General features: G+C 62.2%; 54 protein-coding genes and 1 pseudogene (2 of these 55 cut by a window edge). 24 read left to right on the top strand and 31 right to left on the bottom strand.

From position 1 onward, the window contains the following. A protein-coding gene (locus GQ59_RS03365) for a hypothetical protein (protein WP_037077333.1) crosses the window boundary here: on the top strand, positions 1-150 show its 3' portion. Its footprint begins 57 nt before the window's first position; the window shows 150 of its 207 coding nt (coding positions 58-207); the start codon falls outside the window, past its left edge; the stop codon is at positions 148-150. 40 nt (positions 151-190) lie between these two features. On the opposite strand, the gene GQ59_RS03360 is transcribed toward GQ59_RS03365, so the two are convergent. The 4 genes from GQ59_RS03360 to GQ59_RS03345 all read right to left on the bottom strand — a co-directional run bounded on the left by GQ59_RS03360 (position 191) and on the right by GQ59_RS03345 (position 4,183). Then, the gene (locus GQ59_RS03360) at positions 191-1,246 is read right to left on the bottom strand and encodes a nickel/cobalt transporter (protein ID WP_037077331.1); all 1,056 of its coding nucleotides are present in this window, start codon (positions 1,244-1,246) and stop codon (positions 191-193) included. After that, the gene (locus tag GQ59_RS03355; RefSeq protein ID WP_037077329.1) at positions 1,240-1,884 is read right to left on the bottom strand and encodes a DUF1007 family protein; all 645 of its coding nucleotides are present in this window, start codon (positions 1,882-1,884) and stop codon (positions 1,240-1,242) included. The genes GQ59_RS03360 and GQ59_RS03355 overlap by 7 nt, the downstream gene beginning before the upstream one ends. A 91-nt stretch (positions 1,885-1,975) precedes the next feature. Then, entirely contained in the window at positions 1,976-3,151 is a 1,176-nt protein-coding gene (locus GQ59_RS03350; protein WP_051903752.1) for a glycosyltransferase, read from the bottom strand. A gap of 138 nt (positions 3,152-3,289) precedes the next feature. Beyond that, positions 3,290-4,183: a LysR family transcriptional regulator gene (locus GQ59_RS03345; RefSeq protein ID WP_037077328.1), complete on the bottom strand. Its 894-nt coding sequence runs from the start codon at positions 4,181-4,183 to the stop codon at positions 3,290-3,292. 527 nt (positions 4,184-4,710) lie between these two features. Between GQ59_RS03345 and odc2 the strand changes: the two genes are divergently transcribed. The 3 genes from odc2 (at position 4,711) to GQ59_RS03330 (ending at position 7,469) form a co-directional block, all read left to right on the top strand. Beyond that, positions 4,711-5,844 (top strand): ornithine/lysine decarboxylase, encoded by a 1,134-nt coding sequence (gene odc2, locus GQ59_RS03340; RefSeq protein ID WP_037078156.1) that lies wholly within the window; start codon positions 4,711-4,713, stop codon positions 5,842-5,844. Between the two features lie 106 nt (positions 5,845-5,950). Beyond that, positions 5,951-6,520: a GNAT family N-acetyltransferase gene (locus GQ59_RS03335; RefSeq protein WP_037077327.1), complete on the top strand. Its 570-nt coding sequence runs from the start codon at positions 5,951-5,953 to the stop codon at positions 6,518-6,520. Positions 6,521-6,779: 259 nt separating this feature from the next. Then, positions 6,780-7,469, top strand: a complete 690-nt coding sequence (locus tag GQ59_RS03330; protein WP_037077325.1) for an OmpW/AlkL family protein — start codon at positions 6,780-6,782, stop codon at positions 7,467-7,469. Positions 7,470-7,639: 170 nt separating this feature from the next. Here GQ59_RS03330 and GQ59_RS03325 read toward each other — a convergent pair whose 3' ends face one another. Both GQ59_RS03325 and GQ59_RS03320 read right to left on the bottom strand, forming a co-directional pair. After that, a complete protein-coding gene (locus GQ59_RS03325) occupies positions 7,640-7,858 on the bottom strand; it encodes a tautomerase family protein (protein WP_037077323.1) in 219 nt (72 codons plus the stop codon). 25 nt (positions 7,859-7,883) lie between these two features. After that, positions 7,884-8,624, bottom strand: coding sequence for an SDR family oxidoreductase (locus tag GQ59_RS03320; protein WP_037077320.1), 741 nt, complete (start codon positions 8,622-8,624; stop codon positions 7,884-7,886). A 100-nt stretch (positions 8,625-8,724) separates the two neighbouring features. Here GQ59_RS03320 and GQ59_RS03315 point away from each other — a divergent pair, with 100 nt between their 5' ends. Continuing rightward, positions 8,725-9,618: a LysR family transcriptional regulator gene (locus tag GQ59_RS03315; RefSeq protein ID WP_037078154.1), complete on the top strand. Its 894-nt coding sequence runs from the start codon at positions 8,725-8,727 to the stop codon at positions 9,616-9,618. 35 nt (positions 9,619-9,653) lie between these two features. Here the strand turns inward: GQ59_RS03315 and GQ59_RS03310 are convergent, their stop codons facing one another. Continuing rightward, positions 9,654-9,893 (bottom strand): hypothetical protein, encoded by a 240-nt coding sequence (locus GQ59_RS03310; protein WP_037077318.1) that lies wholly within the window; start codon positions 9,891-9,893, stop codon positions 9,654-9,656. Beyond that, positions 9,893-10,159 carry a hypothetical protein gene (locus tag GQ59_RS03305; protein WP_037077316.1) on the bottom strand — a complete coding sequence of 89 codons (267 nt, stop codon included), beginning with the start codon at positions 10,157-10,159 and terminating at the stop codon, positions 9,893-9,895. The genes GQ59_RS03310 and GQ59_RS03305 overlap by 1 nt, the downstream gene beginning before the upstream one ends. Positions 10,160-10,440: 281 nt before the next feature. Here GQ59_RS03305 and GQ59_RS03300 point away from each other — a divergent pair, with 281 nt between their 5' ends. After that, positions 10,441-11,472, top strand: coding sequence for a serine hydrolase domain-containing protein (locus GQ59_RS03300; RefSeq protein WP_037077314.1), 1,032 nt, complete (start codon positions 10,441-10,443; stop codon positions 11,470-11,472). Between the two features lie 89 nt (positions 11,473-11,561). After that, the gene (locus GQ59_RS03295) at positions 11,562-12,719 is read left to right on the top strand and encodes a GGDEF domain-containing protein (protein ID WP_037077312.1); all 1,158 of its coding nucleotides are present in this window, start codon (positions 11,562-11,564) and stop codon (positions 12,717-12,719) included. 391 nt (positions 12,720-13,110) lie between these two features. Here GQ59_RS03295 and GQ59_RS03290 read toward each other — a convergent pair whose 3' ends face one another. The 5 genes from GQ59_RS03290 to GQ59_RS03270 all read right to left on the bottom strand — a co-directional run bounded on the left by GQ59_RS03290 (position 13,111) and on the right by GQ59_RS03270 (position 17,013). Then, entirely contained in the window at positions 13,111-14,097 is a 987-nt protein-coding gene (locus GQ59_RS03290) for a WD40 repeat domain-containing protein (RefSeq protein WP_037077310.1), read from the bottom strand. Further along, positions 14,097-15,221, bottom strand: coding sequence for a CobW family GTP-binding protein (locus GQ59_RS03285; RefSeq protein ID WP_037077308.1), 1,125 nt, complete (start codon positions 15,219-15,221; stop codon positions 14,097-14,099). Before GQ59_RS03285 ends, GQ59_RS03290 begins: the two co-directional genes overlap by 1 nt. Positions 15,222-15,411: 190 nt before the next feature. Further along, the gene (locus GQ59_RS03280; RefSeq protein WP_037077306.1) at positions 15,412-15,807 is read right to left on the bottom strand and encodes a type II toxin-antitoxin system VapC family toxin; all 396 of its coding nucleotides are present in this window, start codon (positions 15,805-15,807) and stop codon (positions 15,412-15,414) included. Further along, entirely contained in the window at positions 15,804-16,142 is a 339-nt protein-coding gene (locus tag GQ59_RS03275) for a type II toxin-antitoxin system Phd/YefM family antitoxin (RefSeq protein ID WP_037077304.1), read from the bottom strand. The genes GQ59_RS03280 and GQ59_RS03275 overlap by 4 nt, the downstream gene beginning before the upstream one ends. Before the next feature lie 79 nt (positions 16,143-16,221). Next, positions 16,222-17,013, bottom strand: a complete 792-nt coding sequence (locus GQ59_RS03270) for a creatininase family protein (RefSeq protein WP_037077302.1) — start codon at positions 17,011-17,013, stop codon at positions 16,222-16,224. An 83-nt stretch (positions 17,014-17,096) separates the two neighbouring features. Here GQ59_RS03270 and GQ59_RS03265 point away from each other — a divergent pair, with 83 nt between their 5' ends. Together GQ59_RS03265 and GQ59_RS03260 are read left to right on the top strand one after the other, a co-directional pair. Then, complete coding sequence (locus GQ59_RS03265) at positions 17,097-17,597, top strand: MarR family winged helix-turn-helix transcriptional regulator (protein WP_037077301.1); 501 nt, start codon at positions 17,097-17,099, stop codon at positions 17,595-17,597. Between the two features lie 108 nt (positions 17,598-17,705). Then, positions 17,706-18,728 carry a LacI family DNA-binding transcriptional regulator gene (locus GQ59_RS03260; RefSeq protein ID WP_007756725.1) on the top strand — a complete coding sequence of 341 codons (1,023 nt, stop codon included), beginning with the start codon at positions 17,706-17,708 and terminating at the stop codon, positions 18,726-18,728. Between the two features lie 25 nt (positions 18,729-18,753). Here the strand turns inward: GQ59_RS03260 and GQ59_RS03255 are convergent, their stop codons facing one another. After that, complete coding sequence (locus tag GQ59_RS03255; RefSeq protein ID WP_037077298.1) at positions 18,754-19,527, bottom strand: gamma-glutamyl-gamma-aminobutyrate hydrolase family protein; 774 nt, start codon at positions 19,525-19,527, stop codon at positions 18,754-18,756. 311 nt (positions 19,528-19,838) lie between these two features. Here GQ59_RS03255 and GQ59_RS03250 point away from each other — a divergent pair, with 311 nt between their 5' ends. Then, entirely contained in the window at positions 19,839-20,945 is a 1,107-nt protein-coding gene (locus GQ59_RS03250) for a TRAP transporter substrate-binding protein (protein WP_037077296.1), read from the top strand. Positions 20,946-21,027: 82 nt separating this feature from the next. Here the strand turns inward: GQ59_RS03250 and GQ59_RS03245 are convergent, their stop codons facing one another. From GQ59_RS03245 to GQ59_RS03235, 3 genes are all read right to left on the bottom strand, one after another. Continuing rightward, positions 21,028-21,888 (bottom strand): FkbM family methyltransferase, encoded by an 861-nt coding sequence (locus GQ59_RS03245; RefSeq protein WP_037077294.1) that lies wholly within the window; start codon positions 21,886-21,888, stop codon positions 21,028-21,030. Positions 21,889-22,285: 397 nt separating this feature from the next. Then, complete coding sequence (locus tag GQ59_RS03240; protein WP_037077293.1) at positions 22,286-23,788, bottom strand: TRAP transporter large permease; 1,503 nt, start codon at positions 23,786-23,788, stop codon at positions 22,286-22,288. A gap of 25 nt (positions 23,789-23,813) precedes the next feature. Beyond that, entirely contained in the window at positions 23,814-24,353 is a 540-nt protein-coding gene (locus GQ59_RS03235; RefSeq protein WP_037077292.1) for a TRAP transporter small permease subunit, read from the bottom strand. Positions 24,354-24,667: 314 nt separating this feature from the next. On the opposite strand from GQ59_RS03235, the gene GQ59_RS03230 reads away from it, so the two are divergent. From GQ59_RS03230 to GQ59_RS03195, 9 genes are all read left to right on the top strand, one after another. Then, positions 24,668-26,989, top strand: a complete 2,322-nt coding sequence (locus tag GQ59_RS03230) for a putative bifunctional diguanylate cyclase/phosphodiesterase (RefSeq protein ID WP_037078152.1) — start codon at positions 24,668-24,670, stop codon at positions 26,987-26,989. 168 nt (positions 26,990-27,157) lie between these two features. After that, complete coding sequence (locus GQ59_RS03225; protein WP_037077291.1) at positions 27,158-27,916, top strand: N-acyl amino acid synthase FeeM domain-containing protein; 759 nt, start codon at positions 27,158-27,160, stop codon at positions 27,914-27,916. A 111-nt stretch (positions 27,917-28,027) separates the two neighbouring features. Continuing rightward, positions 28,028-28,330 (top strand): aa3-type cytochrome c oxidase subunit IV, encoded by a 303-nt coding sequence (locus tag GQ59_RS03220; RefSeq protein ID WP_341872373.1) that lies wholly within the window; start codon positions 28,028-28,030, stop codon positions 28,328-28,330. Positions 28,331-28,416: 86 nt separating this feature from the next. Further along, positions 28,417-29,703, top strand: a complete 1,287-nt coding sequence (locus GQ59_RS03215; RefSeq protein ID WP_084682954.1) for a Re/Si-specific NAD(P)(+) transhydrogenase subunit alpha — start codon at positions 28,417-28,419, stop codon at positions 29,701-29,703. Further along, positions 29,703-30,101: an NAD(P) transhydrogenase subunit alpha part 2 gene (locus tag GQ59_RS03210; protein WP_037077287.1), complete on the top strand. Its 399-nt coding sequence runs from the start codon at positions 29,703-29,705 to the stop codon at positions 30,099-30,101. Before GQ59_RS03215 ends, GQ59_RS03210 begins: the two co-directional genes overlap by 1 nt. A 13-nt stretch (positions 30,102-30,114) precedes the next feature. Next, positions 30,115-31,515 carry an NAD(P)(+) transhydrogenase (Re/Si-specific) subunit beta gene (locus GQ59_RS03205; RefSeq protein ID WP_037077286.1) on the top strand — a complete coding sequence of 467 codons (1,401 nt, stop codon included), beginning with the start codon at positions 30,115-30,117 and terminating at the stop codon, positions 31,513-31,515. 98 nt (positions 31,516-31,613) lie between these two features. Beyond that, positions 31,614-31,784 (top strand): hypothetical protein, encoded by a 171-nt coding sequence (locus tag GQ59_RS32295; RefSeq protein ID WP_156376342.1) that lies wholly within the window; start codon positions 31,614-31,616, stop codon positions 31,782-31,784. Positions 31,785-31,794: 10 nt separating this feature from the next. Next, positions 31,795-32,760: an acetylxylan esterase gene (locus GQ59_RS03200; protein WP_037077284.1), complete on the top strand. Its 966-nt coding sequence runs from the start codon at positions 31,795-31,797 to the stop codon at positions 32,758-32,760. Continuing rightward, positions 32,757-33,485 carry an esterase family protein gene (locus GQ59_RS03195; RefSeq protein ID WP_037077282.1) on the top strand — a complete coding sequence of 243 codons (729 nt, stop codon included), beginning with the start codon at positions 32,757-32,759 and terminating at the stop codon, positions 33,483-33,485. Before GQ59_RS03200 ends, GQ59_RS03195 begins: the two co-directional genes overlap by 4 nt. A 37-nt stretch (positions 33,486-33,522) precedes the next feature. On the opposite strand, the gene GQ59_RS03190 is transcribed toward GQ59_RS03195, so the two are convergent. Further along, positions 33,523-34,410 (bottom strand): tetratricopeptide repeat protein, encoded by an 888-nt coding sequence (locus GQ59_RS03190; protein WP_152564199.1) that lies wholly within the window; start codon positions 34,408-34,410, stop codon positions 33,523-33,525. Between the two features lie 120 nt (positions 34,411-34,530). Next, on the bottom strand, positions 34,531-34,776 hold the full coding sequence (gene rpsU, locus GQ59_RS03185) for a 30S ribosomal protein S21 (RefSeq protein ID WP_037077280.1): 246 nt from the start codon (positions 34,774-34,776) through the stop codon (positions 34,531-34,533). A 465-nt stretch (positions 34,777-35,241) separates the two neighbouring features. Between rpsU and GQ59_RS03180 the strand changes: the two genes are divergently transcribed. The 5 genes from GQ59_RS03180 to GQ59_RS03160 all read left to right on the top strand — a co-directional run bounded on the left by GQ59_RS03180 (position 35,242) and on the right by GQ59_RS03160 (position 40,740). After that, entirely contained in the window at positions 35,242-36,495 is a 1,254-nt protein-coding gene (locus tag GQ59_RS03180; RefSeq protein ID WP_037077278.1) for a sarcosine oxidase subunit beta family protein, read from the top strand. A 15-nt stretch (positions 36,496-36,510) separates the two neighbouring features. Continuing rightward, on the top strand, positions 36,511-36,852 hold the full coding sequence (locus GQ59_RS03175; protein WP_037077276.1) for a sarcosine oxidase subunit delta: 342 nt from the start codon (positions 36,511-36,513) through the stop codon (positions 36,850-36,852). Continuing rightward, positions 36,849-39,824, top strand: a complete 2,976-nt coding sequence (locus GQ59_RS03170) for a sarcosine oxidase subunit alpha (protein WP_037077275.1) — start codon at positions 36,849-36,851, stop codon at positions 39,822-39,824. The genes GQ59_RS03175 and GQ59_RS03170 overlap by 4 nt, the downstream gene beginning before the upstream one ends. Continuing rightward, complete coding sequence (locus tag GQ59_RS03165) at positions 39,817-40,365, top strand: sarcosine oxidase subunit gamma (protein WP_037077273.1); 549 nt, start codon at positions 39,817-39,819, stop codon at positions 40,363-40,365. The genes GQ59_RS03170 and GQ59_RS03165 overlap by 8 nt, the downstream gene beginning before the upstream one ends. A 66-nt stretch (positions 40,366-40,431) precedes the next feature. After that, positions 40,432-40,740 (top strand): hypothetical protein, encoded by a 309-nt coding sequence (locus GQ59_RS03160; RefSeq protein WP_037077271.1) that lies wholly within the window; start codon positions 40,432-40,434, stop codon positions 40,738-40,740. 10 nt (positions 40,741-40,750) lie between these two features. Here GQ59_RS03160 and GQ59_RS33275 read toward each other — a convergent pair whose 3' ends face one another. From GQ59_RS33275 to GQ59_RS03105, 12 genes and pseudogenes are all read right to left on the bottom strand, one after another. Beyond that, positions 40,751-40,876: a hypothetical protein gene (locus GQ59_RS33275; protein ID WP_280114028.1), complete on the bottom strand. Its 126-nt coding sequence runs from the start codon at positions 40,874-40,876 to the stop codon at positions 40,751-40,753. Next, positions 40,876-41,115, bottom strand: a complete 240-nt coding sequence (locus GQ59_RS03155) for a hypothetical protein (RefSeq protein ID WP_051903751.1) — start codon at positions 41,113-41,115, stop codon at positions 40,876-40,878. The genes GQ59_RS33275 and GQ59_RS03155 overlap by 1 nt, the downstream gene beginning before the upstream one ends. Next, positions 41,112-42,169, bottom strand: a pseudogene (locus GQ59_RS03150) (DUF2332 domain-containing protein). The gene GQ59_RS03155 and the pseudogene GQ59_RS03150 overlap by 4 nt, the downstream one beginning before the upstream one ends. A 5-nt stretch (positions 42,170-42,174) precedes the next feature. Then, a complete protein-coding gene (locus GQ59_RS03145; protein ID WP_037077269.1) occupies positions 42,175-42,660 on the bottom strand; it encodes a MaoC family dehydratase in 486 nt (161 codons plus the stop codon). A 135-nt stretch (positions 42,661-42,795) separates the two neighbouring features. Further along, positions 42,796-44,742, bottom strand: a complete 1,947-nt coding sequence (gene glgX / locus GQ59_RS03140; protein WP_037077266.1) for a glycogen debranching protein GlgX — start codon at positions 44,740-44,742, stop codon at positions 42,796-42,798. 4 nt (positions 44,743-44,746) lie between these two features. Next, on the bottom strand, positions 44,747-46,375 hold the full coding sequence (locus GQ59_RS03135; RefSeq protein ID WP_037077264.1) for an alpha-D-glucose phosphate-specific phosphoglucomutase: 1,629 nt from the start codon (positions 46,373-46,375) through the stop codon (positions 44,747-44,749). Positions 46,376-46,377: 2 nt separating this feature from the next. After that, positions 46,378-47,835, bottom strand: coding sequence for a glycogen synthase GlgA (gene glgA / locus GQ59_RS03130; RefSeq protein WP_037077262.1), 1,458 nt, complete (start codon positions 47,833-47,835; stop codon positions 46,378-46,380). 6 nt (positions 47,836-47,841) lie between these two features. Next, the gene (glgC, locus tag GQ59_RS03125; protein ID WP_037077261.1) at positions 47,842-49,104 is read right to left on the bottom strand and encodes a glucose-1-phosphate adenylyltransferase; all 1,263 of its coding nucleotides are present in this window, start codon (positions 49,102-49,104) and stop codon (positions 47,842-47,844) included. A 20-nt stretch (positions 49,105-49,124) separates the two neighbouring features. Continuing rightward, positions 49,125-51,335 (bottom strand): 1,4-alpha-glucan branching protein GlgB, encoded by a 2,211-nt coding sequence (gene glgB, locus GQ59_RS03120; RefSeq protein ID WP_037077260.1) that lies wholly within the window; start codon positions 51,333-51,335, stop codon positions 49,125-49,127. Further along, positions 51,335-53,797 carry a glycogen/starch/alpha-glucan phosphorylase gene (locus tag GQ59_RS03115; RefSeq protein ID WP_037077259.1) on the bottom strand — a complete coding sequence of 821 codons (2,463 nt, stop codon included), beginning with the start codon at positions 53,795-53,797 and terminating at the stop codon, positions 51,335-51,337. The genes glgB and GQ59_RS03115 overlap by 1 nt, the downstream gene beginning before the upstream one ends. Before the next feature lie 199 nt (positions 53,798-53,996). Next, positions 53,997-55,319, bottom strand: coding sequence for a TadE/TadG family type IV pilus assembly protein (locus GQ59_RS03110; protein ID WP_037078144.1), 1,323 nt, complete (start codon positions 55,317-55,319; stop codon positions 53,997-53,999). Between the two features lie 126 nt (positions 55,320-55,445). Beyond that, positions 55,446-56,152: the 3' portion of a transglutaminase family protein gene (locus GQ59_RS03105; protein ID WP_037077257.1), read on the bottom strand. The gene runs 175 nt beyond the window's last position; the window shows 707 of its 882 coding nt (coding positions 176-882); its start codon lies beyond the right edge, outside the window — the gene reads right to left on this strand; its stop codon occupies positions 55,446-55,448.

The following is a 56,152-nucleotide window of genomic DNA, read 5'->3' as shown; positions in this document are numbered from 1 at the left end:
GGATTGGTGATCTATTTCCTGCCGACGGTCGTCATGTGGATCGCCCAGTTTTCCCCGGTGCTGGCCGTCGTCGTCGGCTCGATACTGCTGCTCGGTTTCTTCGCGATCTTCTGGCTGCGGGCACGCTACCAGCGTAATCGCGGTCGCTAAAGGGTCCGCACCGCGGATTCGCGTCGGAGAGGTGGCGGCGTCAGGCCTGCAGGGCGGCGCCGAGCAGCGACAGGCCGACCAGCAGCACGAACAAGGCACCGCCGATCTCGATCGCATGGGTGACACGCCGCCCAGTGCGCGAGCCGGGGCCGGCAAAGCGGACGGCGAGGTCCTTGGCGGTGACGGCGAGCGTGGCGAGGATGGTGACGGTGATTGCCGTTCCGATCGACATGGCGAGAACCGAGAGCACGCCGCCGAGATAGAGGCTGTTCAAAAGCGCGAAGCTCATCACCAGGATGGCGCCGGAGCAGGGGCGCAGGCCGACCGCAACGATCGCCGACCAGGCCTCGGGCAGGCTGAAATCCCTGGACTTCAGAAGGGCGGGATCGGGCATGTGGCTGACGCCGCAGGTCTCGCAGTAATCGCCGGTTCCCCTGTAGTCGTGGTCGTCGATCTCGACTGCCTGGAAATTGAGCCCGGTGGCGCCGCGCCCATTCCCGGCGGGGGCTGCCATGGGCATGCTGACGACACGCATCCGAAGCGCCCGGATCTTCTTCACCAGCAGCCAGGCGCCGAACAGGGCGACCATGGCGAAGCTGGCGATCTCCATCGCCTGGGTCGCCGCCGTCATGGTGATGCCCGAACCGCGCAGCACCAGATAGGCCGCACCGACCAGCAGGACTGCGACCACCCCCTGCAGCAGCGCGGAGATGAAGGAGATGACGACGCCGCGCCGGAGTTCGACCTCGTTGGCGATCATGTAGGAGGAGATCACCGCCTTGCCGTGGCCGGGGCCGGCGGCATGGAAGACGCCATAGGCGAACGACAGCCCGATCAGGCCGGACAAGGCCCAGGGATCCTCGCGCATCGCCTTCAGCGAGCCGGTCAGCGCCCGGTAGAAGGATTGCTGGTAAAAATTGATCCAGGCGAAGAACGGGCCGAGCGGCCCGCCGATCGAGAACGAGGGTTCGGCCGAACCGACGCCGAGCGGTGATTGCGCATGCGCCGAACCCGTCATCAGGGTGCTTGCCGCCGCGACAACGAGGAGGGCAGGGATCATGGCCGAAGGGGAAAGGGCACGGCGGATCGTCAGCATGTCAGTTCCAGTCGGGTGGCGAAAAGCTTCGACATATCGGTGCCGGTCGGGTCGTTGAAGAACGCGTCCGTCAGCGACTTGCTGTTCTGCGAGATCACTTCGTCTGGGTCGGGGCGCACCACCTTGTGCTGGCAATGCGAAAAGCCGTCGCCCTTGACGCTCAGGTCGCCGTCGGTCGGGAAGTCGATCGAGGTGTACATGGAAGGATCGTAGATGCCGAAGGTCAGTCGGCCCTTGAGCGGCACCGGCTTTTCGGGCTTGACCGCAAACAGGACAAGGAGCTGGTTGCCGTCGAGCGAGACGTGGATCACGTCCGGCTTCTGCACCCCGACGGTCGCGCCGTTCATGGTAATCGTCGTGAAATAGTGGTAGTCGCCGAGCGACTTGCGCATCACCTCGCCGAGCGCCGCAAGTTCCTTCGCGTCGAGCTTCAGGTCGGTGTTCTTGTCGAAATCCAGCAGCACGCTCGACGAAAAGACCTCGTCGAACCGCCAGACATTGTGCAGTTCGGCGACGTTGCCGTCGGTTCCGGCCACCACTTCGAGCCGCGCTTCGGCGAAGATATGCGGATGGGCGACAGCTGGCAGTGGAAGACAGGCAGCCGTCAGCGCGGCAATGGTCAAGACTCGATATCGCATTCGCCGTGTGGCTCCCGGTTCGTCCGCTCTTGCAGTGCAGCGCAAATGAGACGGAATTTCGACTCGAACGGGTCTCATGTCCAGCCCCGGTCTAGTGCCGGGTGAGATTTTCCAGATGCTCCATGCGTTTGCGGAACTGGCTCTCGAAATCCCAGCCCTGGGCGAACTGAAGCGCGTTTTCGGCCCGCTCCACAATGGATGCGCGGTCCTTGTCCAGGGCGGCCAACCGGTCGGCCATCGCCCTGATGTCGCCGAGCGGCGCGATCCAGCCGGCTTTCGCCTCGGCCATCAGTGCCGACCACATCCTGTTGTCGTAACCGACGATCGGAACGCCACAGCCCATCGTCTCGATATAGGTGCAGGAGGGATCCGACTGCCTGTGGCAACTGAGGAAGATATCGGCTTGGTTGCGCGTCAGGGGTACGAGTTCCCGCTCGAAATCGACCGGATCCTTGAGGAAGACGCAGTCCTGAAGCCAGTGCTTGTGGATGTCGGCGCTGATCGCACCGGAAAGGCTTCCCTCGCCGTAGATCGTCAGGGTGAAATCGACGCCCCGTTCGCCAAGCAGTCTGGCGATCGGAACGAGGTCCTGCGCGCCCTTCATCGGTTCGAGCCGCCCGGAATGGATGAGCCGTAACGGCTCGCCGCTCAGGAGATGCCGTTTTCGGGCGTTCATCTCCTGCGGCGTCGCGAACATCGCCGGTTTCATGCGGTTGTCGAGGTAAAGGAGCTGGCTGCCGCCCATGTCGCGGTAGGCGGTGTGGGCCGGGTAACCGTTCGCCTGGATGCCGCGGGCGGCGCGGAAGGCGCGTTTGCGCTTGTATTCCTGCATCACCGTCCAGGCCATGCCGTAGATTTTACGCGGCAGGCTGCGCGTGTCGTCGAGCGAGATGATCTGCAGCCGGGTCTGGTGGGTGTATTCGATCGAGTAGACCACGGCGCTTCGGGCTTTCCGGATCGCCTCGGGGGCTAAGAGGTCGAGGTAGGAATCTCCCGACAGCAGCGCGAGGTCGAAATCGGCGAGATGGTCCACCGATACCCGTTCCTCCGGTTCCAGGATGCGCACCCGGAAATCGAGCTCGCCGATGTCGTAACGATCGCCGAAAGGTATGTCGGTCGCACCGCGCCGGATGAAGCAGGTGACCGGCCCCGACCAGTGCTGCACATGCAGTGCCATGCCCGAGACGAACTTCTTGTCGAGCACCAGCTTGCCGCTCCCGGCCTCGATCACCGGGGCCGACACGAACATTGCCAGGCTTTTCTGCATGGATATCGATCCTCCGCGGTCCCAGGCACTTCGAACACCGGCCCAATATGCGGATCGGAAACAAGCGCGGGCAAGCCGGCCAATAGGCCGACATGCCGCGGAGGCGTTACCTCATTCGCCGTAGGCGCCTCGTATTCGTCAATGCTGGCGGCGGAACCAGGTGGAGAGGAAGTCGACGAAGCTCCTGACCTTGGCCGGCAGGTAGCGGCGATGCGGATAGACCGCATAGATGCCGCGGTCCTTGGCAATATAGTCGTCGAACAGCGTCACCAGTTCGCCCGACTGGATCGAGGCGTTGGCGATGAAATCGGGGATGATCGCGACGCCGAGGCCGGCGCGGGCGGCACGCAGCGTCGCCTGCGGGCTGTTGATCTCGACCGGGCCGCTTACGGCGACCGAAATGGTCGAGCCGTCCTTGTCGGTGAACCGCACATTGTTGTGCCAGCGGGAATTGGTGTCGATGATGAAGGGGACGCGGTTCAGATCCTGGGGGTGTTCGAGCGGGCCGTATTTGGCGACGAAATCGGCGGTCGCCACGGTATAGACCCGGAAGTCGGAGAGTTTTCTGGCGATAAGGCCCGAATCCTCGAGCTTGGTGATGCGGATCGCGAGGTCGAAATTTTCCTCGATCAGGTCGACGAAGCGGTCCTCGGCGACGATTTCCAGCGATACTTCCGTGTGGCTCTTGGCGAAATCGATCAGCGACTGGCCGACCTCGGCGTCGACGAAGGTCCGGGGCACGGAAACGCGCAGGCGTCCCTTCAGATCGGCATTGTTCTCGCGCACCAGGTCGGCGAGATTGTCGATCTCTTTCAGGATGTCGGCGGCGGTCCTGTAATAGGTGTGGCCGGCCTCGGTCATCGAGAACTGGCGGGTGGTGCGATTGAGCAGCAGGGCGCCCAGATCGTCCTCCAGTTCGCGCACATATTTCGAGAGCAGGGCCTTCGACCGTCCGGTCCGCCGGGCTGCGGCTGAAAAGCCTTCTGCTTCAACCACATCGATGAAGGCCCGCATGCGCGTTAGAGTGTCCAAATGTCGCCCCTTTTGGTCTGGTCGATCCTAGTTGGGATTTTGCACGGAATTGTGCAATGCGAATTTTCGGCGACGGGCAAAAAAACTCTTGATTATGACCGCGAATATTCTTATCTCCCGGTCAGCCCAAAGTCGCACGTGCCCGTGGGTGTCCGCCGGCCCTCTATTTGGTGAGGTCATCGGTAAGGTACCTGGAACTAACCCCTCCAGTCGCTATTCCGGCCATCCGGGAAATGCGAGGACATCTGAAGCAACGACGGTGCGGGCCTTTTTGTTCTCTCCCTGCTTTCCATCAGCGGGGGTTACTGAAGAGGCACACCATCATTGCCGGAAGTGCGGTAGGGACCTCCCTCCAATCCATGGCAGACAAAGCCGGATCATTGTTCGTGGCAGAACGCTGATCCACTTATCGCGCGTTTGAGCGTGTCAAGGAACCGGTGTCTCCACCGATCGGGTCCTGGCGCATTCTCATTCGTCCTTTGTCCTCCGGTTCACAGCCGGAGCTTTGAGATTTGAAGGGACTGACCATGACCACTGCTCGCATCCTTGACTTCATCAAGACCCAGCGTCCCGAAGGACCGTTTCTTGTTGTCGATCTCGACGTCGTGCGCGACAATTTCAACGCCTTCCGTCATGCACTGCCGGACAGCGCGATCTATTACGCGGTCAAGGCCAACCCGGAACCGGCAATCCTGAAGCTGCTCGCTTCGATGGGTTCCAACTTCGACTGCGCCTCGGTCGCCGAAATCCAGATGGCGCTCGACGCCGGCGCGTCCGCCGACCGTATCTCGTTCGGCAACACGATCAAGAAGGAACGCGACATCGCTCGCGCCTTCGCGCTCGGCGTCGGCCTCTATGCCGTCGACAGCCATGAGGAAGTCGAAAAGATTTCCCGTGCCGCTCCCGGCGCGAAGGTATTCTGCCGCGTGCTGACCGATGGCGAAGGCGCCGAATGGCCGCTGTCGCGCAAGTTCGGCTGCGTGCCGCAGATGGCCGTCGACGTGCTCGTCTACGCGCACCAGATGGGCCTTGAGTCCTACGGCGTGTCCTTCCATGTCGGCTCGCAGATGACCAAAGTCGATGCCTGGGATGCGGCTCTTGCCGATGCCAAGCGCGTCTTCGGTTCGCTCGCAAAGCAGGGCATCGTTCTGCAGATGGTCAACATGGGCGGCGGTTTTCCGACCAAGTACCTGCGCGACGTGCCGAAGGCCGAGGAGTACGGCAAGGCGATCTTCGCTTCGCTGCGCAAGTATTTCGGCAACAACCTGCCGAAGACGATCATCGAGCCGGGTCGCGGCATGGTCGGCAATGCGGGCGTCATCAAGGCTGAAGTCGTCCTCGTGTCGAAGAAGTCGGACAACGACAACCACCGATGGGTCTTCCTCGACATCGGCAAGTTCGGCGGTCTGGCCGAAACCATGGACGAGGCCATCCGTTACCCGATCCGCACCGAGCGGGACGGCGACGAGATGGAACCCTGCGTTCTCGCCGGCCCGACCTGCGACAGCGCCGACGTGATGTACGAGAAGAACATGTATCCGCTGCCGGTGACGCTCACCATCGGTGACGAGGTTCTGATCGAAGGCACCGGCGCCTATACGACGACCTACTCGGCCGTCGCCTTCAACGGTTTCGACCCCCTGAAGGCCTACGTCATCTAAGCTTGGCTGACGTATCACTTCCGCCGGCCCCGTAACCAGCCGGGGCGGCAAATTCACAATTCCTCTTCATCGCCGCTCATAACGGTATTGGGTACGGGAGGCCACGATGGCCGCTGTTCTTGATTCTGTACGCGCATTGTTTGCGCCGAATTCCACTTTCACCATCGACGCCGAGACTCCGGCCGACGTGGTCGCCCGCGAAACCCTGCTCGACCGCGCCATGGGCCCGGATCGTCGCCGGAAGTCGTCGGAAAAGATCCGCCGCAACCGCGTGCCGGCCGAAGGGCTCGCCATCGTTGCCCGCGACGGCGCCGGCCACGTGATCGGCACCGTGCGTCTCTGGAACGTCGAGGCCGGCATTTCGTCCGAAGGCCAGGCCATCGATGCGCTGCTGCTCGGCCCGCTGGCGGTCGACGCGGCTCATGAAGGCAAGGGCATCGGGGCGGCGCTGATGCGTGCGGCGATCACCGAGGCCCACAAGCGTGGCCACGGCGCGATCCTGCTCGTCGGCGATGCGGCCTATTATGAACGGTTCGGCTTCTTCGCCGACAAAACCCGGCATCTCGTCATGCCCGGCCCCTTCGAGCGTTCGCGTTTCCTGGCGCTCGAACTCAAGGCAGGCTGGCTGGAAGGTGCCGCTGGCATGATCGTCGCCAACGGGCGCAAGCTGGCCTGACAAAGGTCGAGCTTCGACCCCAAGGGATTCAGCACTCAAGGCCTCGCGCCCCGACGATCTGCCCAAACCCCGTCTCCCCGGTGGAGCGTTCCGATTGGAACGTCCTGAAGGGGAGGCGGGGTTTCTCGTGCGACAAATTCTCCCTTTCGGGCTGCAGCCGCGCATCCGGCGGTCGCGGTTGATCCTGATCAATCCGACTCTCGATGATCGCTCCTAAGCCTCTCCCTGCAAGATCAAAACGCAAGCAGGAGAGCTTAACATGAACACGAACGGGGTACGGCATCTGAGATGGATCGCGGGCGCGGGTGCGGCTTTTTTCGCATTCGGGGCAGCGGCGGCGGATCTGACGCCCGTTTCCGTTGCCCCGCCGGCGGAGGAGCCGGCGGCGGCATCGAGCCCCTGGCAAATCCGCGTGCGCGGCTTGGGCGTCATCACTGAGAACCGCGGCTCGGTCGACGGCGTGCCGGGTTCGGACCTGTCCTATTCCGACTCGGTCATCCCCGAGCTCGATATCAGCTACTTCTTCACCGACAATATCGCCGCCGAACTTATTCTCGGCACGACCTTCGCGAATATCAAGGAAGACGGTGCCGTCGGTGTGCCGGTCGGTCGCGCCTGGCTTCTGCCGCCGACGCTGACGCTGCAATACCACTTTACCGATTTCGGCGCGTTCAAGCCCTATGTCGGTGCCGGCGTCAATTATTCGCTCTTCTACAACCAGTCGGAAAAGCCGGGCTTCCACAATCTCGACGTCGAGAACAATGTCGGCGCGGCCCTGCAGGTCGGCTTCGACTACATGATCGACCAGCACTGGGGCGTGAATTTCGACGTCAAGAAGATTTTCCTCGAAACCAAGTGGAAGGCCGATCACGACGTGCTCGGGCCGCTGAGCGGCAAGGCGAAAATCAATCCCTGGCTGATCGGGGCAGGTGTCACCTACCGCTTCTAAAAAAAGCAAAAAGGTCGGTGGGGGCGGGGCCGGCGCCAGCCAGGTGGCGCCGGCCTTGTTTTTTCAGTTCAAGGCATGCAGAGCGGCAGTGTCGCCGTTGACGACAAGCATTCGCCCCGGTCACACCCGCCCGGTGGAAGGACCAGGCGAGAGCGTGAGCGTCCAATATTTCAGTCGCTATCCTTGGCGCGATAGGCATCCGGGATCACGAAAATCTCGTCAGCGCGGCCGTATCCGCCGTCCTTGACCTCCTCGATCAGCACCATGGTGTGAGGCCGCGCGGCCTCGCTCATGTATTCGACCAGCATCTCGGTGATACGGTGGACGATCTCCCGCTTCTGCGCCTTGCTGAGGGCCGCTTCCGGCGTCTTGATGTTCACGAATGGCATTGTTCTGTCCTTTGGTTCAGGTGGTTCAGATCATGCCGCCATTGGCCCGCAGCACCTGGCCGTTGACCCAGCCGCCGTCCGGGCCGGCGAGGAAGGAGACGACGGAGGCGATGTCCTGCGGTTGCCCGAGCCGGCTGAGCGGGATGGTCCTGACGATATTCTGGACCAGTTCCTCGGTCTTGCCGGTCATGAACAGCTCGGTTTCGACAGGGCCCGGCGCGACCGCGTTGACGGTGATCTTGCGCCGGCCGAGTTCCTTGGAGGCGACATGGGTCAGCGCTTCGACGGCGGCCTTGGTGGCGGCATAACCGCCATAGGCCGGACCATAGGCGCCGACCACGCTCGACGAGAAGTTGATGATGCGGCCGCCGTCGCGCAGGCGCTTGCCTGCTTCGCGGATGCCCCGGAACGTGCCGGTCAGATTGATGGCGAGCTGGGTTTCGAAGGCCTCGTCGTCCATCTCGGCGAGCGGTGCAAGCCGCATCACGCCGGCATTGTTGACGAGGATGTCCGCACCGCCGAAGTTCTGTTCGGCGGCATCGAACAGGGTTGCGGCGGCGGTCGGGCTGCCGATATCCGCCTGCACCGCGACCGCCTTGCCGCCACCCGCTTCGATCTGTGCAACCACCTCGTCGGCAGCCGGCCGGCTGGTCGCATAGTTGACGACGACGGCGATGCCGTCCTCAGCGAGGCGGAGCGCAATGGCTCTGCCGATGCCCTTGGAAGCGCCGGTGACGATCGCGACGCGTTGTCCGTTGGTGGTCATTGGGTCTCTCCTTGGTTGGTGGGCAGGAGATATTGCTGACACGGCCCAAGAACAATTGGCGGCGAATTGACATCAGAATTCGCCTGTGGTGAACAAGGTCATGGATCGCCTCGACCGCATGCAGCTCTTCGTCCGGATTGTCGAGCGGCGCAGCTTTTCCGCTGCGGCCGCGGATCTCGGCCTTGCCCGTTCGACCGTCACCGAAGCGGTCAAGCAGCTCGAGGAGGGGATCGGCACGCGACTTCTGGAGCGGACGACGCGCTACGTCACCCCGACGCTCGACGGTCGGGCCTTCTACGAGCGTTGCCTCGCGATTCTCGCGGAAGTGGACGAGGCGGAGAACATCTTTCGCGATGCGCAGCCGCGCGGCCTGCTGCGTGTCGATGCGCACGGGTTCCTGACCCGCACCTTCCTCTTGCCGCGCCTTCATGAATTCCTCGACCGCTATCCGCTCCTGGAACTGCAGATCGGTCAGGGCGACCGGCTGGTGGATCTCGTTCGCGAAGGCGTGGACTGCGTCATCCGGGCAGGCGAGATCGACGACAGCGGGCTGATCATGCGCAGGCTCGGAACCATCACCGAAATCACCTGCGCCAGCCGCGCCTATGTCCAGAAACATGGCATGCCGAAATCACCCGATGCGCTGGAGGGGCATCTCGCCATCGGCTTCCTGTCGTCGCGCACGGGCCAGATCATGCCGCTCGAATTCATGGTTGGCGGCGAGGTGCGCTACGTCACCCTTCCAAACCGATTGACGGTCAACAATTCCGACACGATGGTCGATCTCGCCCGCCGCGGCTTCGGGCTCATACAGGCGCCGCGTTATCGCCTGCAGCGGGATATCGACGAGGGCGTGCTCGTCGAAGTGCTTGCCGATTTCCCGCCGCCGCCGACCCTACTTTCGGCGCTCTATCCGCAGAACCGCCAACTTTCGCCGCGGGTGCGCGTCTTCCTCGACTGGATCGTCAAGGTGTTCGCCGAAGCGGGGCTTTGAAGTCCGGATACGGCGGAATTTCCTGAGGGGATGTCCTACGGCCGATAGATCGCCTGCAGCTTGGCAAGGTCGGCGATCTTCAGCTCCACGGGATCCAGGTCGTCGCGCGAAGGCTTGAACCAGGCGGTCGCCTCCTGGATATGCCTGCCATAGGGCTCCGGATACATGCTCAGACCCAACACCCATTGGCGAACGATTTCGCGGTCCATGCGCCCCGACGCGTAGCGGTCGTGCATGGTTTTGGCAGATGTGGTGAGGTCTTCGACATTCTTCATCAATGCACCGCGGGATTGGGTTCGGGTTCGCCGAAGAAGGAGCGGATGCCGTCGCGCTCGACCGTTGCCAGGAACTCGTCGAAGGCTTCGCGGTCAGTCGGAAACGGTTCTTCCCAGGTGGTGACGTCATCCTCTTCGGTGATAACTTCGAGCGTCCAGTCGCCCTGGGTGCCGGCGGGGCGGTAGATATCGACCAGCACGGTAATGCCGTCGTCGGTGAATTCGCCGGCAAGTTCGGAATGTTCAGTCTTGGGCGCCTTGGCCATGTCGTATCCGATCGTATAAACGGCTGTCCCGGCGCTGCGGGTCCGGTCCAGTGAGGGAATCGGCTACGCAACGATGAAGACGGTCGGGATGGTCCAATACACTGCTTTCCGTTTCTGCTCTACCGTCGATGTGGCGCTCTCCAGCCTGCCGGCCACTCTCCCACAAGGGCGAGGGTTGGGGATGCCGCAGCGGCAGCTCCCTATTTCACGTCCCATCATCTCTGCGTGAATCCACGCTTTCCGCCATAGTCTCGACCGCCTGGCCGTTCTAGCTTCGCAGGATGATCACACGCCGCGCAACTCTCCTGTCCCTGCCATTCGCCCTGACTGCGGCCCGCAGCCTTGCCCAGAGCGCGCCCCAGGCACCTGTGCCGCAGCCGCCCGTGACGCTCGATGCCGTGCTCGGCGGTGCGGCGGAGCTGGAGCCCTTGAAGGTCGTTCTGGTCGCCCGTAGCGGCGAAATGCTCGCCGAGCGGGCGTTCAACGGTCATTCGCTGGACGCCTCCACCAACATCAAGTCGGCCTCGAAATCGATCATCTCGGCTTTGACAGGCATCGCCATCGACCGCCGGCTGCTCGAAGGTCCCGACCAGAAGATCGCACCGATCCTGAAGGCCGACCTGCCGGCCAATCCGGACCCGCGCATCCACACGATCACCATCGGCAATCTGCTTTCGATGCAGGCGGGGCTCGGGCGGCTGTCGGGGCCGAACTACGGCCGCTGGATCGCGAGCCGCAACTGGGTGCGGTTCGCGCTCGCCCAGCCGTTCGACGACGACCCCGGCGGTTCGATGCTCTATTCGACCGCCTCCAGTCACCTGCTTTCGGCGATCCTCACCAGGGTCGGCGGCAAATCGACGCTGGCGCTGGCGCGCGAATGGCTGGAGCCGGTCGACGGATTCCGGATCGGCTCCTGGGAACGCGACCGCCAGGGCATCTATCTCGGCGGCAACCAGATGGCGATGACCGCCCGCTCGCTTCTGGCGTTCGGGGAGCTCTACCGCAACGGCGGCAAGACCAAGGACGGCCGCCAGGTCGTCTCGAAGGATTGGATCGATCAGTCCTGGACGCCGCGTACCAACTCGCGCTTTTCCGGCGACGGTTACGGATACGGCTGGTTCCTGCGCAATATCGGCGGCGAGGAGGTCAGGTTCGGCTGGGGTTATGGCGGGCAGATGCTCTATATCGTGCCGTCGCTCGGCCTCACCGTAGTGATGACGTCAGACGAAAGCGGCCCCTCGGCTCGCAGTGGTTATCGCGATGACCTGCACAACCTGCTTGCCGAAATCATCGGAGCTGTCCGCATCGTTTGAAGCCGGTTCGCATAAACTTGAATGACCGGGCACACTGAATCGTAACCGTCTGAAGCTAGCATGCCTCGCGTCGCCATTGGGGGTGTTTCATGCTGGATCTGCGGACGATCTATATCGTCTCGGCTATGACCTGCGCGGTCCTGGGCATGGTCCAGATGATCGCCTATTCCAGCGGCCGGTTCGAACGCTGGCTGTTCTGGTGGAGCGCCAGCGGCATCGCCATCGGAGCCGGCCTGTTCAGCGTCGGTCTTCGAAACGTGCTGCCGGATGTCGTCTCGATCCTGATCGGCAATCACCTGATCCTGGTCGGCTATCTGTTGCTGATCGTCTCCGTCCGGCTTTTCGGCGGCCGTCCGCCCCGCTGGGGCCTGAGTTGGCTCATCCTCGCCGTTCTTTCGGCGCCGCTGATCCTCTTGTGGCGGGACGATGCGAGTACTGCGCCGCGCATCGCCATCTTCTCGCTCGTCTGCGCTCTCGGCGACCTCCTGGTGATGCTGGAGGGCATTCGTCTCGCACGGCAGGAAAGGCTGCGGTCGGCATGGCTGGTGGCGGCGATCTACCTGCCGACTGCCGCCATCTTTGCGGTTCGCACCGTGCTTGCGGCGACGGGTTGGATCGGCGAAGGCGGCCTGTTTGCTCCCGGCAACGGCGCCGATGCCTGGCTGGGGCTCTGGGCGGCGCCCTTCCTGGCATTGCGAAGCATCGTCATCAATCTGATGGCGGCCGAACGGGCGGGAAACAAGCTGTCCTATCTGGCGGACCGCGATGCACTGACCGGCGTGCTCAACCGCGGCGGTCTGATGCGTTCCTATGCTGGTCTCGAGCAGGGACCGGTGGCCCTGATGCTCATCGATGTCGATCGTTTCAAGCAGCTCAACGACACGCATGGTCATGCGGTCGGCGACGAAGTCCTGCGGCGGTTCGCCTCCTCGGCATCCCTGCACCTGCGCAGCCGTGATCTCTTCGCGCGGCAGGGGGGCGACGAGTTTGTGATCGTTCTCAAAGGATGCCCGGTCGAAAAAGCCGTCGAGACGGCCCAGAAGATCCGCACGGCCTTTGCCGCTTCCCTCGCCGAAATGGAGGGCCTTGTCGTGCAGCCGACACTCAGTATCGGCGTGGCAACCGAGATATGCGGTCCTGGCGAACTCGAAACCCTGCTGCAGCGGGCCGACCTGGCGCTCTATGCCCGCAAGCGCAACGGCCGGGACGGCATCGATACGTTCGAGGGGGACCGCCAGGCGGCGTGACGGCGGGGAAGATTTCGCTGCGGCGAACAGAAATTCCCTTTTCGTTTGAAGCAAATTCGCGCCGAAATAACCCTGCGTCATCCCCGCCTGTGCGGCTGCGGCTATACTGGTCGCGTCACAGGGCACGGAACCGGGTCGCATCCCACGGAGAGCAACCGGCGTCCGGTGATGGTCGTAAAGGTGAGGAAGGCGCCGTCAGGGCGCCGACCACCGAAAGGTTCAAGGTTTCGGATCCAGACCCTCCGTTACCCGCCTTTCGGAAAACACCGGAGCGATCGGGCAGGCAGCAGAGCCTGACACCCATACCACTTCTAACACGCTGCCTGCCCATCCCGCATGGACCAGGCCGCGGCGGAGATTTTTCCGCCGCGGTTATTCGTGCTGCATGCTTTCAGGCTGCAATATCGATGACGCCGCAATCGCCGGCATCGGAGGAGAAGGCGACGAGCTTGCCGTTGGCGCTCCAACTCAATCCGGTAATGCCGCCCTTGCCGGGACGGCGCAGCAAAGCTTCCTTTGCGTCGGCGAGCCTGACGCCGAGAATCATGCCGTCGATGAAACCGATGGCGAGCACTTCCTCGGCCGGATGGAAGGCAACCGACGTAACCATGATATTGGCGCGGGTGCCGAGTTCCTGCGGCGCCTTGCCCATCGGGCCGTCCTTTGCCGAAAACGGCCAGACGATCGCCGCCGGCGCGCCCGACGACGCAAGCCACTTGCCCTTCGGCGACCAGGAGAGCGATTTCACCTTGGCCGGATAACCGGTCATCCGCATGTGGCGGTTTTCGCCGGGCTTGCCGTCGAGCTTCCAGCCGTGCAGGGCGTTTTCCTGCATGGTGGTCACCAGGAAGCGCCCGTCTGGCGAGAAGGTGACGGCGTTGTGGGCGCCCTTCCATTCGAGGTCGACTGGCGGCGCATTGGTGCCGACCCAGTGCAGCGACACGCCGTTGTAACGGGCGGCGGCGATCCTGAGGCCCTTGCCCGCAAACGCGAGGCCTTCGACGCTGCGTTCCTCGGGAAATTCCTTCAGCGTGCCGTCGCTCTGTTTCACGAAGCTCGACTTGCCATACGCATAGGCGACCGCATTCTGCGGGCCACCGGCAACGACGCTGATCCACTTGCGCGGCGCTTCGGCAATCAGGGTCGCCTCGCCATTGCTGCCGATGCGCATCACCTTGCCGTCCTCGCCGCCGGTCAGCAGCGTGGCGCTGAAAGGGTCGCGGATGCAGGTCAGCAGACCCTGATGAGCCTCCGTGACTTTCTCGCCGCCATCAAGGCGGTGGATCGTGCCGGCGGCGGTGGCGAAGAATGGAACGTCGCCGAGGAAATGCGCGGCGACGACATGGCCTTCCAGATCAAGCGGTGCAACAGTCGGCATTACGCAGCTTGTGCCTCACACGCCCGGAAGCTCTTTTCGATCTTGTCGACGTCGAGATCGCGGCCGATGAAGACGAGGCGCGATTCGCGCTTCTCGCCATCCTTCCACGGACGCTGGTGATCGCCCTCGACGATCATGTGGACGCCCTGCACGACATAACGTTCCTCGTCGCCCTTGAAGGCGATGATGCCCTTGAGGCGCAGGATGCTCGGGCCGTCCGTCTGGGTGATCTTCTGGATCCAGGGGAAGAACCGTTCCGGGTTCATCTCGCCGCCGCGCAGCGAGATCGACTTCACCGTCACATCATGGATCGGCGACATTTCGCCGTGGTGATGATGGTGGTGATGATCATGGTCGTGATGATCGTGGTCATGCGCATGATGGTCATGATCGTGGTCATGATGATGGTGGTCATGCCCATGGTCATGGTCGCAATCGGGGCCGCAGACATGGTCGTCATGGCCGTGGTCCAGGAAGTGCGGATCGTTTTCGAGCGCGCGTTCCAGGTTGAAGGCGCCCTGGTCGAGCACGCGGGCGAGATCGACGCCGGAACGGGTGGTCTTGTAGACGCGGGCAGTCGGGTTGATGGCGCGCACGACGTCTTCGATGATCGCCAGTTCTTCCGGCGAAACGAGGTCGGTCTTGTTGATGACGACGACATCGGCAAAGGCGATCTGGTCTTCGGCTTCGCGGCTGTCCTTCAGGCGCAGCGGCAGGTGCTTGGCATCGACGAGTGCGACGACCGCATCGAGCTCGGTCTTGGCGCGCACGTCGTCATCCATGAAGAAGGTCTGGGCGACCGGCACCGGATCGGCAAGGCCGGTGGTCTCGACGATGATGCCGTCGAAGCGGCCCGGGCGGCGCATCAGTCCCTCGACGACGCGGATCAGGTCGCCGCGCACGGTGCAGCAGACGCAGCCGTTGTTCATTTCGTAAATCTCTTCGTCCGACTCGACGATCAGGTCGTTGTCGATGCCGATCTCGCCGAACTCGTTGACGATGACCGCGTATTTCTTGCCATGGCTTTCGGAGAGAATGCGGTTGAGAAGCGTCGTCTTGCCGGCGCCGAGATAACCGGTGAGCACGGTGACGGGAACGGGCTTGACGGTGGCTGTTTCGGTCATGAAAACCTCGAGGACTTGAGAGCGCCTGATCGGCGCGGAAGCTTTGTTCGTCTCATATAAGGGCAAGCCGGGACGAGTTCAAAGGGTTTGTATGTTATAAGATCACATCGGAATTGCGACCGCCGGCAGGCATGGTCGTTACCTTCGGGTAGCGGTCGATGAGGGGCCTCGGCGGCTTGATGTCTCCGGGTCAGGAAGCCGACGGTATTGCCGGAATTACGTCTGTTCTCGCGAAATCGTCACCAACATAGAGAAACGGACAGTTGAATTCCTTGGCTGTCGCATAAGCGAAACAATCGCCGAAATTGAGCGAGGCGGGGTGAAAGCTTTTGCCGAACAAGGCGTAGGCCGCGGCCGCAAGGGCGGCACGTTCCCGTGTTACATCAATGATCTGCGTTACTGAGATTGATATCAAGCTTCTGACTTCGATCAAAAGTTTTCGGCGTGCTGCGACGATAAGTGACTCGGTGAGGGTTCCGGCAGACATGATGATTGACGATTCGGCTGCGATAACGCCGGCGCATCGCTCGGCCATCGCTTCACCTGTGATGATTGCGATAATGGCCGAGGTGTCGAGTACGATCATTTGGGCAAGCCATGCTCGTCGTATAGAAAGTCTTGGCTTCGTGCAGCATCAGTATCTGACGGCAAGTTTCTGTGCCTCGCCATCTCGCGAATTTCCTGCAAAATCCTCGTCTTTTGAGCATAGCTCAAGGGCTTTCCTTCGGCTGCCAGAAGCAATGGCTTCCGTAATTCCGCCGCGATCGCTTCCGTCTCCGATTGGGTACCGGCCGAATGTATAACTGGCTCCAAGCGAACTGAGGGCGCCCCATCATGAGTTAGGACGACTTCCTCCCCTTGTTCGGCAAGGTTCACAAGCTCTCTGAGTTTGCCTTCTGCTTCCGCAATGGAAATACGCATTGGAATTTCCTCTTTTGCTGGATTTCGTCAGAAATATGCGGTGCGGCGCCATGATAAACAAGCACTCCGGTTTATTCCACTACTTAAAGTCTTGTGCATCGAACCGCGCCACGTCCTCCAGCAGTTCGATAATCCCCCTGACGGCATGCGCAACGAGCAGATCCCCCCGTTCCGCCGTTGCCGCGGCCGCGTTGCCAGCGACGCCCGTGGGGTTGAGGTCGGACATCTTCCAGCCGAAGGCGTGCGGGCCGTAGGCGCGCAGATGCTTGAAGTCGCGGGAAAAATCCGATTGGCGGGACGGGAAGTTCTCGGCCCTGGCCATATCGACCCGGTCCGGATGGAGCGCCAGCATGACCGAAGTCTCGATGTCGCCGCCGTGGATGTCGACTGCCTTGTCCGCTGGTGCGATCCAGCCGTCTGGCTGCCCGAAGCGAGTCCAGCTCGTCGCCACGACCAGCATGCCGAATCGCACCCGCGCCTCGGTCGCGACGATGGTCAGGAGCGGCGAATTGCCGCCATGGGCGTTGAGCAGCACCAGCTTGCCGATGCCCTTGGCGTGAAGGTCGCCGGCAAGCCCGAGCCAGCGGTAAACGGCCTCATCGAAGGCAAGCGTCTTCGTGCCGGCGACATCCATATGCTCTATCGAATAACCGACGGGCTCCGCGGGCAGGAATGTCACCGGCAGGCCGGCGGGCAGAGCAGGGATAAGGCGCGCGACGAGGCCTTCGGCGATCAGCGTGTCGGTCTCGAAGGGCAGGTGCGGTCCGTGCTGTTCGTGGGCGCCGAGCGGCAGGACGGCGATCCAGTCTCGCCTTTCTGTGGACGCAAGTGTCGTATCATTGTCATGATAGCGTGGCGAAGGGTGCGACATCTGGCGGTGGTTTCCCGGTTTCGATATGGGTAGCGCGCCACAGATATAACGGCTACTTCTTTAGGGCAAAACGGGCGGAGCGAATGAGCAAGAAGAAGGGCGATAAAAAAGCCAAGTCCGGCAAGAAGAAGGAACTGGAAGGCCTTTCGGCCACCGACCTTGCGCCGGCGATCACCCAGGCCGCCCGCTCCATGCGCACAGCACTCAGCCGCAGCCTCGGCGAAAGCGGGCTTTATGCCGGCCAGGACGGCGTCATCCTGATCCTTGCCGAAGAGGACGGCATGACCCCTGGCCAGCTCGCCATACGGCTCGGCGTCAAGGCCCCGACCATGACGCGTACGATCGGCCGCATGGAGGCGCAGGGGTTTCTGGAACGCCGCGCCGATGGCACCGACGGGCGTCTCACCAAGGTGCATCTGACGGAAGCCGGATTGCAGACCGTCGAACAGATCGGCCGCTCGGTCTCCGAGTGCGGCTCGATCGCCGCGAAAGGCCTCTCCGACAAGGAGATCCGCACCCTCCTCAAGCTCCTGAAAACCATCGAACAAAATCTTCAGTCGGAGTCCTCCGACGAGAGGGGCTGATTTCCCTCCAATTTTCGCCTTCACAGGATTGTCGCATGGAATTAAATTGTTTATTTAAAGTTTAATTCGAGCGTCGGATAGCGATGCCGGCCATTGCGGGTGGGGGAAATGGCGCAAAAGATCAAGTTGTCGACGATTGGCGAGAGCCTTGGTCTTTCGACTGCCACGATATCGCTTGCTCTGCGCGACAGCCCGCTCGTGGCGGCCGATACCCGGGAAAAAATCAAGGAACAGGCAAGAGCGCTCGGTTATATCTACAATCGTCGCGCAGCCAGTCTGCGCACCTCGCGTTCCGGCATTATCGGCGTCGTGGTGCACGACATCATGAACCCGTTCTACGGGGAAATCCTCAAGGCGATCGAAAGCGAGCTCGATCGCAGCCGTCATACCTTCATCCTGTCCAACCATTACGATTCGGTCGAGAAACAGCGCACCTTCATCGAAACGCTGCTGCAGCTCGGCGGGGACGGGGTGATCATGTCGCCGGCGATCGGCACGCCGATCGAGGATATGAGGCTTGCCGAAGAGAACGGCATGCCGGCCATTCTGGTTGCCCGTTCGATGGAGGGCGTCGAACTGCCGACCTATCGCGGCGACGACAGCTACGGCATTTCGCTTGCCACCAACCACCTGATCGGCCTTGGGCATCGGGTGATCGCCATGATCGGCGGCACCGACCAGACGTCGACCGGCCGTGACCGTTACCAGGGTTATGTCAACGCGCTGCGCAAGGCGGGCATCGAGGTGGATCCGAACCTTCGCATTCCCGGGCCGCGCTCGAAGCAGGGCGGGTTCGAGGCGGCGGTGCATTTCCTCTCCCTGCCGCAGAAGCCGACCGCTGCGGTCTGCTGGAACGATCTGGTGGCGATCGGCCTGATGAACGGCATTGCCCGTGCCGGGCTGATGCCCGGCCACGACATCTCCGTCACCGGTTACGACGATCTGGAAGAGGCCTCGATCGCGACGCCTGCACTGACGACGGTGTGGAACGGCCAGACGGAAGTCGGCCGGCTTGCGGCGCGCGCCCTGCTCGACCGCCTCGCCGGCAGCCACGAGCCGGACGGCATCCACCTGATCAAGCCGGAAATGCGCATCCGTCAGTCGACCGGCGTACACCGGCCGCGGGCCTGAGCTTCAAGCTGCGACATTGCGAGCGTCAGGCGGCGACGTCGGTAATCGCCTTGCGGGCCGCATAGGCGCGGACCGCATCGCCGAAGGCCTGGAACAGCGCTCGTGACGGGGCATCGGTTTCCGCCCAGTATTCCGGATGCCATTGCACGCCGACGGCGAAGTTTTTGGCGTCGATGACCGAAACCGCCTCGATCGTGCCGTCTTCGGCCGTCGCTTCGACCTTCAGCCGAGGGGCGGTTTCGGCGATCGCCTGGCGATGCAGCGAGTTGACCTGGACCTCGCCTGTCAGGCCGAGATAGTTGGCGATGCAGGAGCCTTCCTCAATGAAGACCGGCTGACGGATCGCATACATGCCGTCGCGCTCCTTCACATCGGGTTTGCGGTGGTCCCAGATGCCCGGCTGCTCCTGGATTTCGCTCGCCAGCGTGCCGCCCAAGGCCACGTTCAGTTCCTGGATGCCGCGGCAGATGGCGAGCAGCGGAATGCCGCGATCGATCGCCCGGCGGATGAGGGGGAGAGAGGTCGCATCGCGGGCCGGGTCGAAGGGACCGTCGCCGTCGCTCGCTTGCTTGCCATAGAGGGACGGGTGAACATTGGTCGCCGAACCGGAAACCAGCACACCATCGACCCGGTCGAGGATGGCGTCGGTCTCGTTGCCCTCTTCGAAAGCCGGAATGATGAAGGTCATCACATCCGCCACTTTCAGCGCCGCCTGGACATACTGGTTCGGCGAGGCATGCCAGATCGCTCCATCCAGCGTGCGGATATCGGCGGGCAGGGCGACGATCGGTTTCGGCATCAGGCTCTCCAACGAGGCTTATCGCGTCTTTCTTCGTTGTGCCGCGGCACCGCGCTTCAAGTCAAGATCGAGGCCCGCTTCGGGGCAAGGCGCTGCCCAAAGAATGAGCATTGGCGCTTGAAATATCTTGTGAATCCAGTTTGGGCAGGACGCTACGAAAGTCTAAGGACAAAAGACGTTCCCGCATTAAGGAATATTAGCTCCGGCGCTTGCAACCCATAGGCCAAAATGTTTACCTCGCGGCAGGATCGGGGGAGTGGAACGGATAATTCCTACTAATCCTTACGGTTTGTCTTACTGGGAGGTATTTCATGGATCGTCGTTCATTCTTTAAAAAGGCTGCCGTCACCGGCGCCGGCGCAGCTGCCGCGACAGTTCTCGCCGCACCGGCCATCGCGCAGTCGAACCCGAAAATCACCTGGCGTCTGACGTCTTCATTCCCGAAGTCGCTGGACACCATCTATGGCGGCGCGGAAGACATCGCCAAGCATGTCGCCGCAGCAACCGACGGCAATTTCACCATTCAGCCGTTTGCCGCCGCTGAAATCGTGCCGGCCATGCAGGCAGCGGACGCCGTCAGCAATGCGACAGTCGAAATGTGCCACACCTGCTCCTACTACTATGTAGGCAAGGACCCGACATTCGCGATCGGCACCGCTATCCCCTTCGGCCTCAATGCCCGCCTGACGAACTCGTGGTTCTACGAAGGCAACGGCAACAAGCTGATGAACGAATTCTACGCCAAGCACGGTCTCTACGGCATGATCGCCGGCAATACCGGCGCGCAGATGGGCGGCTGGTTCCGCAAGGAAATCAACACGGTCGACGACTTCAAGGGCGTCAAGATGCGCATCGCCGGCATTGCCGGCAAGGTGCTGGAAAAGCTCGGTGCGGTGCCGCAGCAGATCGCCGGCGGCGACATCTATCCGGCGCTGGAAAAGGGCACCATCGACGCTGCGGAATGGGTCGGCCCCTATGACGATCACAAGCTCGGCTTCTACAAGGTCGCCAAGTACTACTACTATCCGGCCTTCTGGGAAGGCGGCCCGGTCATCCACGCGCTGATCAACCTCGACAAGTGGAATGCCCTGCCGAAGGCTTACCAGGCCGCTCTCACCGATGCCTGCGCCTTCGCCAATACCAGCATGATGGCGAAATACGACGCGAAGAACCCGACGGCGATCAAGCAGATCGTCTCGCAGGGCACCACCCTTCGCCCGTTCAGCCAGGAAATCCTCGAAGCCTGCTACAAGGCATCCCTCGAGGTCTACAAGGACATCTCGGCTTCGAACGAGACGTTCAAGAAGATCTACGAAGACCAGGTCGCCTTCAAGAAGGAAGGTTACCTCTGGATGCAGCTGTCGGAATACACGTTCGATACGTTCATGATGATCCAGCAGCGCAGCGGCAAGCTCTGATCCCAGATCAGGCCAGTCTCATTTCAGGAACCCCGGATCGAAAGGTCCGGGGTTTTTGTTGGGCCGATGCCGGGGGGAAGCGTCAAGCCGAGGAGGTGGAGCTCGAAGGGCGGTTCGTGAAGCGGCTGAAGATTTCCTGGGAGGGAAAAGCCAGGATGTTTTCGTAGGTCCGCGCCTCGGGGCGGTCGAACCGTTTGAGAACCGGCGCGCCGCCATGGCGGAAATTCCATTTCAGTTTTTCCAGCGTTGAAGCCGATGCAGGCGCATATTCCAGGTCGTAGAATTGATAGTCCGGCAGGCAGATGGAGAGCTTGCCTAACTCATCAGGCCCTGCCAGATGGCCATGAAACTTGAAGGACACGATAGGCCGGTTGACGGCGATGGTGGCACGAAGTCCTTTCAGAACCCGCAGCTTGAACCGCTCGACATCGACCTTGATGAAATCGACCCTGGTTATTCCGAGCTGGTTGACGAGTTTGTCGGCTTCAAACACCGGCACGTGCAGGATACGACTACGGCCCGATGGCGGGTCATCCTCCGCAAAGCCGCTGGCGCCCAGGTCACCCGCGAGGTTTTCGCGGAACGTCAGCGTGTCGTTGCAATCGCTGAGAGCCGCCTGGTGCAGCCGGATGTTATCGAGCCGGTTGGAGCGAATGTTGTCGGTCAACCGCCTGAAAACTTCGGGGTGCGGTTCGAAGCAATGGATCTCGGCGAAGTCTCGATTGAGGTGAATGGCGTAGTTGCCGATATTGGCGCCGATATCGAGCGCCACGGCGCCACGCTCGAAACGGCCATGGAGGAATTCCAGAAACCGTCCTTCAAAACAGCCCTCGACGAAGATAGCCTCGTCTATGCTTTGTGCGGGATCGAGTTTGAAGATGTACCCCCGGTCGGTGCGGTGAATGAAGACATACCTCTCTCTCGCAAGCCGTCTGCGCCGCAACGGCTCCACTATGGTCCGACCGATCGACCTTCGCACAACGTACATAGCATTCGGCAATACGTGGCTTATCTGCATGTCAGGCCCCGAGCGCTTCAGCTAAACCGGTTTGGGGACGAGCGACGTCGACGTCGTGCCGTCAGTCAAACTTTATAGGGTCGGCGGGCCGCTTAGTATGGCTACCAAAGTGTTAACTGCGCCGGGATATGGCGCCGGACCTCGATCCGCATACGACTATTGCGGTAGAGGTACAGCCAAAAGACAGGTTGGAAATGGAGGGGGTTCCGGGCTGGCCGAACGTCGCCGGGCTCCATCGCCGGGCAGAAACAGCGAAGGAGGACAGAGCGCCAACTCTGTCCTCCTTGAGATATGTCCCGATCAAGGGTGAACGGAGCCGCCCTTAGGGGTTGATCTTCGGTGGCTCGCCGAAGTTCGGCATGCCGGGCAGGCCCTGCTGTCCCGGCTGGGCCGGGGCGCCGTCCATCGGGGGCAGGCCGAAATTCGGCATCTGGTTGCCGCCGCCGTTGCCGAAGCCGGGGATCTCGATCTTGATCGTGTTGAGATCGACGTCCGGCGCCTTGTCCAGCCAGTAGGTGACGGACTCGGGCCAGAAGATCACGATGGCGACGAGAACCAGCTGCATGCAGAGCCACGGAATGGCGCCGAGATAGATATCCTTCGTCTTGACCGATTTCGGCGCGATCGAGCGCAGGTAGAAGAGCGCAAAGCCGAAGGGCGGGTGCATGAAGCTGGTCTGCATGTTGATGCACAGCAGCACGCCGAACCAGATCAGGTCGATGCCGAGAGCGCTCGCGACCGGCGCCAGCATCGGGATGACGATGAAGGCGATCTCGAAGAAATCGAGGAAGAAGGCGAGGAAGAAGATGAAGATGTTGACGAAGATCAGGAAGCCGAGCGCGCCGCCGGGAACGTGCGACAGGAGATGCTCGATCCACAGGCCGCCGTCCATGCCCTGGAAGACCAGGCTGAAGCAGGTGGCACCGACCAGGATAAAGACGACCATGGAGGTGATCGTCATCGTCGAATGCATGCCCTGACGCAGCAGGTCCCAGGTGAGGCGGCGGTGCATCGCGGCGATCGCCATGGCGCCGACGACGCCGAGCGCGCCTGCTTCCGTCGGGGTCGCGAGGCCCATGAAAATGGTGCCGAGCACCAGGAAGATCAGCACGATCGACGGGACCATGCCCCAGAGGACCTTCATGACCAGGGCCATGTTCATTTCGCCCCGCGCTTCCGGCGGCAGCGGCGGAACGTCCTTCGGCCGGAAGATCGACAGGCCGAGGATGAACAGCATGAAGATCGTCACCTGCAGGATCGAAGGTCCGATCGCGCCGAGATACATGTCGCCGACGGAACGGCCGAGCTGGTCGGCCAGCACGATCAGGACGAGCGAGGGCGGGATGACCTGGGTGATCGTGCCCGAGGCGGCGATGACGCCGGTCGCAAGCCGCGAATTGTAGCCGTATTTGAGCATGATCGGCAGCGAGATCACGCCCATGGTGATGACCGACGCGGCGACCGTGCCGGTGATCGCGCCGAGGATGGCGCCGACGACGATAACCGCATAGGCGAGGCCGCCGGGTACGGCGCCGAACAGCTTGCCGGTTCCTTCGAGCAGATCTTCGGCCAGGCCGCAGCGCTCGAGGATCGCTCCCATGAAGGTGAAGAAGGGAATGGCGAGCAACAGGTCGTTGGAGACGATGCCGAAAATGCGGAACGGCAGCGCCTGCATGAAGGCGAACTCGAAATGGCCGGTGGCGATGCCCAGAAGACCGAAGAAAAGGCCGACGGCCGAGAGCGAGAAGGCGACCGGGAAGCCGTAAAGCATGAAGATGATCATGCCGAGGAACATTGCCGGCGGCATTATACCGTATTGGAACATGAGCGGTTATCCCCCGAAAATGGTGTTATTGCAGCGGCTTTTCGTAGGTCGTATCGACCTGGAGGACGCCCAAAAGACCGGCGATACGCTTTACCAGTTCGGAAAACCCCTGCAGCGCCAGGAGGCTGAAACCTGCGACGATGATGAGTTTCACCGGCCAGCGGATAAGGCCGCCGGCGTTCGAGGACACTTCGCCCTGCGCATAGGAGAGGGCGAAGAACGGCCAGGCAAGCCAGGCGAGATAGATGCAGGCCGGAATGAGGAAGACGATCAGGCCGATCGTATCGATCCACAGGCGGGCGCGATCGGAAACGGCCCCGTAGATGAGATCGACGCGCACATGCTCGTTCAGCCTCAGGGTGTGGGAAGCCCCCAGAAGCACGATGAAGCCGAAGAGATACCACTGGATTTCAAGCCAGCCGTTCGAGCTGTAGTTGAAGAGGTAGCGGATGAGTGCATTGCCGGCGCTGATAAGGGTGCAGGCGAGAACGAGATAGCCGGAAAATTTGCCAATAATTTCGCTGAGGCGGTCGATGAGACCGCTGATCTTCAACAGTGCAGCCATGGTTTCCCCAATTCAACGGGTCTCTCTTATCCCGCCCGCCCTGGCATGGCGATGTAAACCAAGGTCTAATAAAATGAAAGTCCTAAAAGCCTGGGTTTTCGTCTACAAAAAGCAGGGATCGAAAGGCGTTGCGCAAACCGGGAAGAGGTTGCGCCTCTGCCGAAGGTTGCGTGGTCGAAATTTTAGCTATCCTGTTGTCAATTTATTCAGCAAGCTATCAAGAACCCCCCAATGAAAGGGGGGCTTCGGCCCGCGGACAAGCAAATTTTAAAGGGTTTCCCGCAGTGTCGACCGGAAGACAAGGGATGAACCCGATGAAAGAGACAGAAGCGAAGACGCTGTCGACGGATGTGTATCTGTCGTTCGTCACGTCGCTATTTGGAAATCGCGGCACACTATGGACCGGCGTGGTTGTTCACGTCCTGTGGTGCCTGCTCGTTTTCCATTATAGCGGTGCGCAATTCTATCTCCTGTTCGCCGGCGGCTTCGCGGCGGTCTTTGCCTATCGCATGTACTGGTTCCAGCGGTTCGACAAGGTCGACAAGGGGGCGCTCACCTATGACGGCATCGCCGCCTGGGAGCAGCAATATGTGATCGGCGCGTTCCTCGCAGCCTTCCTGCTCGGCATCGCCAGCGGCTACGCTCTGCTCGTGCTCGAAAACCCGTTCGTCGGCTTCACCTGCATCGCCATGACGCTCGGCTCGATGATGTCGATCGTCGGCCGCAATTACGGCTCGCGCATCGCCGTCGATCTCCAGACGCTCGGCTGCTGCGGCCCGATCCTGATCGCCTGCCTGTTCACCGAGGATCTGCATCTGGCGCTGATGTCGCTGCTGCTCATCCCCTTCGGCCTGACCACGAGGTCGATGGCCAACGGCGTGCGCGAATTCCTTTATGAAAACGTCATCGCGTCGCGGAAGATGGCGATCATTGCCGGCCGCTTCGATATCGCCTTGAAGACTATTTCGCACGGCCTGGTGATGCTCGACGGCGAAGGCAAGATCCAGGTGATCAACCGCCGTGCCCGCGATCTGCTCGGCCTCGACAAGAAGAGCGATCTCAAGGACCGCGATTTCGCCGCCGTGCTCTGCGAGGACGCGGAGAATGCGCCCGAGACCATCCTGCGCCAGCTTTCCAAACTGGCCGACGGCTCGCTCGAACGCGCGCTCTTCAAGTTCAAGGACGACCGCCATCTCGAATTCTCGGTCAGCCCGCGCACCGACGGCGGTGTCGTGCTGATCTTCGAAGACGTCACCGCCCGTCTCGCAGCCGAGGAAAAGGTGCTGCACATGGTTCGGTTCGACGCCTTGACCGGCCTGCCGAACCGCGGCCACTTCGCGGATCTTGCGACCAGGAAGCTGAAGCGGCGGGGCGAAGCCCTGGCGGCGCTCGCGATGTTCGACGTGGACGGGTTCAAGCATGTCAACGACCTGCGCGGCCATGTGGTCGGCGACCGGCTGCTTGCGGCGATCTCGGCAAGGCTTTCGGCGCTGAAGACCGACGGCCTGCTGGCGGGCCGTCTGGTCGGCGACGAATTCGTCGTGCTTTTGACCGGCGGCGACGACAGTTGCGAGCTGGAGCGTCAGGTCCGCCGCATCCATGCCGAGATCCAGGGCGACTATTACGTCGACGGGCTTCGCCTTCCCGTTTCGATGAACAGCGGCTGCGTCATCCTGCCGTCGCAGGACTTCGACATGGAAAACTGGCAGATCAAGGCGGACCTTGCCCTCAACCATGCGAAATCCACCGGCAACGGCACGCTGACGGTGTTCCTTTCGGAAATGGACGCCCAGTATATCGACGAGCAGAAGCTCCGCGTCGACCTTCGCCAGGCGATCGAGAACCATGGCCTGCATGTCGTCTACCAGCCGATGTATCGCCCCGACGGTTCCGGCATCGAATGCAGCGAGGCGCTCGTGCGCTGGCGCCATCCGGAGCGCGGCATGGTGGGGCCGAACGTCTTCATCCCCATGGCCGAGGACATGGGGCTCGTCTCGCATATCACCCATCTGGTGCTCGACCAGGCCTGCCGCGACTGCGCGACCTGGCCGGAGCCGATGGCAGTTTCCATCAACCTCTCGATCCAGGACCTGCGCAACGACGATATCGTCGGTTATGTTGCGGACGTGCTGAAGCGCTATTCGCTTGACCCGTCGCGGCTGCATCTCGAGGTTACCGAAAGCTGCTTCATGGACGAGCCGGTGGCGGTCAGCGCCATTCTTAACCAGTTCCGCGTGACCGGGGTGACGATCGCGATCGACGATTTTGGCACCGGCTTCTCGAGCCTCAGCTATCTGGATTCCCTGCCGCTCGACGTGGTCAAGATCGACCGGGCGTTCATCCGCAACATCGCCGAGGACCAGCGCAAGCTGAAGCTCCTGCGCGGCATCGTGCATCTGTCCCGCGAACTCGGCCTCAAGATCGTCGTCGAAGGCGTGGAGACCAAGGAACAGCTCGCGCTGATCAACCGCCATCGGTTCTCGGATCTGGTCCAGGGTTACGTGTTCTCGATGCCGGTCGCTTCCGAAAAAATCATCGAACTGGCGGCCGAGGCTGCTCCCGCGGCCAAGCTCTCCTCGATCCGGCGTGGTGCCAAAAATGCACAGGCCTCGCCTCTTCGGGCCGCAGCGCGCTAAATCCCGCCTGAAATCAGAACAGTGTTAACGGTTTGATACGCTCGCGAGCGGTCTTTAACCGTTTGTTAACCATAATGTTTAGAATTTTATTCAATTTGCGGTCCTTTCATTGCGGGCTATGGGTCTTTTAGGGTTAATCCATGGTTAAAGCACATGGAACAGACCCAAATGCCCCTAGGCCAAACCTTTTCTGACGGAAACTTTTCAGCCAAGCTTCTCTCCACACTCGACCATGTCGAATACCGGCGGATCGAAAGCAACGAAGATTTCGAGGATATCGCCAGGCTGCGATACAGGGCCTACAAGACTCATAACGTGCTGCCGGTCGCGGCGACCAAGCTCATCGACGAGATCGATTTCGATAAAAATGCGCATGTCTTCGGCGTCTATTACGACGAGGAACTGGTCAGCACGATCCGCCTCCACCACGTCACGCCGGAGCACAGGGTCTGCCAGTCGATCAGCATTTTCCCCGAGGCGGTGAACGGCCTCCTGGACGCCGGAATGACGCTGATCGACTCGGCCCGTTTTGCGATCGCCCCGGAATATGCCAGTGAACTTTCGGCCATGCCCTACCTGACGGTGCGGCTGACGCCTGTCGCGGCGATCTATTTCGACGCGGACCGTGTGCTGCAGCCGATCCGTCCGGCGCATGCGGCATTTTATCGCCGGTTCTTCTATGCCCAGCCGGTGGTGCCGCCCCGGCGGATCCCGCAATACGATTTCGATCTGATGCTGCTCGCATCGCAGACCCGCGAATTGCGCTCCAAGATGATGAAGCGCTTCCCGGCGTTTCAGTCGGAGGCCTATGAACGCCGCCTGCTGTTTGCGCGCTCCTCCAATTTCGACACCGCGCCGCTCACCATCCTGCCGACGGCCCGCATCGCCGGGCGGCCGAATTCCCCCGAAATGTCCTATCTGACCTGAAGCGCCGACGTTTCGGCGTACCGGAAGCCATTGTGGCGGCATTGCGCTTTCCCATGGCTTTGTGTAAGGCCTGAAGTGACCTCCATCGTGCCGAACAATGCATGATTCCGGATGTCGACAAGGGTTTTCCTGCAGGCGCCGACACTTCGATCGAGCGGGCGCGTGCGGCTGATGAAGGAGACGGGACTGATGGACAATCACCATAGCGGGCCGGTGGAAACGGGTGCTCCCATGGATTATGCGGAACACGACAGGACCTACAACGCCTTCCTCGCCGGTGCGAAATGGGGCACGATGGTCATCGTCGTCCTGATGATCGCCATGGCTGCCGGTTTCTTCGCTGGAGCGGGCTTCATCGGCAGCCTGCTCGTCTTCATCATTCTCAATATAGCCGGCGTTTTCCTGCTGCGTTGATCCGGTTCGGCCAATCCGGCCACCGGCTTTGAGGCAGGGCGGAATATTTCGCCCGCCTTGCGATATCGACTGGGAGGAGACAGTCTTTGCCGAAGATCGTATTTGTATGCCGTGAAGGTTCTGACGAACCGCGCGTCGCCGCTTCGCCCGAGAGCGTCAAGCGGCTTACAGGTCTAGGGCTCGCGGTCGTCATCGAGAGCGGTGCCGGCCTCGCCTCTGGTGTTCGCGATGCGGATTTCGAAGCCACCGGTGCCCGCATTGCCGGCGCCGGAGAGGTGGGGACGGCCGATATCATTCTAAGGGTCAACCGTCCGACGGCGGCGGAGATGGCGTCCTACAAGGCGGGCGCCGTGGTGTTCGCGGTCATGGACCCCTATGGCAATGAGGCGGCGCTTGCGGACATGGCGAAAGCCGGGCTCACCACCTTTGCCATGGAACTGATGCCGCGCATCACCCGCGCCCAGTCGATGGACGTGCTGTCCTCCCAGGCGAACCTTGCCGGATATCGCGCCGTCATCGACGCATCCCATGAATACGGCCGCGCCATGCCGATGATGATGACTGCCGCCGGCACCGTTCCCGCCGCAAAAGTCTTCGTCATGGGCGCCGGCGTCGCCGGCCTGCAGGCGATCGCCACGGCCCGCCGTCTCGGCGCCGTCGTGTCGGCCACCGACGTTCGCCCCGCCGCCAAGGAACAGGTCGCCTCGCTCGGCGCCAAGTTCATCGCGGTCGAGGACGAGGAATTCAAGGCGGCCGAAACCACCGCCGGTTACGCCAAGCCGATGTCGGCCGAATATCAGGCCAAGCAGGCGGCCCTGGTCGCCGAGCACATCGCCAAACAGGACATCGTCATCACCACCGCGCTGATCCCTGGCCGGCCTGCGCCGAAGCTGGTGTCGCGCGCCATGCTGGCGTCGATGAAGCCGGGTTCTGTGGCGGTAGACCTCGCGGTAGAGCGCGGCGGCAATATCGAAGGCTCGGAAAAGGGCAAGGTCGCCGATGTCGAGGGCGTGACGGTGATCGGCTATGCCAATGTCGCCGGCCGTATCGCTGCCTCCGCTTCGGCGCTTTATGCCCGCAACCTGTTCGCCTTCATCGAGACCATGGTCGACAAGACCACCAAGGAATTTGCGGTCAATACCGAGGACGAACTCGTCAAGGCGACCATGCTGACCCATGGCGGCCAGGTCGTGCATCCAAACTTCGCCGCGGCTGCAGCCGCGTTTGTCATCGAAACTCCGGCTGCTGCGCCAGTCGCAACGGTTGACCCGGTCGTGACCACGGCAGACGCCAAACCGGTGCGCGCTCGCAAAAAGCCTGCCGTCGCTGACGCCGAGAACGCCGGGGATGCCACAGCCGAGGAGAAGCTTTGATGGCCAGTGAAGCAATGGACAAGGCGCTGGAGCAGCTCGACCAGGCCGTCAGCGCCGTGATGACCGCAGCCGCCCAGGCGCCGGAAGTGGCGAGTGCGGCAACCGGCGGGGCGATCGATCCCTTTGTGTTTCGGTTGGCGATCTTCGTGCTGTCGATCTTCGTCGGCTATTACGTCGTCTGGTCGGTGACGCCGGCGCTGCATACGCCGCTGATGGCGGTTACCAACGCGATCTCCTCGGTCATCGTCGTCGGCGCGCTGCTTGCGGTCGGCGTCTCGGCGAGCGGGTTTGCGACCGGCTTCGGTTTCGTCGCGCTTGTGCTCGTCTCGGTGAACATCTTCGGCGGCTTCCTGGTGACCAGCCGGATGCTCGCCATGTACAAGAAAAAAGATCGCTGAGGGTTCGGATACCATGTCGCAGAGCCTCGCAGCTTTCCTCTATCTCGTGTCCGGCGTGCTGTTCATCATGGCGCTCCGGGGGCTTTCCCACCCGACGACCAGCCGCAAGGGCAATGTCTACGGCATGGTCGGCATGGGTATCGCCATCGTCACCACCCTGCTGCTCGCCACACCCACCTTCGGCGGCTTCATCCTGATCGTTCTGGCACTCAGCATCGGCGGCGGGGCAGGGGCCTATATCGCCCGCACCATTCCGATGACGGCGATGCCGCAGCTCGTCGCCGGCTTCCACTCGCTGGTCGGCTTTGCCGCCGTGATGGTGGCGGCGGCGGCACTTTATGCCCCCGATTCCTTCGGCATCGGCGCGATCGGCCATATCCATGGCCAGGCGCTGATCGAACTGGCGCTTGGTGCTGCGATCGGCGCGATTACCTTTACCGGCTCGGTTATCGCCTTCCTGAAGCTCGACGGGCGGATGTCCGGCAAGCCGATCATGCTGCCCTACCGGCACTTCATCAATATCGGCCTGCTGGTGCTGGTCGTCGTCTTCATCTTCGGCCTGGTGCAGACCGAGAGCCATTTCGACTTCTGGCTCGTCGTGGTGCTGGCGCTGGCGCTCGGCGTGCTGCTGATCGTGCCGATCGGCGGCGCCGACATGCCGGTTGTCGTGTCGATGCTGAATTCCTATTCCGGTTGGGCGGCCGCCGGCATCGGGTTTACGCTCGGCAATCTGGCGCTGATCATCACCGGCGCGCTGGTCGGCTCCTCGGGTGCGATCCTCTCCTACATCATGTGCAAGGGCATGAACCGCTCCTTCATCTCGGTCATCCTGGGCGGCTTCGGCGGCGAGACGGCGTCTGCCGCCGGCGACGACGGCGTGCAGCGGACGGTGAAGCAGGGCTCGGCTGACGACGCGGCCTTCCTGATGCAGAACGCCGAGAAGGTGATCATCGTGCCGGGTTATGGCATGGCTGTCGCTCAGGCCCAGCATGCGCTGCGAGAACTCGCCGATACGCTGAAAAGCCACGGCGTCGAGGTCAAGTACGCGATCCATCCGGTCGCCGGCCGCATGCCTGGCCACATGAACGTGCTGCTTGCCGAAGCCAACGTCCCCTATGACGAGGTCTTCGAGCTGGAAGACATCAATGCGGAGTTTGCGCAAGCCGACGTCGCCTATGTCATCGGCGCCAATGACGTCACCAATCCGGCGGCCCGCGACGACAAGACCTCGCCGATCTACGGCATGCCGATCCTCGACGTCGACAAGGCCAAGACCTGCCTGTTCGTCAAGCGCTCGCTCGGCTCGGGCTATGCCGGCATCGACAACACGCTGTTCTACAAGGATGGTACGATGATGCTGCTCGGCGACGCCAAGAAGATGACCGAGGACATCGTCAAGGCGATGAAGCATTGAGTGCTTAGCGGATAGTGAGCAGTGAATAGAAGCCCGGCAATGCCGGGCTTTTTTGTGAAGACGCTTCGTGCGAGATTGGAAGGGAGCAGGAGGCCAGAATGGTGAAGATTGCCGATCAGACACGCGCAGCCGAAGAGCTTTCTCAGCGGGAATCGCAGCAGCCTCTCTCCCAGGTTTCCCGTGAAGAGGTTTTCACGCGATTGGAAAAATTCCGTGGCCGGCTTCCTGACGATTTTGTCTTCGACCGGGATGATGCGAATTGCCGGTAATTTTTCGAGCATGACCATCCCCACCAGTCACCCTTTCGATTTCGATCCCACCTATGGCATGGGGCTGAAAGAGCTTCAGGCCGTGGTGCCGCCTCCGGCGCCGCAGGGTTTCTATACGTTCTGGAAGGACCGCTACCGGCGGGCGATGACCGTCGATCCGGAGCCGGGCCTGCGCAAGAGCGGGCTCGACCATCCGAAATGGCATGTCTTCGACATTGCCTATATGTCCACCGGCCGGTTTCCGATCGGCGGCTGGCTTCTTTTGCCGCGGGAGGGGAAGATCAGGCGCGGGCTCGTCGTCGGCCATGGATATGGCGGGCGCGATGCGCCGGATCTCGATATTCCGGTCGAAGAAAGCGCCGTCCTGTTTCCCTGCTTCCGCGGCATGTCCCGCAGCAGCCGCCCGCCGATCTCGCCGGACTCCCATTGGCATGTTCTGCACGATATCGACAAGCCGGACCGCTACATCATCGGAGGTTGCGTCGACGACCTGTGGGTCGCGGTCAGCATGCTGATTGCCCTCTATCCCTGGCTGTCCGGCCATATCGGCTACAGCGGCATCAGCTTCGGCGGCGGCATCGGCGGGCTTGCCATCCCCTTCGACAGCCGGATCGACCGCGGGCATCTGTCGCTGCCGACCTTCGGGCACCAGGAATTGCGGCTGAAGCTGAAAAGCATCGGCAGCGCTGCCTCCGTCCAGGCCTATCAGGCGAAATACGGCAATGCGTTGAAGACGCTGCGCCTTCATGATTCGGCGGTGGCGGCGAGCCGCATCACGGTGCCGATGTTGACGAGCGTCGCGCTGTTCGATCCCGCGGTTGCGCCGCCCTGCCAGTTCGCCGTCGCCAACGCAATTCCGAAATCAAAATTTAATGAAATCTTCATCCTGGACGCCGGACATTTCGATTATCCTGGTAGCGTGTTGCAAGAGGCGGCCCTTCGCGAGAGGGTCGGACAGTTTTTCAAGGTGTCATGAACCGCGAATATCTGCGCTGGTACAGCCAGCGGCTCCATCGAGACATGGAACTCCTGGTGTTCGGCCATGCCGGCGCCAAGGTGCTGATGTTCCCGACCCGCGAGGGGCGTTTCTGGGAATATGAAGAGCTTGGCATCGTCGGAAGCCTCGCCGACAAGGTCCGCGCCGGCCAGCTGCAGCTCTATTGCGTCGACGGACTGGCGGCCGAGACCTTTTACGACGCAAACCAGCATCCCTCGGTGCGGATCCGCAGGCACGCGGCATTCGAGGATTATATCCTCAACGAGGTCCTGCCGCTGATGGCTAGCCGAAACGGACATGACTGCACGATCGTGCAGGGCTGCAGCCTCGGTGCCTTCCAGGCGGCCAGCATCGCCTTTCGCCATCCGCATTTGTTCCGCAAGCTCGTCGCGTTTTCGGGACGTTATGATCTGACGCTAAAGGTCGAAGCGTTCGGCGACCTGCTCGACGGATACTACGACGATACCGTCTATTTCCACACCCCGTCGCATTTCCTGCCCGGGATCAGCAGCGGATGGCAGCTCGAAAGGCTGCGGCAGGTGGAGATCGTGCTGACGATCGGCGATGCCGACCCGTTCCTCGATAACAACCAGCATCTCAGCCAGGTTCTCTCCGAAAAGGGTGTCGGGCATCGCATGCATGTCTGGAACGGCCGCGCGCACCGGGCCGGTGCCTGGCGCAAGATGGCGGCGCTTTATATCTGAGGCAGAGCGAAAATCAGCTCGGCCGACAGGCGGGATATCAGGTGCTGGCGCGGGTGCGGGCTGCGCCGTCCTGGGCCGGCTTGTAGTTCGGGTCGAGACGCATGGCGTGCGAATAGGACTTGTAGGCGCGCGCCTTGTCACCGCGGCGCTCATAGACCAGTGCCTGATTCGCCCAGGATTCGGCGAGCTTGTCGTTGAGCTCGATCGCGCGGTTGAAGTCGGCAAACGCGTTGTCGTCGTCGTTCAAGGCGACATAGGAAATGCCGCGGCCGTTATAGGGCTCCGGCGAATTCGCCGACAGCGAGATGGCTTTCGAGAAATCGTCGATCGCCTGGGCGTGCTGGCCGCGCAGCTGGTAGATCAGGCCGCGATTGTGCCAGGCGCGGCCGTCGGTGGTTTCCAGCTGGATCGCCTTGTTGAAGTCGTTGAAGGCTTCGTTGGTACGGCCGGCCTGGCGATAGATATTGCCGCGGCCGATATAGGCGACGTCGTAGTTCGGGTTGATCTGCAGCGAGCGGTTATAGTCGTTGGCCGCTTCGACGGGCTTGCCCATGTTGCGGTAGACCAGGGCGCGGTTGGCATAGGCCTGGTAGAACTGCGGATTGAGCTGTATGGCGCGGTTGAAATCCTCCAGCGCCTTCGAAAACTCGCCGGCGCGTCCGTAGGCGGTACCACGGACGTTGTAGGCTTCCGGATCCTGCGGGCTGGAACTGATGACGGAAGAGAGCGAGGCGATGTTCTCTTGGGACCCCTGGGCGCGATCGACGGTGATCATGTCGGTCGAGGTCGTGGTCGAGCAGCCGGCGAGCGCCAGAAGGGCGATCAGTGCGGCAGGTAACGCTGTTTTGCGACGGACGGGAGAAACATGGTTCAAGAGGCCGGAAATTTCGGTTCCACGATAGAGAACGGTGTTTTTGGCGGCCATCAGGCGCATTTCCTCATGTCGGGGCAAAGGCATTGGAAGTCTCGGACCAAATCAAAAGAGCGGCGGCGCCCATGTCGCCACCGCCCTGAGAGCACATGAAAACGTCCAAAAAACGGCCGATCAACGAGCCGGGCGTGCTGGAACCGTACGAGCCGGAGCTGCAATCAGGCCTTCGCGCTGCATGCGCTTGCGGGCCAGCTTGCGAACGCGACGAACAGCCTCTGCCTTTTCACGGGCACGCTTCTGCGACGGCTTCTCGTAATAATCGCGCATCTTCATTTCACGGAAAATGCCTTCGCGCTGCATCTTCTTCTTGAGAGCGCGGAGCGCCTGGTCGACGTTGTTGTCGCGGACTAGTACCTGCACGTGAATCCCGTTCCTTTGGTTTGTTGCTCGCCTGGATCGGTACGATTCGAGGCGAAAGAATAACGTCCGCCCGGCCTGGAGCCGTGCGATTGATGAGGGCAAATAGCAGAAGAGATGTGCAAAGTCCAGACGCATTAAGGTTGATTGCGCCAATTCGGCCGCCTTTTGCGGGGCTGCATGAATGGGAAGAGCCTGTCGCGGCCGATGATCCGAATGCCACCCAGCCGGAGGCGACTGATCCGGTGGTTGTCCGGGCCGGTTTCGCAAGATCTCGGCCGGGCGCCGCAGCCTCCGGCACTTCGGTTGGATATCCTCCAATCGGTGGACGATCTTGCCCGTGTCGATGGAGAAGGCGAATGCGTCGCAATAGAGCCATTGCGACGCATATTGATTTGCGATGGGTATGGCACTACCCAAATGCCGGCCCTGCGATTAGGGCTGACGATCCGAGGAGTTCGAGGCCAGATGCGCAGATATTCGGTTTTCGCCGTGGCCCGCGAGGCGATGCGTGCCCACAAGGGCTGGGAAGCGCAATGGACCTCGCCGGAGCCACGCAGCGCATACGACGTGATCATCGTCGGCGCCGGCGGGCATGGCCTGGGCGCTGCCTATTACCTGGCCAAGGAACACGGCATCACCAATGTCGCGGTGATCGAAAAGGGCTGGCTCGGCGGCGGCAATACCGGCCGCAACACGACGATCATCCGCTCCAACTATCTCTATGAAGAGAGCATGGACATCTACGAGCATTCGCTGAAGCTCTGGGAGGGGCTGAGCCAGGATCTCAACTACAATGTCATGTATTCGCCGCGCGGCGTGATGATGCTGTCGCACAACACCCACGACATGCAGAGCTTCAAGCGGCATATCAATGCGAACCGGCTCTACGGCATCGACAACGAATGGCTGACGCCGGAACAGGCCAAGGCCTATGTGCCGCCGCTCGATATTGCCAAGACGGCGCGTTACCCGATCAACGGCGCCGCGCTGCAGCGGCGCGGCGGCACGGCCCGCCACGATGCGGTCGCCTGGGGTTATGCGCGCGCGGCTTCGGATCGCGGCGTTCACATCATCCAGAATTGCGAAGTGACCGGCATCCGTCGCGGCCCGAACGGCCAGGTCCTGGGCGTCGAGACGAGCAAGGGCTTTATCGGGGCGAAGAAGATCGGCGTCTCGGCCGCCGGGCATTCCTCCGTCGTGATGGAGATGGCGGGCGTCAGGGTGCCGCTCCATTCAACTCCGCTGCAGGCGCTGGTCTCGGAGCCGCTGAAGCCGATCTTCCCCTGCGTCGTCATGTCGAACACGGTGCATGCCTATATCTCGCAGTCGGACAAGGGCGAACTCGTCATCGGCGCGGGCACCGACCAGTACAATTCCTATTCCCAGACGGGCGGGCTGCAGATCATCACCCACACGCTCGACGCCATCTGCGAGCTGTTCCCGATCTTCCGGCGGGTGAAGATGATGCGCCAGTGGGGCGGCATTACCGACAACACGCCGGACCGTTCGCCGATCCAGGGCGTCACGCCGGTGCCGGGCCTGTTCGTCAATTGCGGCTGGGGCACCGGCGGCTTCAAGGCGACGCCGGGTTCGGCCAATCTCTTCGCGCATCTCATCGCCAAGGGCGAGCCACACCGGCTGGCGGCAGGGCTGACGCTCGACCGGTTCCGGACGGGACGGCTGATCGACGAGGCGGCGGCTGCCGCCGTCGCGCATTAATACAGGGACATCAAGATGCTGCTGATCCATTGCCCCTATTGCGAGGAAGACCGCTCGGAACTGGAATTCCGCTGGGCCGGCGAGGCGCATATTGCGCGGCCGGAGAACATCTCAGCGATTTCGGACGAGGAATTCGCGGAATATTTCTTCCTGCGCAACAACGAAAAAGGCCTCACCTATGAACGCTGGCGGCATATCCACGGCTGCGGCCGGTTTTTCAATGCGGCGCGCGACACGGTGAGCGACAGGTTCCTGACGACCTACAAGGCGGGAATGCCGAAGCAGCTGCTCCCCGAAACCGGGGCCTCCGAAAAGACCGTTGAGACCTATGAAGCGACCGAAGGAGACGCACGATGAGCGCTTCCTCCAATTCAGGCACCTTCCGCATCAAGGGTGCGGGCCGGTTGACGCCCGCCCGCACGGCGCGTTTCACCTTCGACGGCAAGAGTTATACGGCGCTGGAAGGCGATACGGTTGCCTCGGCGCTCCTGGCGCATGGCGTGCATCTGCTTGGCCGCTCGTTCAAATATCATCGGCCGCGCGGCATCTTGTCTGCCGGTCCGGAAGAACCAAACGCGCTGATCGACGTATCGCGCGATGCGGCACGGCGTCAGCCGAACGTGCGGGCGACAGTGCAGGAAGTCTTCGACGGGGCGAAGATCGCCTCGCAGAACCGCTGGCCGTCGCTGAAGTTCGATGTCGGAGCGGTCAACAATCTGTTCTCGCCGTTCTTTGCGGCCGGCTTCTACTACAAGACCTTCATGTGGCCGCGCGAGGCCTGGGTGAAGATCTACGAACCCTTCATCCGACGGGCGGCCGGCCTCGGCGTCGCGCCGACGGAAGAGGATCCCGATCACTATGCCAACCGCTACGCCCATTGCGACGTGCTGATCGCCGGCGCCGGCGTTGCCGGTTTGACGGCGGCGCTTTCGGCGGCTGCGACGGGGCAAAGCGTTTTCCTGGTCGACGAACAGCCGGAAGTCGGCGGCGCGCTGCATTACGACGCGGCGACCACGATCGACGGGCAGAACGGTTACGACTGGGCGCAGGCGACGGCGGCAAAGCTGAAGGCCATGCCGAACGTGACGGTGCTGACCCGCACGACGGTGTTCGGTTATTACAATCATGGGTTCCTCGGCCTCGCGGAGCGGGTGACCGACCATGTCGCCAAGCCCGGCAAGGACCTGCCGCGCGAGCGGCTATGGCAGGTGCGGGCGAAAAAAGTGGTGCTGGCGACCGGTTCGATCGAGCGGCACATGGTGTTTGCCAATAACGACCGCCCGGGCATCATGCTGGCGTCTGCTGCACGCACCTTCCTCAACCATCACGGCGTCGCGGTCGGCAGACAGGTCGGCGTCTATACGGCGCATGATTCGGCCTACGAGGCCGCCTTCGACCTGAAGCGGGCGGGCGTCTCGATCGCGGCGATCGTCGATTGCCGTGCCGATCCCGGCGAGGCACTGCTGGCGGAAGCCCGTCGGCTCGGCATATCCGTGCTCAGCGGCCATTCGGTAACCGATACCGGCGGCCGGCTGCGGATTTCCTCGATGACCGTGGCGCGCAACGGCGGCGGCGATGCCCGCAGAATAGCTGTCGATGCGCTGATCGTTTCGGCCGGCTGGACGCCTTCTGTGCACCTGTTTTCGCAGTCGCGCGGAAAACTGCGGTTCGACGACGTCAACCAGCGTTTCCTGCCGAATATCTATGCGCAGGATTGCGTTTCCGTCGGCTCCTGCAACGGCACGGACGATCTGGCCGAACTGATCGACGAGGCGATTGCGGCAGGCGGCGGTTCGGTCGGGCTGTCCGGAGAGAACCGGTTCGAATGGACGGGCGGCATGATCGGTGCGGCGGAAGGCGCGGGGCCGGATACGACGGTAAAAGCCTTTGTCGATTTCCAGCATGACGTGACCGCCAAGGACATCCGCCTTGCGGTGCGCGAAGGCATGCATTCGATCGAGCATATCAAGCGCTTTACCACCAACGGTATGGCGTCGGACCAGGGCAAGCTTTCCAACATGCACGGCCTCGCCATCGCCGCCGAAATGCTCGACCGGCCGATCCCGCAGGTGGGGCTGACGACATTCCGGGCGCCCTATACGCCGGTTACCTACGGCACGCTGGTCGGCCATTCGCGCGGAGAACTCTTCGATCCGGCGCGCAAGACGCCGATGCACGCGCTCGAAACTGCCGAGGGCGCCGAGTTCGAGGATGTCGGCAACTGGAAGCGCGCCTGGTATTACCCGAAGCGCGGCGAGGACATGCTGGCCGCCGTCAACCGTGAGTGCCGGACGGTGCGCGAAGTGGCGGGCGTGTTCAACGGTTCGACGCTCGGCAAGATCGAGGTGGTCGGTCCCGATGCGGCGCAGTTCCTCAATCTCCTCTATACGAATGCCTGGGACAACCTGAAGCCCGGCAAGAGCCGCTACGGGATCATGACCCGCGAGGATGGTTTCGTTTATGACGACGGCGTCGTCGGCCGGCTTGCCGAAGACCGCTTCCATGTGACGACCACGACCGGCGGCGCGCCGCGCGTGCTGCATCACATGGAAGACTATCTGCAGACGGAATTTCCGCATCTTCGGGTATGGCTGACCTCGACCACCGAGCAATGGGCCGTCATCGCCGTGCAGGGGCCGAAGGCGCGGGAGATCATCCAGCCCTTCGTCGAGGGCGTCGATATTTCCAACGAGGCGTTTCCGCATATGAGCGTGGCGGAATGCAGCGTGATGGGCGTGCCGGCGCGACTCTTCCGCGTCTCGTTCACCGGCGAACTGGGTTACGAAATCAACGTGCCCGCCGACTACGGCCCGGCCGTCTGGAAGGCAATCTGGGAGCGAGCCGAGCCGATGGGCGCCTGCCTCTACGGCACCGAGACCATGCACGTGCTGCGCGCCGAAAAAGGCTATATCATCGTCGGACAGGATACGGACGGCACGGTGACGCCGCACGATGCGGGGCTTGGCTGGGCGGTGTCTTCCAAGAAGCCGGATTTCGTCGGTATTCGCGGGCTGAAGCGGCCGGACCTGGTGCGCGAGGGGCGCAAGCAGCTCGTCGGGCTGTTGACCAAGGACCCGTCGCTGGTGCTGGAGGAGGGCGGCCAGATCGTCGCCGATCCCAACCAGGCCAAGCCGATGACCATGCTCGGCCATGTGACCTCCGCCTACTGGTCGGAGAATTGCGGTCGCTCGATCGCGCTGGCGCTGGTCGCCGGCGGAAGGGCGCGGATCGGCGAGACGCTCCATGTGCCGCTGAAAGACAGGACGATCGAAGTGGAAGTGACCGACATGGTGTTCTTCGACAAGGATGGAGGCCGCATCCATGGCTGATCTGGCAAACCGCACTTCGCCTCTTTCCGGCTTCCACGGCGGTTCGTCGACCGTCCGTCTCGAAGCCGCACCGCCCGCCGAGCGCATTTCGCTGCGCGCCAGGGCCGAGGATGTCGCGGCGCTCTCTTCGGCGCTCGGCGTCGATCTGCCGGTCAGGCCGAAAGCCTCGGCATCCGCTCATGGCCGCTCGGCGCTGTGGCTCGGGCCGGACGAATGGCTGGTAATCGCGGAGGCGAACGGCGGGCTGATGCAGGCCGCGAAGAATTCCGGCGCGCTGCATTCGGCAACGGATGTTTCCCACCGCAACACGGCGATCCTGGTGTCTGGCCCTGGCGCTGCGGCGGCGATCAATGCCGGCTGCCCGCAGGATCTGTCGTTGAAGGTCTTCCCGGTCGGCGCCTGCTCGCGGACCATTCTGGGCAAGGTCGAGATCGTGCTGCTGCGGACCGTGGAGGACGCGTTCCGCGTGGAGGTCTGGCGGTCGTTTTCGGACTATGCTTTCGGCCTGTTGGCAGAAGGCGCGCAGGACGCGGCCGTCTAAGACAATAGCCTCACTTGACTTGCTCTTACAGAACCTCACTCTTCTCATGAGAATGGGGAGGATGTCATGGGACAATTCACACTGATGGCAATTGCCGTCGTTGCGGCGGTGATCGGCGGGGCGATTGCCGCAAAGCTTTCCGGAATCGAGATCTGGAAAGGTGCCCTGATCGGCGCCTGCGCGTCGGTCGCGGGAGCGATCGCCTTCTTGGTGCCGGGGATCGACCGGGGCCTCTCGATCCCGATCGCCGGATTGATCGGGGCCGGCATTTCCGGCGCGGGCTTCGGCCTGACGCCGACCCGCACCGCCTACATCACGATCGGCGCGGCGCTGTTGCCGCTCATCGGTTTCGTGCTGATGGAAATGGGAGCTTAGGCAGCGGGGATCACTCGCCGGGCTGGCGAGGTTTGTGCTTGCGGTCGAGATCCCACTCGTGCAGGCGCACGGCTATGTAGCCGATCAGGACGATGACTGCGGGCAAGACCACGGAGTAAAAAAACCAGAAATCCATCAGGCTAGTCTCCTGAGTGCTCGTCTTGCCAAGTAATGTAGTAGCACAGCGCTCAAAAGCCAACCGACGAGGCTGAAAATCATACGAGAACCGGACATAGTATTGAAAACTGCCAGATTGTAGACGTAGCCGGCAAGCGGTGTTGCAATCCCGACCGTGAAACAGGCCGTCGAGGCCCGATCCAGCGCGTTCGCCAGGAGCTTCGTCTGCTCGATCTCGGCGGGATTCAGGTCGCTCAAGCTTCCCAGCCCTTCCACCTTACCCAGCGGCCGTGGGGATCGATGCGGCCGAGTTCGCGGGTCTCGCCAGTCGGCCAGATCTGCAGACTGAGTGCTGCGCTGTCCGGATCGTCGTCCATTTCCATCTGCAGCCGGGCGAGTGGGGCATCTTCCGTCGCACGGCGGCCGGCTTCTGCGATGATTGTCTCGCCCACAGCGCGGGCGTCCGGCGGCAGGTATTGCCAGGCGATCGAATGGTAGACGACATGGACTGTGCCGGGCTCGAGTACCTTCAGCCGCTTGTCGCGCAGCCAGGCAAGCGCGTCGCCCTTTTCGACGAGAGCGGGGTGCTCTCTGGCGATCTGCAGCGCTGCTCGAGTGCGTTCCACCCGGTCCGCCTGGTCGGCCCAGATGTAGGACAGCAGTCGCAGGCTGTCTTGCGGGGAGTTCGGGTCGAGCGGGTTGAGGTCGCAGCCGGCGCGGTCCGTAATGGTGATCTCTACATCGGGCGGGGGCGGACCCTGCCAATCGGGCTTGAGTCGGCCAGCGAGGACGGATCGCCCCAGAGGAAACCGCCGAGATCGTAATGGTAGCGGTCCCAATTGAGATTGAGGCCCATGCTGGCGCCGAATTCCGACAGGATCAGCGGCTTGCCGAACAGATCGGTGACGGTGAGGAAGCCCGCGAGCAGGCTGCTCGACCGGCGCACCTCGTTGGTCTGCGGGGCGAAATTCAGGCGCTCGAGAATGAAGCCTTCATGGGTTTCGAAGGCCCTGGCGATCGCCATCCAAAGCACGTCGTCGTTCACATCGTTCGGCGGATAGGCTGCCTTCAGGCGATCGTCCTTGCCATCGATGACCAGCGCATGCAGGGCGCCGGCGAGGCGCGTCGGCACCAGGTCGCCGCGTGTGGCAGGATCTCCTTCCCAGCTCAAAATTCGCCTGCCCACTTCGGTCGATCGGTCGAGATGTTCGAGCATCAACTTGCCGAGCCGCGCCGTAAAAGGGGATCCGAGGATCTGGCCTCCGACAATCTGTTCCCGGAACGCCTGCCTGATTTCCTCTTCGGACGCCATGGCGGTTACACTCCTTCGGGCCGGTCTTTCGGATCGAACTGGATGATGGTGATCCAGATGGCGGTCAGCGCCGGTTTCCTCTCGTTCTCGATCTCGATCGAGATGTCGTAGGTGGTCATCAGCATGCCGGCGCCGCGGAAGCGGGTCTCGGCCAGCGTGAAATGGCCGCGGATGCGGCTGCCGCTTTTGACCGGCGACATGAAGCGGATACGGTCGAAACCGTAATTGATGCCCATCGTCTGTTCACGGATCCTCGGCACGCAGTCGAAGTTCATGGCAGACAGCAGCGACAGTGTCAGGAAACCGTGGGCGATGGTGCCGCCGAAGGGGCTTTCGGCAGCTGCCCTTTCCGGATCGACATGGATGAACTGGTGGTCGTGGGTGGCCTTGGCGAAGAGGTCGATCATCGGCTGATCCACCGTGAGCCAATCCGATACGCCGACTTCCGTGCCAACCAGACCCCCGACCTCGGTTAGCGAAATTTCACGCATGCGACCTCACTGATTTCTTCCCGAAAGCTGACGCAATTTCCGACGGAATACCGCTTGATACTTTCCCGGAACTGCTTTGATGGCTGGCGGACTTTACAGGGTTTGCCTTGGTTGGCGAGCGATTTTTGCGGTGCGTCAATCCTCGATGCAGAAACGGACCGAACGGGCGGGAAGCACCTGATTCCATAGCTCGCGGGAGGTAAAATGTTTCCATCCCCAGCCGGGAAGCGCGAAGCTTACCTGCTCGTGGCCGCGGTTGAAGAGAATGGCGATGCGGGTGTCTCTGTCGGTCTGCCGGTCGAGCGTCTTCAGCACCATGCCGAGCACCGGATTGCCGGGATTTTCCCAGTCGCCGATTTCCATGGGCTTTCCGGAGGCGGACAGCCATTCGACATCGCCGTTGCCGGTGAAGAAGGAGGTTTCCGAAAAGACCGCGAAGCGTTTTCGGAGCGCGGCGAGCATGGCGGTGTGTTCGATCAGCGTCTTGTCGATCTTGCTCCAGTCTAACCAGGTGATCGCATTGTCCTGGCAATAGGCGTTGTTGTTGCCGCGCTGGCTGCGCCCGGCTTCGTCGCCCATGGTCAGCATGACCGTGCCGCGGCTGGCAAACAGGGTGGAGAGCAAGGCCGCGACATCGCGGCGGCGATTCTCGTTGATGGCAGCATCGTTGGTCTCGCCTTCGATGCCGTTGTTCCAGGAAAAGTTTTCGCCGTGGCCGTCGCGGTTCTGTTCGCCGTTCGCCTCGTTGTGCTTATGCTCGTTGGAGACGAGGTCCATCAGCGTGAAGCCGTCATGGGCGGCGAGGAAGTTGACAGTGCGGCTGCGGCCGGATTTTTCGAAAATATCCGACGAGCCGGAGAGCCTTGTGGCGAGCGCGCCCGTCGTCCACTGGTCGCCACGCCAGTAGCGGCGCATGTCGTCGCGGGCGCGGTCGTTCCATTCGAGGAAGGGTTCCGGGAAATTGCCGAGCTGGTAACCCCCATGGCCGATATCCCAGGGCTCGGCGATCAGGATGCGGTCCTTCAGCGCCTCGTCGGAGATCATTGCCTTCAGCGTCTCTCCCTTGGCCTCGAAACCGCTTTCCGTGCGGCCGATGATCGGGGCGAGGTCGAAGCGGAAACCGTCTATGCCGGCATGGACGACGAAATGGCGGAGCGTGTCGATGATCAGCCGGCGGACATAAGGGTGGTCGCAGGCGACCGTGTTGCCGGTGCCGGTATCGTTGACCAGATGGCCGGGTTCGCCGTGGACATGGCGGTAATAGGAGCGGTTGTCGAGGCCGCGCATGGAGAGCGTCGCGCCAAAGCGGTCGCTCTCTCCGGTATGGTTGAAGACGAGGTCGAGGATGGTGCCGATGCCGGCCTGGTGCAGCGTTGCGACCGTCTCGCGCAGTTCCCTGATGCCGCCGGGGCAGAGGCGCGGATCGAGCGCCATGAAGGCGACCGGATTGTAGCCCCAGCCGTTGGTGAGGCAGAGCGGGGGAAGGTGGCGTTCGTCGATCCAAGCTGTGATCGGCATCAGCTCGATCGCATCGACGCCGATCTTCTTCAGGTGCGCGATGATCGAGGGATGGGCTAGGGCTGCGACCGTGCCCCGTTGTTTTTCCGGGATCGCCGGATGGAGCATAGTGAAGGGCTTGACCGCGACCTCGTAGACGAAGCCCCCCGGCGGCAGGATCGGACGGCCGATCTTGGCGAGCGGATCGCGCGTGACGACCGCCTTCGGCACCAGATCGGCGGTATCGACGCCGAACATCGAGAGCCGGGCGTCGTGGCGGAAGGGGCGGTCGAGCTCGCGGGCATAGGGATCGACGAGCAGTTTCGACGAATCGAACCAGGAGCCGTTGTCGGGATCGTAGGCGCCCCAGGCACGGTAGCCGTAACGGGCGCCGGCACCGAGCGCCGGCACCGAGATGCGATGAATGTCGTCGCGACCGCGCACCAGGCGGTGGCGGGCGGTTTCCCGTTTGCCCTCGGCATCGAAAAGGCAGAGTTCGATCCGCTCGGCATTGTGGGACCAGACGGCGAACTCGGCGCCGTCTGCTGTCAAGGTCACGCCGCCCTGGATCGTCGCTTTTGCCATAGGCTCACGTAATCACGGTAGGCTTGTCGCGGCCTGTCCTCCTGCGGAGGTCGGAAATCTGGTCGGCGACCGTGATGAGGTCGGCGAGCGCTTCCTGGGTGTCGATCGCGTGGCGGGACGCGTCCGGCTCGTAGCGCTCGACATAGACGCGGATCGTCGCGCCCGAAGTTCCGGTGCCGGAGAGGCGGAAGACGACGCGGGAGCCGCCTTCGAAGAGGATGCGGATGCCCTGGTTCTTGGAGACCGAGCCGTCGATCGGGTCGTGATAGGCGAAGTCGTCCGCGGTTGCGACTTTCAGAGCGCCGAAAGTCTGGCCGGGGAGGGTAGAGAGCTTTTCGCGCAGGGCTGTGATCAGGAGGTTGGCAGCGTCCGAATCGACCTCTTCGTAGTCGTGGCGGGAATAGTAGTTTCGGCCGTATTCGGCCCAGTGCGACTTGACGATCTCGGCGACGCTTTCGTTGCGGGCGGCCATGATGTTCAACCAGAAGAGCACCGCCCAGAGGCCGTCCTTCTCGCGCACGTGGTCGGAGCCGGTGCCGAAGCTTTCCTCGCCGCAGACGGTCGCCATGCCGGCGTCGAGCAGGTTGCCGAAGAATTTCCAGCCGGTCGGGGTTTCAAACATGCCGATGCCGAGCTTTTCGGCAACGCGGTCGGCGGCGGCACTGGTCGGCATCGAGCGGGCGATGCCGGCGATGCCGCGGGCGTAACCCGGCGCCACGGTGGCGTTGGCGGCGATGATCGCCAGGCTGTCGGAAGGGGTGACGAACATGCCCTTGCCGACGATCATGTTGCGGTCGCCGTCGCCGTCTGACGCGGCGCCGAAATGCGGTCCGCCGGGGCTCATCACGTCGTCATAGAGTTCCTTGGCGTGGACGAGGTTCGGGTCCGGGTGGTGGCCGCCGAAATCCGGCAGGGGAACCGCGTTGCGCACCGAGCCTTCCGGGGCGCCGAGGCGGTTTTCGAGGATCTGCCGCGCATAGGGGCCGGTGACGGCGCCCATCGAATCGATGACCACGTTGACGCCGCTGGCGATCAACGACCGGATCGACGGGAAGTCGAAGAGCTGTTCCATCAATTCGGCATAGTCGGCGACCGGATCGATCACCTCGACCGCCATGCCGGCGACGTCGAAGGTCCCGATCGCATCGAGATCGAGATCGGCGACCTCGGCGATCTTATAGGTATCGATGACCTTGGAACGGGCGAAGATCGCGTCGGTGATCTTTTCCGGGGCCGGTCCGCCATTGCCGATATTGTACTTGATGCCGAAATCCTCGGTCGGGCCGCCGGGATTGTGGCTGGCCGAGAGGATGATGCCGCCGAAGGCCTTGTACTTGCGGATGATGTTGGATGCGGCCGGCGTCGAAAGGATGCCGCCCTGACCGACCATGACCTTGCCGAAGCCGCTGGCGGCGGCCATCTTGATCGCCTTCTGGATGACTTCGCGGTTGTAGTAGCGGCCGTCGCCGCCGATCACCAGCGTCTGGCCTTCGAACCCCTCGAGGCTGTCGAAGATCGACTGGATGAAGTTCTCCGCGTAGTTTTCCTGCGCGAAGACCGGAACCTTCTTGCGCAGGCCGGAGGTGCCCGGCTTCTGATCCTGAAAGGGTGTCGTCGAAACGGTCTTGATCATGGTCATGATCCTTTTTTGGCAATGAGGGTCTTGTAGAGCTCGGCGTATAGCCCGGCACTCTTTTCCCAGGAGACGTCGGATTTCATGCCCTGCTTCTGCATCCCCGTCCAGACCTTCGGCTGATGGTAGAGGCCAACGGTGCGGCGAAGCGCCCGGCGCAGGTTGTCTGTGGTGACCGGCCCGAAGGAGACGCCCGTCGCGGCCTTGGAGGCGATTGCCGCGTGGCTGGCGTCGATGACGGTGTCGTTCAGGCCGCCGGTGCGGGCGACGACGGGAATGCAACCGTAGCGCAGGCCGTAGAGCTGAGTGAGGCCGCAGGGCTCGAAGCGGGAGGGGATGACGATCGCATCGCAGCCCGCCTGCATCAGGTGGGAAAGCGGCTCGTCATAGATGGAAAGAACGGCGACCTTGCCGGGATGGCGTTTTGCCGCGGCGTGGAAGGCGTTTTCGAGCGCCCGGTCGCCGGAGCCGAGCACCGCTAGCCGCCCGCCCATGCCTATGAGGTCATCAAGCGTTTCGGCCAGAAGGTCCATGCCCTTCTGCCAGGTGAGCCTCGAGATGACGCAAAAGAGCGGCCCGGCCTCGTGGTCGAGGCCGAAGCGTTCGGCGACCGCCCGCTTGTTCTCGGCGCGGGTCTTCAGCGTGGTGGCATTGTAGTGGGCCTTCACGGCGGGGTCGGTCGCCGGGTCCCAGATGTCGGCGTCGATGCCGTTGACGATGCCGTGGAGATCGCCCTGGCGGAGGGTCAGCAGGCCTTCCAGCCCCATGCCGAATTCGGGGGTGAGGATTTCCTCGGCATAGGAGGGGCTGACGGTGGAGATCGCCCAGCTCGTCTGCAGGCCGGCCTTCAGGAAACCGACGCCGCCGAAATATTCGACGCCCTCGATGCCGTAGGCATGGGCAGGAAGTTCGAGATAGGGGAAGATATCGGCGCCGTATTGGCCCTGGAAAGCGATGTTGTGGATGGTGATGAGGGTCGGCACTTCGGGTTCTGCGGAATAGCGCATATAGGCCGGTACCATCGCCGCCTGCCAGTCATGCACATGGACGACATCCGGTCGCCAGCCCTTTTCGCCGCCCGCCATCGCCCCTTGGGCGATCATGGCGCCGGCCTTGGAGAGGGCCGCGAAGCGCCGCCAGTTGTCAAAGTGGTCCTTGGATGCGGCGTCGACGTAGGGGCCGCCGGGCCGATCGAAAAAGGTCGGGGAATCGAGGATCAGGAGGTCGAGGCCCTGATACTCGACTTCGAGCACGTCGGCCCTGGCGCCGAGCAGGTTTTCGAAACTCAGACGGAGCTTGGCGTCCTTGACGACGCGCATCACCGCCGGATAACCGGGCATCAGCGTCTTGACCGAAACGCCATGCCCCTTCAGGGCAAGCGGCAGCGCGCCGGCCACATCGGCCAGCCCGCCGGTCTTCACGAGCGGATAGACTTCGGACGCGACCGAAAGCACTTGCATAAGACGTTACAGATCCAGTTTGTCGATCATTGCCTGGGTGATCAGGCAGATACCGGTTTCGGTGCGGCGGAAACGCTTCGCATCGAGTTCGGGATCTTCGCCGACCACCAGGCCTTCAGGAATGGTTACACCGTGATCGATGACGACATTACGAAGCTGCGCGCGTCGTCCGATCCTGACATTCGGCAGCACGACCGCGCCTTCGAGTCGGGAATAGGAATTGGCGCGCACCCCGGTAAACAGCAGGCTTCGATTGAGCGACGAGCCGGAAATGATGCAGTCGCCGGATACGACCGAGGAGGTCGCCGAACCACGGCGGTTTTCGTCGTCGTGGACGAATTTCGCCGGTGGGGTGATTTCCGCATAGGTCCAGATTGGCCAGGACTTGTCGTAGATATCCAATCCCGGAACGATTTCCGTCAGGTCGATATTGGCCTGCCAGTAGGCATCGACCGTGCCGGCGTCGCGCCAGTAGGGCTCACGCTCGAAATCGGAGCGGACGCAGCTATCGGCGAAACGATGGGCGACGGCTTTGCCGTGCTCGACGATATAGGGGATGATGTCTTTGCCGAAATCGCGGCTGGAGCCGGGGGTCTCCGCATCGCGCTTCAGGACGTCCATCAGGAACTTGGTGTGGAAGACGTAGATGCCCATCGAGGCGAGCGCGAAATCCGGATTGCCGGGAATGCCGGGCGGATCGGCGGGTTTTTCGACGAAGGCGATGATCTCGTCCTTCTCGTTGACATGCATGACGCCGAAACCGGTCGCTTCCATGCGCGGCACTTCCAGGCAGCCTACGGTGACCTGGGCGCCGCTGTCCACATGCTGCTGCAGCATGTATTCGTAGTCCATCTTGTAGACGTGGTCGCCGGCGAGGATGACCATGTATTCGGGCGCATAGGCTTCGATGATGTCGATGTTCTGGAAGACGGCGTCGGCGGTGCCTTCATACCATTGCGTCTCGGAGACACGCTGGGAGGCGGGCAGGATGTCGAAGCTCTCGTTGCGCTCGGGCCGGAAGAAGTTCCAGCCGCGCTGCATGTGGCGGATCAGCGAATGGGCCTTGTACTGCGTCGCCACCCCGATGCGGCGGATGCCGGAATTCAGCGCGTTCGACAGCGCGAAATCGATGATGCGCGCCTTGCCGCCGAAATAGACGGCAGGCTTGGCGCGGCGGTCGGTGAGTTCCTTCAGGCGACTGCCTCGGCCGCCGGCAAGCACATAGGCCATTGCATCGCGCGACAGGGGCTGAATTCTCTTTTCGTTCATCGTTTCCCTCCCAAGGTCCCTTATGCTTGTTCCAGTTCGAGCATGATCGTCGCCAGCGGCGGCAGCGTGACTTCGGCCTGAACGGTTCCTCCCGCGTTCACAGCCTGAACGCGACCGCCATTGCCTTTGCCGCTGCCGCCGTAGATCTCGGCGTCGGTATTCAAGATTTCCCGCCATCTGCCTTCGATTGGCAAGGGGATGCGGAAATTTTCACGGTAGACGGGCGTAAAATTGCTGATCACCGCCACCGGCTTTTCTCCCGGCGACATGCGCAGCCACGCATAGACGGAGTTTTCCGCGTCGTCGGCGATCAGCCACTGGAAACCTTCGCCCTCGCAGTCGCGGGCATGCAGCGCGGGCTTGGAGCGGTAACAGAAATTGAGATCGCGGACCAAACGGCGCATGCCCTCGTGCGGATGGTACTGGAGCAGGTTCCAGTCGAGCGAGCGGGCTTCGCTCCATTCGCTCCACTGGGCGAACTCCTGGCCCATGAACAGCAGTTTCTTGCCGGGATAACCCCACATGAAACCGTAATAGGCCCGCAGATTCGCGAATTTCTGCCAGTCGTCGCCGGCCATCTTGGCGATCAGCGAGCCTTTGCCATGCACTACTTCGTCGTGGGACAGCGGCAGGACGAAGTTTTCGGAATAGGCGTAGATGAGACCGAAGGTGAGTTCGTTGTGGTGATGTTTGCGGTGGATCGGCTCGCGTTGCAGGTAGCTCAGCGTGTCGTGCATCCAGCCCATGTTCCACTTGAAGCCGAAGCCGAGGCCCCCCTCGTGCACGGGATGCGAGACTTTCGGCCAGGAGGTCGATTCCTCGGCGATCGTCATCACGCCCGGATGGGCGCTATAGGAAAGCGAGTTCATCTTCTGCAGGAATCGCACCGCTTCGAGGTTCTCGCGCCCGCCATATTCGTTCGGCACCCATTCGCCCTCTTTGCGCGAATAGTCGAGATAGAGCATGGAGGCGACTGCATCGACCCGCAGGCCGTCGAGATGGAACTTCTCCGACCAGTAGAGTGCGTTGTTGACGAGGTAGGAAAGCACTTCGAGCCGGCCGAAATTGTAGATCGCGGTGTTCCAGTCCGGGTGGAAACCCTGGCGCGGATCGGCATGTTCGTAAAGTGCCGTACCGTCGAAGAAACGCAGGCCGTGGGCATCGGTCGGGAAATGCGCCGGCACCCAGTCGAGAATGACGCCGATGCCGACCTTGTGGCAGCCGTTGACGAAGCGGGCAAATCCTTCCGGCTCGCCGAAGCGGGCCGTCGGGGCGAAAAGCCCGGTCGTCTGGTAGCCCCAGGACGGATCGAAGGGATGTTCGGTGATCGGCAGGAATTCGATATGGGTGAAGCCCATGTCGGTGCAATAGGGTATCAGTTCCGAGGCAAGCTCGTCCCAGGAGAGGAAGGAGCCGTCCGGCTTTTTGCGCCAGGAGCCGGCATGCACTTCGTAGATCGAGATCGGCTGGCGGCGGTGGTCGGCCTTTTCCCAGAATTCGCGGTGGGCCGCGTCGTCCCATTTCTGGGAGAGTTCCGGCGCGGTGACCGAGGCGGTATCGGGGCGCAGTTCGGCCCGACGGGCGTAAGGGTCGGCTTTCAACGGCAGGACGGTGCCGTTCTTGCCGACGATTTCGAACTTGTAGGCGGCGCCCGGCCTGATGTCGGGGGCGAAGATTTCCCAGATGCCGGTATCGACGCGCAGGCGCATGACATGCCGCCGGCCGTCCCAGCCGTTGAAGTCGCCGACGACGGAAACGCGCTTGGCGTTCGGCGCCCAGACGGCGAAATGGAAACCTTCGACGCCCTCGTGTTTCAGGGCATGCGCGCCCATCTTGTCGAACAGGCGCAGATGCGAACCCTCGCGGACGAAATAGTCGTCCATCGGGCCGAGCACGGGGCCGAACGTATAGGGATCGGTGACGGCCCATTCGTCATCGCCGCGGCGGGCGCGGTAGCGGATGGGCTGCAGGTGGGTGGCGTTGACGAGGCCTTCGAAATATCCGGCTTCGTGTCGGCACGTCAGCTCGCCGAGTTCGGTGCCGTTCAGCGAAAGGGCGGTGACCGCTTCCGCTCCCGGTACGAAACAGCGGACCCTGAAACCGTCCCCGAGCTTGTGAAGCCCGAGGACGGCGAAGGGATTGGTATGCCTGCCTTCCAGAATCGCCTCGATCTCGGATAACGGTATTTCGCCAGGGGCTCTCCCGTCATCGACGCGCGGCGATTTTCTCATCAGGCTCTCCAGATTTCCGACGCATACTGACGAATAGTTCTGTCGGAGGAGAACCATCCCATCCGGGCGGTATTGCGAATTGTCTTAGAATACCAGGATTTAGGGTCGGACCAGATTTGGTCAACGTTGCGCTGGGCGTCCGCATAGGCGTCGAAATCGGCGGCGACCATGAACCAGTCGTGATTGTAGATGCCGTCGGTGAGGGCCGTGAAGCGGGAACGGTCGTCCGGCGAGAAAACGCCCGTGGCGATGGCGTTGAGCGCCTGGGCGAGTTCACGTGACTTCTCGATGATGGCGCGAGGCTGGTAGGTGTCGGAACGGACCTTGGCGACCTCGTCGGCGGTCATGCCGAAGATGACGATATTCTCCTCGCCGACATGATCGCGCATCTCGACATTGGCACCGTCGAGCGTGCCGATGGTCAGCGCGCCGTTCAGTGCGAACTTCATGTTGCCGGTGCCGGATGCTTCCATGCCGGCGGTCGAGATCTGCTCGGAAAGATCGGCGGCCGGAACGATGATTTCGGCGAGCGAGACGTTGTAGTTCGGCACGAAGACGACCTTGAGCAGGCCGCGGACGGCAGGGTCGTTGTTGATGACGCGCGCCACGTCATTGGCCAGCTTGATGATCAGCTTGGCGTTGTGATAGCTCGGCGCCGCCTTGCCCGCGAACAGTTTTACGCGCGGCACCCAGTCCATCTCAGGATGCGAGCGGATCTGGTCGTAGAGGGCGACGGCTTCGATGATGTTGAGCAGCTGGCGCTTGTATTCGTGGATGCGCTTGATCTGGATGTCGAACATCGCCGACGGATCGATGCGGATGCCCATGCGGCTGCCGACGAGGTTGGCGAGCTGCACCTTGTTGGCCCGCTTCACGGCGGCGAACTTCTCCTGGAAGGCCTTGTCGTCGGCATGGGCGTTGAGCCCCTGCAACGCATCCGTATTGTCGAGGAACTCGTCGCCGATCGCTTCCTGGATCAGCGAGGTGAGGCCCTGGTTGCATTGCATCAGCCAGCGGCGCGGGGTGATGCCGTTGGTCTTGTTGTTGATGCGGGCCGGATACATCGTGTGCAGGTCGGAGAACACCGTGACCTTCATCAGGTCCGTATGCAGGGCCGAGACGCCATTGACCGAATGGGAGCCGACAAAGGCAAGGTTACCCATGCGGACGCGACGGTCGCCGCTTTCGTCGATCAGCGAGATCGCGCGAATCTGGGTGTCGGAGAAGCTCTTCTGCTTGCGCGCCTCGATCAGGATCAGGGCGTTGATCGCATAGACGATCTGCATGTGGCGCGGCAGAAGGCGCTCGAACAGCGGGACCGGCCAGGTTTCCAGCGCTTCCGGCAGCAGCGTGTGGTTGGTGTAGGAGAAGGTCTGGCGGGTGACGGACCAGGCCTGCTCGAAATCCATGCCGTGAATGTCGGTCAGCAGCCGCATCAGCTCTGCGATCGACACGGCCGGGTGGGTGTCGTTGAGTTGGATCGCGACCTTTTCGTGCAGGTTCGTGAAGTCCGGATATTGCTGCAGGTGGCGGCGCAGGATGTCCTGAAGCGAGGCCGACGAGAAGAAGAACTCCTGGCGCAGGCGCAGTTCCTGGCCGGCCGGGTTGGCATCGGCCGGATAAAGGACGCGGGTCAGGCTTTCGGCCTTGTTGCTTTCGCGCAGCGCGCCGATATGGTCGCCGGCGTTGAAGGCGTCAAGCAGGATCGGGTCGATCGGCTGGGCCGACCAGAGGCGCAGGGTGTTGACGCGCTTTCCGCGCCAGCCGACCGCCGGCGTGTCATAGGCCATGGCGATGACGCGTTCGGCCGGCTTCCAGACGTAGCGCGGCGTCTCGTCGTAACCGCCGACGGTTTCGACCGTGCCGCCGTAACCGATCTCGTAGGAGCTCTCGCGGCGTTCGAATTCCCAGGGGTTGCCGTGGGCGAGCCAGCTTTCCGGAAGCTCGACCTGCCAGCCGTCGGCCATCTGCTGGCGGAACAGGCCGTGGACGTAGCGGATGCCGTAGCCGTAGGCCGGGATGTCGACGGTCGCCATGCTCTCCATGAAACAGGCAGCCAGACGGCCGAGACCGCCATTGCCGAGCGCGGCGTCGGGTTCGAGAACGGCGATCACGTCGATATCGACGCCGAGCGACGACAGCGCGTCGCGGATTTCCTGCATCAGGCCCATGTTGCTGACGGCATCGCGCATCAGGCGGCCGATCAGGAACTCGAGCGACAGGTAATAGACGCGCTTGCCGCCGGTCCGATAGACCTTGCGGGTCGATTCCATCCAGGTATCGATGATGCGGTCGCGCACCACCAGGATGGTGGCGGTCAGCCAGTCGTGCGGCTTGGCGACTTTCGCGTCCTTGCCGATACGGTAGGTCAGGCGCTCGATGATCTCTTCCGCCATGATCTCGGGACGGGAGCTGCGGGGGGCCGGTTGAGGAATTTCGACCGGAGAAGACGTGTTGTTCATATGTCGCCAACTTTCTGGGGAGCGGGAGGAAGGGCGTCCGATTCAGTCCATCTGGCAAGATGTATAAGGACAGTTTATGCACCGTTATGACACTGCGCAATGACCGATTTATCTTTGCGTGTATCGCTCGGACAAGACCAACGAAAAACGCCCCGCCGGTGAGGGCGGGGCGTCCTTGCGGCCTTTCCGGAAGGCCGGTTCAGTTGGTCAGGCGGGTGCCGGTCTGGGCAGCTTTGCGGGCGATCTCGCCGAAGCTTTCCACCAGCGTCGTCATGTTGGTCGGCTCGTAATAATATTCGGGGCCGCTGGAGCAGTAGTTGAGCAGCTTCTTGCCCCTGTCCGGCGCCATGAAGGCGATCGTGTAGATCTTGATGCCCTTTGCCATTTCCTCTTCCGTGAGCTGCTGCCCGTTCTTCAGCTTCAGCTTTGCGGCCTCCGTCAGGCCGTCGCTTTTCGCGTTCAGGCAGATGTCGCGAACTTTGGCGTCGATCGTCGAGTTCCAGGTCCCGCTGTTGCCGGTCATCTCGCCGTCGGTCATGAAGACGATGTAGCGGTCGAAATTGGTGTTGCCCTTGCCGTCATGGGCGGTCTTTTCGGTGGCGTTGGCATTCTTCAGAGCGTTCAGCGCATTGGTCAGCGCGCCGCTGGCGTCGGTGCCGCCAGACGGTGGTTCCGGCAGCTTCTTGACATAGCTGTCCACCAGGGAAGTGCCCCACTGGATGCTCTGCTGGGCCTTCGTCTGGTCGTCGTAGGAATCGGCGCCGACACGGATCAGTACATGGTTCGAATCGGCTTTTTCGAGTTCGGCGAACATGACGCCAGCGGCGGCCTTAAGCGACGCCATCTTCGTCATGTAGTTCGGCACTTCTCCCGTATGCCAGCCCTCGCAGGTCTTGGAATTCTTGTTGCCGCATTGGTATGGTCCGTAAACCCAGCCGGGCTTCGTCGGGGCGGTTGCGTTTACGGTGTTCGTGTCATCTGCCATCGAGCCGGATTCATCGAGCGCCAGGTACATGGAGAGGGCGTTGCCTTCGCGGCCGCTTGCGGCGACGCTTTCGACGCTGACGCGTGCGGTCTGGAAGCCGAGGAGCGAGGTCAGGCCGCTGAGCGGCACATCATAGCTCGACTTCATGCGGACCTCGTAGCTGGCAGCCGTCGTGGAATTGCCCGAGGAGGTTACCAATGTCTGGGTGTTCGCTCTGAGCTTGGCCTCTTCCGCAGCCAGCGCCTCAGCGGAAAGACCGGAATTCTTGAGCGCCTCTATCTTCTGGGCGATATACATGTCGGTGCCGAGCTTCTGGGCTTCCGCCGTCGTCATGGTGCCCTTGGCGGCCATGGCGGACGCCGCAGCGAGAGTGGCGCCGTCGGCCAGAGCCTGGAGCTGGTTCTTTTGATCCATCGCCTGCGTCAGATCGACCGCGACGCCGCCGACCGCCAACAGGACGGGAAGCATTGCAGCTGTCATGATACCGAAATTACCGGCGCGGTCCTTTGCCAGCCGCGCAAAAAGTGTGTGCTTCATCATTAGCCCCCAGGGTTCAATTCATTTGAACATCCCCGGTGTATTCCTGGCGGGTGTAGGAAGGCCTAAATCATTCGCTGCAATTTTACGAAATGATAAGAATCAGCGCCAAAACGGAGCGGGATTTCAGGATTTCAGCGGAATGACGTCCACTGCCTGCACGGCGTTCTGATTTCCGTAACCCTTGAGCATGCCGATGACCGGGGCGACGTCGGAATAGTCGCGGCCGTAACCGACAACGATATGGTCGCTGCCGGCCGGAATGTTGTTGGTCGGATCGAGTTCGACGTAACCCATGGTCTCGCCGCACCACACCCGTACCCAGGCATGCATGGCGTCGGCGCCTTCGAGGCGTTCCTTGCCCGGCGGCGGAATGGTGCGCAGAAAGCCGCTGACATAACCGGCCGGAATGCCGAGGCTGCGGAGCGCCACGATCATGATATGGGTGAAATCCTGGCAGACGCCGCGCTTCAGCCTAAAGGCCTCCTTCGGCGTCGTATCGACCTCGGTCGCCTTGGCGTCGTAGGTAAAGTCCTTGTGGATGCGGGCGCAGATGCCAAGCGCGATCTCCAGCACGGTCTGGCCGGGCTTGATGATCTCGCGGGCATAGGCGGCGATCAGTGGTTCCTCGGCAAGGCGCGGGCTTGCGCCCGTCAGGTGATGCGGGGAGGCGGCATCGACCGACCAGAAATCCGCCAGTTCGTCGCCCAGCGTCGCCAGTTCCGGCGACAGGTCCGCTGTCATCGAGGTGGTTTCCACCATGACGCGCGCCTGCATGCGGATGTCGAGCGTTTCGTGCGGCGCACGCAGCAGCACGGACGTTGCCTGCTGGC

It is taken from the genome of Neorhizobium vignae (assembly GCF_000732195.1).
Classification (GTDB): Bacteria; Pseudomonadota; Alphaproteobacteria; order Rhizobiales; family Rhizobiaceae; genus Neorhizobium; species Neorhizobium vignae.
The sequence above is the reverse complement of the archived record's forward strand: the minus strand, read 5'-3'. Positions and strand labels throughout refer to the sequence as shown.

Coding starts and splice junctions, on each gene's coding strand:
- GQ59_RS03255 (WP_037077298.1), bottom strand. CDS start 19,527: ATGCCGAAACCGATCGTCGCCCTGCCCGCCGATATCCGCACGCTGGAT.
- GQ59_RS03200 (WP_037077284.1), top strand. CDS start 31,795: ATGACCATCCCCACCAGTCACCCTTTCGATTTCGATCCCACCTATGGC.
- GQ59_RS03170 (WP_037077275.1), top strand. CDS start 36,849: ATGAGCGCTTCCTCCAATTCAGGCACCTTCCGCATCAAGGGTGCGGGC.
- odc2 (WP_037078156.1), top strand. CDS start 4,711: ATGACCACTGCTCGCATCCTTGACTTCATCAAGACCCAGCGTCCCGAA.
- GQ59_RS03315 (WP_037078154.1), top strand. CDS start 8,725: ATGGATCGCCTCGACCGCATGCAGCTCTTCGTCCGGATTGTCGAGCGG.
- GQ59_RS03235 (WP_037077292.1), bottom strand. CDS start 24,353: ATGGCTGCACTGTTGAAGATCAGCGGTCTCATCGACCGCCTCAGCGAA.
- GQ59_RS03180 (WP_037077278.1), top strand. CDS start 35,242: ATGCGCAGATATTCGGTTTTCGCCGTGGCCCGCGAGGCGATGCGTGCC.
- GQ59_RS03195 (WP_037077282.1), top strand. CDS start 32,757: ATGAACCGCGAATATCTGCGCTGGTACAGCCAGCGGCTCCATCGAGAC.
- GQ59_RS03240 (WP_037077293.1), bottom strand. CDS start 23,788: ATGTTCCAATACGGTATAATGCCGCCGGCAATGTTCCTCGGCATGATC.
- GQ59_RS03300 (WP_037077314.1), top strand. CDS start 10,441: ATGATCACACGCCGCGCAACTCTCCTGTCCCTGCCATTCGCCCTGACT.
- GQ59_RS03165 (WP_037077273.1), top strand. CDS start 39,817: ATGGCTGATCTGGCAAACCGCACTTCGCCTCTTTCCGGCTTCCACGGC.
- GQ59_RS03145 (WP_037077269.1), bottom strand. CDS start 42,660: ATGCGTGAAATTTCGCTAACCGAGGTCGGGGGTCTGGTTGGCACGGAA.
- GQ59_RS03225 (WP_037077291.1), top strand. CDS start 27,158: ATGCCCCTAGGCCAAACCTTTTCTGACGGAAACTTTTCAGCCAAGCTT.
- GQ59_RS03325 (WP_037077323.1), bottom strand. CDS start 7,858: ATGCCATTCGTGAACATCAAGACGCCGGAAGCGGCCCTCAGCAAGGCG.
- GQ59_RS03335 (WP_037077327.1), top strand. CDS start 5,951: ATGGCCGCTGTTCTTGATTCTGTACGCGCATTGTTTGCGCCGAATTCC.
- GQ59_RS03135 (WP_037077264.1), bottom strand. CDS start 46,375: ATGATCAAGACCGTTTCGACGACACCCTTTCAGGATCAGAAGCCGGGC.
- GQ59_RS03295 (WP_037077312.1), top strand. CDS start 11,562: ATGCTGGATCTGCGGACGATCTATATCGTCTCGGCTATGACCTGCGCG.
- GQ59_RS03250 (WP_037077296.1), top strand. CDS start 19,839: ATGGATCGTCGTTCATTCTTTAAAAAGGCTGCCGTCACCGGCGCCGGC.
- GQ59_RS03310 (WP_037077318.1), bottom strand. CDS start 9,893: ATGAAGAATGTCGAAGACCTCACCACATCTGCCAAAACCATGCACGAC.
- GQ59_RS03220 (WP_341872373.1), top strand. CDS start 28,028: ATGTCGACAAGGGTTTTCCTGCAGGCGCCGACACTTCGATCGAGCGGG.
- GQ59_RS03175 (WP_037077276.1), top strand. CDS start 36,511: ATGCTGCTGATCCATTGCCCCTATTGCGAGGAAGACCGCTCGGAACTG.
- GQ59_RS03275 (WP_037077304.1), bottom strand. CDS start 16,142: ATGCGTATTTCCATTGCGGAAGCAGAAGGCAAACTCAGAGAGCTTGTG.
- GQ59_RS03280 (WP_037077306.1), bottom strand. CDS start 15,807: ATGATCGTACTCGACACCTCGGCCATTATCGCAATCATCACAGGTGAA.
- GQ59_RS03190 (WP_152564199.1), bottom strand. CDS start 34,410: ATGGCCGCCAAAAACACCGTTCTCTATCGTGGAACCGAAATTTCCGGC.
- GQ59_RS03260 (WP_007756725.1), top strand. CDS start 17,706: ATGGCGCAAAAGATCAAGTTGTCGACGATTGGCGAGAGCCTTGGTCTT.
- GQ59_RS03285 (WP_037077308.1), bottom strand. CDS start 15,221: ATGACCGAAACAGCCACCGTCAAGCCCGTTCCCGTCACCGTGCTCACC.
- glgA (WP_037077262.1), bottom strand. CDS start 47,835: ATGCAAGTGCTTTCGGTCGCGTCCGAAGTCTATCCGCTCGTGAAGACC.
- GQ59_RS03290 (WP_037077310.1), bottom strand. CDS start 14,097: ATGCCGACTGTTGCACCGCTTGATCTGGAAGGCCATGTCGTCGCCGCG.
- GQ59_RS03115 (WP_037077259.1), bottom strand. CDS start 53,797: ATGAACAACACGTCTTCTCCGGTCGAAATTCCTCAACCGGCCCCCCGC.
- GQ59_RS03230 (WP_037078152.1), top strand. CDS start 24,668: ATGAAAGAGACAGAAGCGAAGACGCTGTCGACGGATGTGTATCTGTCG.
- GQ59_RS33275 (WP_280114028.1), bottom strand. CDS start 40,876: ATGGATTTCTGGTTTTTTTACTCCGTGGTCTTGCCCGCAGTCATCGTC.
- GQ59_RS03320 (WP_037077320.1), bottom strand. CDS start 8,624: ATGACCACCAACGGACAACGCGTCGCGATCGTCACCGGCGCTTCCAAG.
- GQ59_RS32295 (WP_156376342.1), top strand. CDS start 31,614: ATGGTGAAGATTGCCGATCAGACACGCGCAGCCGAAGAGCTTTCTCAG.
- GQ59_RS03270 (WP_037077302.1), bottom strand. CDS start 17,013: ATGTCGCACCCTTCGCCACGCTATCATGACAATGATACGACACTTGCG.
- GQ59_RS03355 (WP_037077329.1), bottom strand. CDS start 1,884: ATGCGATATCGAGTCTTGACCATTGCCGCGCTGACGGCTGCCTGTCTT.
- glgX (WP_037077266.1), bottom strand. CDS start 44,742: ATGGCAAAAGCGACGATCCAGGGCGGCGTGACCTTGACAGCAGACGGC.
- glgC (WP_037077261.1), bottom strand. CDS start 49,104: ATGAACGAAAAGAGAATTCAGCCCCTGTCGCGCGATGCAATGGCCTAT.
- GQ59_RS03265 (WP_037077301.1), top strand. CDS start 17,097: ATGAGCAAGAAGAAGGGCGATAAAAAAGCCAAGTCCGGCAAGAAGAAG.
- GQ59_RS03350 (WP_051903752.1), bottom strand. CDS start 3,151: ATGCAGAAAAGCCTGGCAATGTTCGTGTCGGCCCCGGTGATCGAGGCC.
- glgB (WP_037077260.1), bottom strand. CDS start 51,335: ATGAGAAAATCGCCGCGCGTCGATGACGGGAGAGCCCCTGGCGAAATA.
- GQ59_RS03110 (WP_037078144.1), bottom strand. CDS start 55,319: ATGAAGCACACACTTTTTGCGCGGCTGGCAAAGGACCGCGCCGGTAAT.
- GQ59_RS03210 (WP_037077287.1), top strand. CDS start 29,703: ATGGCCAGTGAAGCAATGGACAAGGCGCTGGAGCAGCTCGACCAGGCC.
- GQ59_RS03205 (WP_037077286.1), top strand. CDS start 30,115: ATGTCGCAGAGCCTCGCAGCTTTCCTCTATCTCGTGTCCGGCGTGCTG.
- GQ59_RS03305 (WP_037077316.1), bottom strand. CDS start 10,159: ATGGCCAAGGCGCCCAAGACTGAACATTCCGAACTTGCCGGCGAATTC.
- GQ59_RS03360 (WP_037077331.1), bottom strand. CDS start 1,246: ATGCTGACGATCCGCCGTGCCCTTTCCCCTTCGGCCATGATCCCTGCC.
- GQ59_RS03160 (WP_037077271.1), top strand. CDS start 40,432: ATGGGACAATTCACACTGATGGCAATTGCCGTCGTTGCGGCGGTGATC.
- GQ59_RS03330 (WP_037077325.1), top strand. CDS start 6,780: ATGAACACGAACGGGGTACGGCATCTGAGATGGATCGCGGGCGCGGGT.